Below are 54,500 nucleotides of genomic sequence, written 5' to 3'. Positions count from 1 at the left end.
CGATGGCCATCGGATGCGGATGCACTGAAAGGGGATGCCATGAGACAGCAGGAACCTGGCTTCGGCCCGGACATGCGGCACATCGCGTTCCGCGCCACGCGCGAGCGGCAGGAAGCGGAAGATGCGAACCGGTCGGACATCGACGTCGATCCGGAGACCGGTGAGGGGCGTTTGTCCGCACGCGGCGCTTCGCGCGCCATGGCCATCCTCCGCGTGCGTTGGCGGTGGATGGCGGCGGTGCAGGCCATCGTGGTCGCAGGCGGGACCGGCTGGGTGTTGTTCACCCAGTACGCGCCCGGCATGCCCATGGCCACGCCGACCTTCATGATGTGCCTGCTGGTGATCGCAGGGTGCGCCATCAGCATGGGTGTCTGCGGATTTGCGACCTTCGATGCCGACAGTCATGACCGTGAGGAGGCCGTCCTGCTCGCGGCCAACATGCAGTACATGCCGATTGCCGGTCTGCTGTCCTGGGCCGTCTGCATGGTGCTGTTCTGGCGATACCTGCACGGGTGGGATCCCGGTCGCGCCACCTTCATGATCGCCAACCCGTTCGGGCTCATCGTCGTGAGCTGGCTGGCGGCATTCCTGACGATAGCGCTCGTGGTGACACCGGCGGTCGACATCGCCCGCAGCCTGAAGCGTGGATGGCGGAACAGGACCCCCGGCGCCTAGCGCGGGCTGCGCGCAGGGCGCAAGGCCCCTCATCAAGGAGCGAACACGCATGTCCACCCAGATCGACACCGACGCCGTCCGCCAGCGCTACCGGGACCTCGACGCCGATGCGCTGATGCGCATCGCATTGGCGACGACGGACGAGTACGGCGACGACGCCATCCTGCTGGCACGACAGGAACTCCTCGCGCGTGGCGTCCGCGACGCGCGCTTCGATACGCCGCCAGGGCGTTCGCCGCCGCCGATCCCGAACGCCAGGGCCGCCCAACCCCGTGACCACCTGCCATGGCCCATGAAGCTGCTGTGCGTGGTGGTGACCGGCGCCGCCATCTTCGTGGCCGCGGGCTACATGCTGGCCGGGAAGAAGAATGCGGGCGGTGAAGCGTTGTTCCTGATGGTGGTGGGCTGGTTCGGCTGGTTCCTGCTGGTCAAGCTCATCCACCACGCGTGAACGCGACGCGCCCGTCGGGGATCAGGCGGGCGACGACGACACAGGCGATGCGGGAATGAACGATCGGGGCCTGCCCGACAGGCTCATGTCCCCTGGTCACGGGGATCGAAGCGCTCGCGCGTATCCATCCGCACGTTGCGCAGGTGCGCGGTGTCCAGGTGCGCGGCATAGCGCGGTTCGGCGAAGTAGCCGAACAGGATGGAGCGTCGGCGCGCGCCGGTGGGGTTCACGCTCGCGCCGTGCAGCAGGTCGGCATCGAAGACGAGGATGTCGCCCGCCGCGCCCGCGAGTTGCACGGCACGCGCTTCGTCGCCGGCATCGACCGGTGCGTCGTGCGCGCCAGGGCGATGGCTGCCGGGGATGAGGCGCGTGGCGCCGTTGTCCGGCCCGTAGTCGTCGAAGAAGGCCAGCGCGTTGACGGTGTCGCCGGGGCGCTGCGCCGACAGGTCGCGATGCAGGCCCTGGTGGCCGCATCCGGCGAGCGGCTCGCGTCCTTCCACCTGCGCGAGGAAAAACCGTTCGCCGATCAACACGCCTGCCGCAGCGAGCACGACAGGCAACCGGCATACCGCCTGTATCGTGGGGTCCAGGTCCAGCTGTGCATGCCGCCAGCCCGGACCGCGCGGCACGGGCCATGCATGCGCCGGCATCACGCCGGCATCGAAGGTCGCGCGCAATCCCTCGAGCCAGTCGGCGGGAATCGCGCCGCGCAGCAGGGCGTAGCCGTCTCGTTGGAGTGCGTCGCGGTCGATCATGACGTGGGTGCGTGGGTGCCGGGATGTCTTTTACTGGGTGCGACGGGGGAGCACAACCGCCGGTGCGTCCGGACGCGTGGCATAGTGTCGGGGCTTCGCGGTGGGGACCCGGCACAAGGGCATGGGAACGACAGCACGGCATGCCGGGCGGCAGCTCGTGTGCCGTCCTCGCCCTCGTGGGCACGCCGTCGATACGGATCGCCACGACCGCAAGGATCGCCATGCTCAAGCGCCTGTCACGCCTGTTCTCTTCCACGCGGGACCTCGATGCCCCGGTGTCGCGCCCCCGCGTGCCGGTGCGGATGCACTGGTTCGCCGAGACCGCGCTGCCGATCCCGGACTGGTCGCGCGTCGCCGAGGGCGAAGCGGCATCGCTCGAGGGCGATGCTGCGCATGCCTATTGGGACTCGGCCGCACGCACGTGGCTCGAGGCGATGAACGAGGCGCTGGGCGATCACTACCGCATCCACGAAAGCAGGGACTTCCTGCTGCTCTCCAACCTGCTGGACCGTCCCGCACAGGTGTTCCTGGCCACGTGCCAGCGCATGCTGGCGCGCATCCGGCGCAACCTGGGTGCCCTCGCCGACGACGGTGGCTGGGGCCGTTACGTGGTGATGGTGTTCGAGGAGCCCGACGACTACTACGACTACGTGGGCCACTACTATCCCGCGGGTGGCGAGTACGCGATGTCGTCGGGCATGTTCATCCAGGCTGGATACGGCCACTTCGTGATGCCGCTGGAGCAGATCGAAGCGATGGAGCCGGTGATCGCGCACGAATTGACCCACTCCCTGCTGACCCATCTGCCCATCCCGGCCTGGCTCAACGAGGGTCTGGCGGTGAACACCGAGCACACGATGTTCCCGCAGCTCGCAGCGCCCTCGGCGCAGCTCTATTTCCCGCATGAGGTCGCCGCGCACCACGCGGCGTACTGGAACGCGGACAGCATCCAGACGTTCTGGTCGGGCAAGTCCTTCCTGGCGACCGACGACGGCAACCGGCTCTCCTACGACCTGGCCAAGAAGATCACCGCGCTCGCCGCAGGCGACGAAGCCGCGTTCCGCGCTTTCGTGGCGGCGGCCGACATGCAGGACGGCGGCGTCGAGGCGCAGCATCACCTCGGGTTCCCCATCGCGCACCTGGTCGAGGCGGTGCTGGGCGAGGGGCCGTGGGAGCCGCGGCCGGAGACGTGGCGCGAAGGCGTGGAGCGCGGGCAGTTCTCACCGCCGCGGATGCCTGCCGCATGACGCTGCCGGACGATTTCTACAGGGCGTCCGAAGCAGAACTGCCGCCGTCGGATCGCGTGGCGGCTCCGTTGCTGGTGAAGGTGGCGGTGGGGTTCTACATCGCCAGCCTGCTGATGCGCTATGTACGCGGGATCCGTGCCGGCGCGATGCCGGACGCGGTCTCCCTGACCGTAGGCGTGGCGGTGGCGGCGATCGTGGCGGGCGTCAGCATCGCGTTGCTGTACCGCATGCGCTGGGCGCGGATCTGGATCATCGTGCTCACGATCCTGCCGGTCATCAACGCGGCCGCGGGGATCGCCTGGATGCCCTGGGGGCCGGCGAGGATCTTCGCCCATTGCGCCGATGGCGCCCGCATCGTCGCCGGCGCGATCATGTTCATGCCTTCGGTGCGCGCCTGGTTCGCCATGCGCGGCAGGTGAGCCTGCGCAGGCCGTCATGGGCGGTCGTTTGTCGCGACCCCCTTCCCTGGTGGTCGCGACGCAAACAACCGCGGCTCACGCCTTGGTGGCGCCACCCGGCAGGTCGCGGTCCGAGGTGATGGACAGACCGTCGGGCAGCTCGATGGCGTCGAACTGCGCCTGCACCGTCTGCAGCAGCGCTTTCTGACGACCCTCGGACAGGGTCTGCGCGAGCGCGTCGATCGTGGCCAGGATCTGCAGGTCGCGCGCGAGTTCCGGCCGGATGCCCTCGCCGCCGAGCCACGGCGGTTCGCGACGGGGCGGGAACTCGAAGAAGGGTTCCACCCAGACGATGATGGGAATGCGGATCCACTTCAGGCAGATCTTGGTGATGGGGTGGCGGAAGATGCAGATGTAGCGCCATGCGATGATCATGATGACCTCCGATGTCGGGCGGGATGTGCCCATCCGGAATGACGCGTCGCGTGCGGCGGAACGGCTAGCTGGAGACGCCGCCTGTCGGCAGCCGGGCGATGCACGGCGTCCAGCTGCGCTCGCTTCCGCGAGAGGCCTGCCGGTCGGCTGCGTTGCAGCGGATGCGGCGACGGACGGTAAGCCCGGCTTGGCAGGTTTGGATTAGCGTGGCTTGCAGGCCAGCGTCACTGGCACAGGCGTCGAACAGGGAGGTGAGCGATGGTGACCTTGCCCTTGCGGATCCGCCGCGCGCGCGCCGTCGCGCGCATCACCCAATCCGAACTCGCCCGGCGCCTGGACGTGAAGCGCAGTGCGGTCAGTCAATGGGAGAGCGCGCACGGCACCACGCCGAACGTGGCCCACCTGATCCGGATCGCCGTGGAAACCGGCGTCGCCTTCGAATGGCTGGCGACCGGACGCGGCCCATTGCGGCTGGACCACGATTGCTCGGACGAGGCGGTGGTGTTGAAGGATTTCGCCCAGGATGCGCTGGAGAGCCGTGGCCTGCAGGCGCTCAGCCGCCTGTCGCGGCCGAAGAAGCAGGTGGCCGTGACGATCATCGAGCTGCTGAGTGGCGTCGTCGCGTCAACGGGTGAGGGTGTGCGGACGCCGTAGCGTCATCGATGTCCGCCTCATGACGTCGTCGATGCCGCCTGCGCGAGCTTCGTACAGCGTTGTGCCAGGCGATCGGCCAATGCCAGCGTCGCTGGCGACGCGCCTGCAGGGTGATGCAGCGCCAGCCAGACGTGCGGCGGTGCCGGTGCGCCGTCGCGTGCGCCGAGGATGCGGTGCGCGGGCAACGTGGCGCGGCGAGGCAGCAGGCTGAGTCCCAGGCCATCCGCGACGGCGGCCTGCAGGCTGGCCAGCTGCGGGCTGACGTAGGCGACATGCCAGCGGCGTCGTTGTGCGTCGAGCCAGCCGAAGAGTTCTTCGCGGTAGAGGCCGCCTTCGGGGAACACGGCCACCGGCACGGACGGCCGTGAAAGGCAGGGATGGCGGCGGCTGTCCAGCCACACGAGCGGCTCGCGCCAAGCCTGTACGGCGCGCGCATGGCGTTGCTTCGCGAGGACGAGGTCGTACTCGCCGCGTTCGTAGGCTGCCAGCAACTGCGGGCCCAGCCCGGTGGTGACTTCCAGCCGCAGGCTGCTCCCCCACTGCCGTGCGAAGGCCGCGAGTACAGGCGTGAGCAGGCGCCCGCCGAAATCCTCCGGTACGCCCAGGCGTACGGTCTCCTGGGCTGGCGTTCCGTCCATCGCCGCGCGCGCCTCCGCGCCCAGCGCGAGCAGTCGCCGCGCGTAGCCGAACAGGCGCTCGCCGGCATCGGTGGTGGTGGGGCGCGTGCCGCTGCGATCCACCAGGGGATGGCCGACCTCTTCCTCCAGCCGGCGCAGGTGCTGGCTGACCGTGGACTGCGTGAGGTGCAGGGCCTGCGATGCGCGCGTGAAGCCGCCGTGCTCGATGACCGCGACGAAGGAGCGCAACAGGATCGGGTCGTACATGGTCATCGCATATCCCACTGGCTGCCATGAAGGTATTTAATTTTACGATGGCCCAGGATGTCGCTAGGCTGCCGGCATGACCGGATCCGTCCGGCGAATCCACGATGCCGATGTCCGGGAGAGCGCGATGACGATGATGACGCAGGCCAGGGCGGCGGCGAGGGCCGGTGCCTTCCTGGCCCTCGGCGTGTTTTGCCTGGTGCCGACGGTCCACGCGCAGGTGAACGATACGAGCGTCGACCTGATCGTGCGCGATGTCACCGTGATCGACGTCACCGATGGCAAGCGACTGCCGCATCGCGACCTGGTGGTCGATGACGGGCGCATCGTCGCGATCGTGGCCACCGGCGACGCCCGCGTGGGCAAGGTGCGGGAGACGGTCGAGGGCCGCGGCCTGTTCGCCATTCCCGGCCTGTGGGACATGCATGTGCACTTCGGTGGCGGAGCCGCGCTGATCGAAGAGAATCGCGCGTTGTTGCCTTTGTACGTGGCGCACGGCATCACCGGGGTACGCGATGCCGCCGGCGACCTGAGCGACAGCGTGCTGGCGTGGCGCGAGGCGGTGGCCGCCGGCCGCGAGCTGGGGCCGCGCATCTTCACCTCGGGGCCGAAGATCGAAGGCAAGGATTCGATCTGGCCCGGCGACCTCGAAGTCGAGGACGAAGCCGGGCTGGATGCCGCGCTGGACAGCCTGGTCGCGCGGCAGGTGGACTTCATCAAGATCACCGACAACACGCTGAGCCCGTCGTTGTTCATGTCGGCGCTGGAGAAAGTGCATGCGCGTGGACAGGTCAGCTCCGCGCACATTCCGATGGCGGTGTCGGTAGCGGACGCGAGCGCGGCCGGGCTCGGTTCCATCGAACATATCGCCTACGCCTACAAGGCGGGCGCGCCCGACGAAGCGGCGCTCAGCCGCGCTTTTGCCGCGGGGACGCTGGACGCGCGCGCGGTGTGGGCGGGAGCGGAGGCCACGTTCACGCCCGACCGTGCGCGGGCCGCTTACCGTCGGCTCGCCGCCAACGGCACGGCGGTCACGCCGACGCTCAACGGCAGCCGCGTGGTGGCGTATCTGGATGAGGACGATCACGCCGACGACGACTACCTGCAGTACATCGGGCCAGGCCTGCAGGCGACCTACGCATGGCGCGTGCAGCGCGCGGCCAAGGACGACGCTGCGGCGATCGCCCTGCGGCATGCCCGCTTCGAGCGGCAGGCGGGCATCCTGCCCTTGCTGCAGTCCGCCGGCGTGCGGATCCTGGCCGGCACCGATGCGGGCTTCCTCAACTCCTTCAACTATCCCGGCGTGGGCCTGCACGACGAACTGGACCTGTTCGTGCGTTACGGGCTGACGCCCTTGCAGACGTTGCAGGCCGCCACGATCAACGGTGCGCGCTTCCTCGGGCACGACGATACCCACGGCACGCTGGCGCCCGGCAAGGCCGCGGATATCGTGCTGCTGCGCGCCGATCCCGTGGCGGACATCAAGGCCGTGCGCGCGATCGATACGGTGATCCTGCGGGGTAAAGCGTACGACCGCGCCGCGCTCGACGCGATGCTCACCGACGTGCGCACGCGCGTCGCGGCCATGCAGACGGCGCCCTGATCCAGGCCCCGTATCGGTCGCTGACACGACGCACACAACCGACGGGCTAGGCTTGGCGCTCCCTGCAACCGGAGCGGACCATGTCCCAGATCACTCGCGAAGAAGTCATCCTGCAACTGGATCGCGTGGACACCGCGCTGGAAGCACCCGAAGCCGACAAGGCGGCGATCCTGCGCGACGCGCGGGATTGGCTGGCGGATCATCCGCCGAAGAAAGCCGCCGACGCGTTGTACTACCGCGACCGACTGGACGTGATCCGCGAGCGCCACGGTGTGGCGTGAAGGACATGCGAGCCGTCGGTTCGGCGGTCGGTGCGCCCGATGCGGGTGCCCAACGCCTTCTGACGTGAAGGCATGTGGCGAGTCGCCTGGTTCTTCTGATGCGCTATCGGGTTGCGCGGCGCATGGATGAGCTTCGCATGGCCGCGCATGCGCGCTCGCTATCCGTCTGCGCCGTACATGCAGCGTCGCGTCGATCTAGTGCCCGATTCGCAGGCATTACTACTACATGTGTTTACTCGTTGCGCCGACGAGCGGTGACCTTGCGCATCGAACCCGCGCGTTAGCCCGGAGGTGGACAGGAATGGTCCGGTGGGCAGCCCGCTCATCCGACCCGGGGCTGTCACGATGGGGTGGGCATTGGACGCTTCGCGGCACGGGCTCGGACGATCACTCTTTTCGATGCGAGCGCGCATGCCGCGCTCGCAGTGGCTGACGTGCGCGCACAAGTCCGGCCGGAACTGTTGTTCCCATCCGCCAGGTTGGCGTCACTGTCCAGCAGGATCGAACGCTCGTCGGTGCCGGAAATCGCCGGTCCATCGCCCATGCACCGCGTTCCAGGCCGATACGCGGCTGGACGCGCGTTGTCGTGCCGCTCGGCATGCGGCGATTGGAACGATGCCGCCAGGTGGAACACGCCGCAGGACGTCATAAGCAGGTCGCTCGCACGTTCGCCCTTCGGCAGAGGGGCGACCCCTCAATGCCAGGCTTGTCCGGAGATAGCATGTCCAAGCGCACGATGTCGGAATCGAAGGCCTCTACGCAGGAGTTCCACGATGCGCTGATGGGTCTTGAGCTGAATCGCATCATGGGCAAGAAAGGCGCACATGATGACCGTGTATCGCAGTCGTTGTGGGGATTGGCGCTCTCCGGAGGCGGGATACGCAGCGCGACGTACTGCCTGGGCGTCCTGCAGGCGCTATCGAAACGGGGGATGCTGGGCGCCTTCCACTACTGCTCGACCGTGTCGGGTGGCGGCTACATCGGCGGGTTCCTGCAGGCCCTCCTGGACAAGGAAAAGAACGAGACGGACCCCGTCGGCGATGTGGCACGCATGCTGCTCGGTGAACAGAGAAGTTCGGGGCCGGGGGTGACGACGCGCGCCGCGCATCTGGAGTCGAGCGCCACGAGCGAGGCGGTCCGCAAGCTCAGGCGGTACAGCAACTTCCTGAGCCCGAACAAGAGGCCGCTCTCCGGCGACAGGATCGCGCTCGTGGCCGCCTACCTTTCGAACATGCTGCTTACGCAGCTCCAGCTGCTGTCGCTGGTGTTCTTCCTGGTGTTCGTCCCCTATTTGATGGTGCGTGTACTGCAGGTGGTCTCGTACTCACCCATCGCGGCGTGGTTGATCGCGGTGATCGTGATCGTGATAGCACTGGCCTCGCGACCGCGCAGGATGGCAGCGGAGCAGCATGCGCGCGCTGGCAAGAGGCCGGGTGCATTGCCGTTCGCCGGTGCGGATATCGTCCCGCCGGCCGGCCTGTCCATCGGCTTCGTGCTGCTCGCCGGCCTGGTGTGGCCGGTCGCCGGGGGGAATGGGGTCGGCAACCAGGCGGGCGGCGCCTTCGAGCTGATGGCGGCATTGAGCAGCATGACGGGCATTGAGGCGTTGAAGAAGAAGGAATGGTTCGCGCCGGTCGCTGTCGCATCGGCGTATCTCATCGGGTTCGTCACGTGGCTCATCTGGTGGTTCAGGGGAGCAACGAGGGTCGACGGCTTTGGTCGGCGGCTTGGCAGTCAACTGGTGTTCGGCAGCCTGGCATGCGTGGCGATCGCGGGGGCCATCGTCCTGGTGCAGCCGGGTGCGCTTTTCCTGTCTCGGATCGCGACGGACATTCCGGTCCTGTCGGACTGCCTGCGCCAACTGGGAAACCTTTCGCCGTACGGGAAAGTCGCGTTCGGCGCGCCCGCCCTGTTCGTGATCTTCTTCGTCATCAACCTTCTGCATCTGGCGCTCGCCTACGACCGGAAAACCGACATCGTGTCGAGGGAGCGATGGAACAGGTTGATGGGCAGGACTGCCGTCTGGCTGTTCGCCGGCGTCGCGGGCACCCTGACCATCACTTACTTCGTGCCACATTCTCTGCGAGCTTTCCTGAGTAACCTCGAGGTCGTCGGCGGGCTGGCCGTGGCCTGGGGCAGCGTGAGCGTGGGGGGCGCGATCGCCGGCTACTGGGAGCAGGCGTCGAAAATAGCGTGGGGACTCGGGCCGCATCTGAAGCGCGCACTGTTGGCGATCGCGTTGTGGGTCTTCCTCGGCGGCATTGTCGTGGTGATGGGCATGGTTGTCGACGCGCTGGTCGCGCTGCCAAGCGGCAGGGTGATCGACCTGCGCGGTTTCGAGTGGATGGTGGTCGCGCTTCTGGGCTGGTGGGTGCTGGCCCGCTTCGTGGACGAGAACGAGTTCAGCATGAACGGGTTCTATCGCAATCGCCTGGTGCGTTGCTACCTGGCCGCGAGGAACGACAGGAACGTCAGGCGCGACATCGAGACCGGCTTGAATCCGGAGCGGGACGATATCGAGCTCCGGCAGCTGCGCGACTATGAAACGGAATCCGAGAGGCAGCGGCCACTCTATCCCCTGCTCTGCGGCGCGGTGAATCTCGTCAGAAGCAGTCGGCTGGAGTGGCAAGACCGGAAGGCAGCCTCGTTCGTCTTCTCGCCGCTCTTCTGCGGGCATCAGTCCGCTGACGAGGGGCAGGCAGGCCCCATCGGCGATGTCGTGGACCTGCCGAATCGCGTCACGACGAGTCCCGCGGTAAGCAGGTCCGACATTGCGAGGCGCCATACGCTGGGCGCGGCGATGGCCGTATCGGGCGCAGCCCTGAGTTCGAACATGGGATACCACAGCTCCCCCGCCGTCAGCGCACTGCTGACGCTGTTCAACGTGAGGCTGGGCTGGTGGGTGATCAACCGGAATGCGAAGGAGAGCGTCATCGACTTCGCGGGCCTCAATCTGCTCTCCGAGTTGCTCAGCAATACGCACGAGAACGGGAAATACGTGTATGTGACCGATGGCGGCCACTTCGAGAACCTGGGCATCTACGAACTCGTCCGGCGCAAATGCCGGTTCATCGTGTCCGTCGATGCGACCGCGGACCATGAGCGGCGCTTCGGAGACCTGGCGAATGCGGTGCACAAGTGCCGGGTGGACTTCGGCGCCGAGATCGACATCGATACGAGCCTGATGCAGAGCGACGACAAGAGCGGTCACCCGCTCCGCTGTGCGGCGCTCGGGCGCGTCACGTATGCCGATGGGTCGGAAGGATTCCTGCTGTACCTGAAGCCGACGCTGTTGGGCGACGAGTCTGCGGATGTCAGGAATTATGCGCGGATACACGAGAAATTTCCGCACGAGCCGACGAGCGACCAGTTCTTCGACGAAATACAGTTCGAGTGCTACAGGCAGCTGGGCTTCCAGAACATGCTGTCCCTGATTGAGCGGATCTCCCAGGACCCTCCGAGAGGACAGGTCGACAATGGGGGTAGCGACAACGGCGGGCCGAACGGGGGTGACGGCGGCGGCGGTGGGGGGGGGAGCGATGGGAACGGCGGTGGCGATGGTGGCGGGGAAAGCCCCGGGGGCGCCGGACGCGAAGAGCTGAGGATGAGGCTGACCGATTACAGGTACAAGGAGGAGTTCCTGAAACGCATCAAGTATCGCCTGTACGAGCCTTCCGACGCGGTGTCGCTCAGACGCGCCCAGCATGGAGATGCGTTGGTCCGTCTTCTGGAGAGGCTGCGCGAGTCCCTGGCGTTGAAGGAACTCGACATACAGCTCTACCCTGGGCTCCATCGATTCAATACGAGGGGCGCGGCACCGCCTCCGCGGGCGCCGGGTGTGCCAGGTACGCCGATGACGCTTCCTCCTTCGGAGACGTTCCGGGACTGCTTCTATTACATGCAGCAGCTGATCGTGCTGATGGAGTCCGTGCATGGCGATCTCGACCTGGACAGGAACTGGAACCATCCGGACAACCGGGGCTGGATGAATCTCTTCCAGCATTGGTCATGGGTTCCCATGTTCCGGTTGACGTGGGCGCTCACGCTGCAGACGCGCGGAGCGCGCTTCGTCCATTTTTGCGAGCGTCGCCTGGAGGTTCCGCCCATCACCCGCGATCTTCTGATCGAAATGGTCCCGGATAAGACGCCCGGTCGTGTAGAGGGTGACGCAACCCGGTGGAGGGAAGGGTTCGCGAGGATGATCGATCGCCTCCGAGACACCGGACGCATCAATTTCCTCGAAGGACAGCTGCTCCATTCAAGGGGCGTGAGGGACATCATCGATCGCGCGATCGAGTACAAGGTCGGCGTCGTGTGGATCAGGACGTCCGAATTCCTCGCACGCGGCGGCGCACATGGTTTGGTGGAGAATCTGCCAGTGGGCATCGTCCTGATCACCCGGGGCCAGGGAGCGAAGGAGGGCGAGTTCGAGATCAATGTCTTGCGCATACAGGATCACCTCCGGCGCATGGGATTGGGATTCGCGACAGTGAAGAGACTCGTGCTGTCCGAGCCCGGCGCAACGTGGTCCGTGCGTACCATCTCAGGAGATTGCGGAAAGGCGCTGGATTTCGTCACCGAGATCGTCGCAGCGAAGCACGACAAGCGCATCGCCCGATTCCTCGATCAGGTGCAACTCATGCTCGCGTCGCCCGGCCACGGATAGCGGGTCGCCGGGGGATCGGCGATGCCTGTCGCGGGTCCCCGGCGCAGCACCGCCGGCCTCAGGCCTGGTACTGCTTCTCTTCGATGAAGCGCGAGCCGGCCAGGCGGTTGATGGTGTTCTTCACCTGGATGCGGTCGCCGTTGTGGCGGGCGACCGAGCGCGCGAGTTCGATGAACCCGGCATCGAAGGCTTGCGCGGCTTCTTTGGTGCGTAACGCGTCCTGCACGTCCCACATGCGCTCGTTGATCGCGCGCAGTTCATCCATCAGCGCAACGAGTCCGGTCTGCTGCGCCACCAGCGGTGCCCACAGCGCCAGCAGGCCATCCCGTTCCACCTGCACATGCGCCCGCTTGCCGGCATCGTCGATGCGCTCGGCCTTGATCTCGAGGATGGACAGCTTGTCGGCGAGTTCGCCGATGGAGACGGGGATCTGGATGGTGTTCATGCGCGCATTCTAGCGCCGCAACGGGTGTGCGGGCAGCGCATGGCATGATGCGGTCCCGCACCCGATCCGGCCGGAGGCCCATCCGCATGCTGCAGCGAATCCTGGTGGTACTGATGGTCCTGGGCCTGTCGCCAGGGGCGGTGGCGGCGCCATCGCAGGTACGGATCACCCACGAGGACGGCCGCTATGTGCTGCGGGTCGATGGGCAACCCTTCCGCATCAAGGGCGCGGGCATGGCCGGCGCGGGGCCGGAGGCGCTGGCCGCACGCGGTGGCAATTCCTTCCGTACCTGGGACACCGGCACCGATGTGGCCGAGGTGCGGGCGATGCTGGACCTGGCGCAGCGCAACGGGTTGAAGATCGCGATGGGCATCTCGGTCGGCAACGAGCGGCACGGCTTCGATTACGACGATGGCGCCGCAGTGGCCTCGCAGCTCGCGCGCATCCGCGAGGAGGTGAACCTGTACAAGGATCATCCCGCGGTGCTGATGTGGGTGGTCGGCAACGAGCTGAACCTGCACTACCGCAATCCGAAGGTGTGGAATGCGGTGGGCGCGATCACCGACATGATCCATCGCGAAGACCCGAACCATCCGGTGATGACGACACTGGCCGGGTTCGACAGGCCGCTCATCGATCTGCTGAAGGCACGTGCGCCATCGCTGGACCTGATCGGCATCCAGCTCTATGGCGACATCGGCGCATTGCCGGACAAGCTCAGGACCAGTGGCTGGACGGGGCCTTACGTGGTCACCGAATGGGGTCCCACCGGTCATTGGGAAAGCCCGCTGACGTCGTGGAAAGCCCCGGTCGAGGACGACGCCACGCGCAAGGCGCAGTTGCTGCAGCAGCGCTACGAGCGGGTGATCGACGCGGACACCACGCAGGGGCTGGGTTCGTACGTGTTCCTGTGGGGAAACAAGCAGGAGCGCACGCCCACGTGGTACGGCCTGTTCCTGCCCGGTGGCGAGAGCACGCCGGCGGTGGACGCGATGCAGTACGTGTGGACCGGTGCGTGGCCGGCCAACCGCGCGCCCTCGACGACGACGCTGCGACTGGATGGTCGGGTGGCGACGGACAGCGTCACGCTGCAGGCAGGCAAGCCCTACGCCGCGAAGATCGAGGCGCAGGACGCGGACGGCGATGCCTTGCAGTACCGCTGGACGGTGCTGCACGAAAGCACGGCCACCAGCATCGGCGGCGACCGCGAAGACGTGCCGCCTGCGGTGAAGATCGCCCTGCACGAAGACGGCAACGGCGGGCTGCGCTTCGACGCACCCAAGGCGCCGGGCGCATATCGTTTGTTCGTCGAGGTGCTGGACGGCCAGGGACATGCGGCCTACGCCAACCTGCCGTTCCGGGTGGTGAAGCCCTGATCCGCGTTGCATGGATCGACGCGCGGGCGGCAGAATGGACGTGCGCCGGGTAGCGCATTTCGGGGAGTACTGCATGCACAAGGGAATGGCGTGTCTGTGGGTGTTGGCGGGGTGGTTGCCGGCGTGGTTCGTCGATGCCCAGCCTGCGGAGAGCGCGTCGGCGCCGACGCGAAATGGCATGTTCATCGTGGATGTCGAGCCGTACTCCAGTGCGAAGCCCCTGTCCCGCAAGGTGGCCCGGCAACTGGATGGAGCCGCCCTGGAATGGGGCATACACGAGAACCAGGTGGTGTTCTCTTTCCTGGGGACGCGATTCGTCGATTTTCCGCTTGATCGCGCCGCGAGGTATGGTCGCAAGGAATCGCTCGAGCTGCCGGCCGGTGACTATCGGGTGACGGGTGTCGGCCTGGAGATGACGACCAGTTACACCGCCGACCTCCTGGTGAACCGGGGCGCGTTCGTGAACGAGGGTGTGGTGACGTTCCGCATCGAGCCGGGACGAACGACTTCACTGGTGATTTCCCCCGTTATCCAGCGGGACACGACGATGAACATCGACTTCTGGATGCCGACCCTGATGGCGCGCGTGCGGACCGACGGGAGCGAGACGCAGGCGGTCGCGTTGAATGTCCGGAGTCCTGCATCGATCGCCTGGCCGGCGTATGACGGCCCGCTCAAGCGAGCTGTCGAGTGAGGGTGGGCCGGAGGGTTCGCCGATGAATGTCCTGAAGACCGGCTTCTTCGTCGCCGTGGCCGCCCTGGCCGTCCTGGCGGCACGCGAATACGTGCCGCGGGATGCCGTGCAGGCGGTGACCGCGCGTCTGACGGGCGGAACCGCGGAAACATCCAGCGCTGCCAGCCGCCATGGGTTTGTCGATATTCCCTTGCCGGATGGCCAGTCCGGCCATCATGTGGTGATTTTCGCGCCCGCGAACTGTCCGTCCGATGCGGCACAGCGTGCGGAAGCGCTGGCACGCCGGCTGGACGAAGCCGGCATTCCATACACGCGCTCGCAGAACGCGAACTTCAGCACGCTGTCCTCGCAGGACGAGGCGAACCGGGTGATGTCCGTGATGAACGGGCCGATCCCGGTGGTGTTCGTGCGCAAGCGCGCCCGTGCGAACCCGGACGCCGATGCGGTCCTGGACGAATATCGCGGCGGCTGACGCTGCAGCGTTCCACCCGCGGGGTCGACCGCTGCTGCTGCGGTGCAGCATAATGGCGGAATGGACGTCGCACCGCCTTCTGCTGCCTTTCCTTCCGTCGCCGACGCGCTGACGCCCCGCCAGATCGGCCTGATCCTGTTTGCGTTGACGCTGGGCGGTTTCGCCATCGGCACCAGCGAGTTCGCCAGCATGGGCTTGATGCCCAACATGGTGGCCTCACTGGGCGTGACCGAGCCGCAGGTGGGTCACCTGATCAGCGCCTATGCGCTGGGCGTGGTGGTCGGCGCGCCGCTGCTGGCGATCCTGGGTGCGGGGTGGAGCCGCAAGACGCTGCTGCTCGCCCTGATGGGCTTCTACGTGCTGGGCAACCTGGCCAGCGCACTCGGCCCGACCTACGAAAGCCTGCTGGTGTTCCGTTTCATCGCGGGCCTGCCGCATGGTGCCTACTTCGGCGTGGCCGCGTTGACGGCGGTCGCGATCAGCCCGCCGAACAAGCGCGGACGCGCGATCAGTCTGGTGATGCTGGGCCTGACGCTGGCCATCCTGATCGGCAATCCGCTGGCGACCTGGCTGGGCCAGGTGATCGACTGGCGTTGGGTGTTCGCCTTCGTCGCGCTGATCGCGCTGGTGACCGCCACGCTGCTGGCGATCTGGTTGCCGAAAGGCATCGATGGCCACAAGGCGCATCCGCTGGATGAACTGCGCGCGTTCAATCGGCCGCAGGTGTGGCAGGCGCTGGGCATCGGCGCGATCGGCTTCGCCGGCATGTTCTGCGTCTTCAGCTACCTGGCACCGACGATGCTGGAGGTGACGCGCGTGTCGCCGGCGTGGATCCCGCTGGGCCTGGCCGGTTTCGGCGTGGGCGGCGTGATCGGCAACTTCGTCGGCGGCTGGTTGTTCGACCGCATGCAGTTGCGCGGCGTGTGGATCGTGCTCGCCTGGGCGGTGGTGATGCTGCTGCTGTTCCCGCTGATGGCGCAGTCGCTGCCGACGATCCTGCTGGCCACGGTGGGCATCGGCCTGATGGGCGCACTGGGCCCGATCCTGCAGTCGCACCTGATGGACGTGGCCGGCGAGGCGCAGACGCTGGCGGCCGCTTCCCACCACGCGGCCTTCAATACCGCGAATGCGCTCGGCCCGTGGCTGGGCGGCATGGCGATCACTGCGGGCTTCGGCTGGACCTCGACGGGCTACGTGGGCGCGGCGATGGCGGTTGCAGGCCTGCTGATCTACGCATGGGCGCAGCAGACGTTGCGCGCCGCAGATGCGACGACGGAGGTCGCCTGCGAGTCGTCGCGCTGAGTTTCGTGCATGAAACTGTCATCAAAATGAAACATTGAGGTGGCGGTTCCCGAAATGGATCGCCGCGCACGCCATCCTTCAATTCCCGGCGGGCGGTGCCGCTAAGGAAGTGCCTTCCTTTCCGTGCCGCACCGCCATGTCGTCGTCCTCCGCTTCCCGTTCCTTCGGCCTGCAGACCAAGCTACTGGGCGCCCTGACCCTGGGCCTGGCCGTCATCCTGTTATGCGCACTCGCCGGACTGGGCTCGGCCTGGCTCAGCCTGTCTACCGACGTGCCGGCGCAGGTCGCGCAGGCGGCGGATGGCGAACGCCTGAGCCGCGATTTCCGTGTGCAGGTGCAGGAGTGGAAGAACATCCTGATCCGCGGGCATGACGAGGCGCAGCGCACCAAGTACGTGGGCGCGTTCGACGCCAAGGGCCGTGATGTTGCCGCATTGGCCGAGCGCCTGTCCCGCGAGATCGCCGACGCGCAGGCCCGCGATCTTGCCGCCGCATTCGCGACGCAGCACGCGGAGCTGGAGCGCAACTACCGCGCGGCGCTGGAACAGTTCGCCGCCGCCGGCTACGACACGCAGGTCGGCGACGCGCTGGTCAAGGGCATGGATCGCCAGCTGGGTGAAACGCTCGAAGCGCTGGTGGCGCGGACGAAGACGATCGCCGACGAAGCGGTCGTAGCGCGCTCGCAGGAAGCCCGACGCACGCTGGTGGCGTGCGCGGTGCTTTCCATCGCCGCTGCGGCCGTACTGGTGCTGTTGCTGGCCTGGTGGGTAAGGCGTTCGGTGATCCGGCCCGTCATCGATGCGGCGGCCGCGGCACGCGCAGTGGCCGCGGGCCGGCTCGACCGGCGCGTGGACGTGCGCAGTCGCGACGAGATCGGCCAGCTCGGCACGGCGATGATGGACATGACGTCCACCCTGCAAGGCGTGATCGCGGAGCAGGGCGAGATGGCGAAGCAGCACGATGAAGGGCGGATCAGCTATCGCATGGACGATGCCTGCTTTCCCGGCGAATACGGCCGCATGGTGCGCGACACCAACGCGCTGGTGGCCTCCCACCTGGCCGTGATGCAGCGGCTGGTAGAGCTGATGCAGCGCTATGCGGTGGGCGACCTTTCGATGGACATGGAACCGCTGCCGGGCGAGAAGGCGGTGCTCACGGAGGCCATGCGCACGACGAAGGCGAACCTGTCGGCGATCAACGGCGAGATCCGCGGCCTGGCGCAGGCTGCCGCCGCCGGTGATTTCAGCCGGCGCGGCGACGCAGCGCGCTACGAGCACGACTTCCGGGCGATGGTGGACGGCCTCAATCGCCTGATGGAAACCACCGACGGCAACCTCGCGGACGTGTCCGAGCTCCTGCGCGCGATCGCGCGTGGCGACCTGACGGCGCGCATGGAAGGCGACTTCCACGGCGTGTTCGCCACCATGCGCGACGATGCCAATGCCACGGTCGGGCAGCTGACGGATATCGTGGGTCGCATCCAGCAGGCCTCGACGTCGATCAACACGGCGGCGAGCGAGATCGCCGCCGGCAACGGCGACCTGGCGCGCCGTACCGAACAACAGGCTGCCAATCTCGAAGAGACCGCTGCCTCGATGGAGGAACTGACTTCCACGGTCCGTCATAACGCCGATTCGGCGCGCCAGGCCAATCAGTTGGCCATCGGTGCCGCGTCGGTCGCATCCGAAGGTGGCGCCACGGTGGAGCGCGTCGTGGACACGATGGCGCAGATCGAACAGTCGTCCCGCAAGATCGCCGAGATCATCTCGGTCATCGACGGCATCGCCTTCCAGACCAACATCCTGGCGCTCAATGCGGCGGTGGAAGCCGCGCGTGCTGGCGAGCAGGGCCGTGGTTTCGCGGTAGTCGCTTCTGAGGTGCGCACCCTCGCCCAGCGTTCAGCCAGTGCGGCCAAGGAGATCAAGGGCCTGATCGAAACGTCCGTCGACAAGGTCGCCGATGGCTCCAAGCTCGTGAATCAGGCCGGCTCGACCATGGGCGAGATCGTCGCCTCGGTGCAGCGCGTGACCGACATCATGGCCGAGATTTCCGCGGCTTCGCAGGAACAGTCGGCCGGCATCGAGCAGGTCAACCAGGCCATCACCCAGATGGACGAAACCACGCAGCAGAACGCCGCGCTGGTGGAAGAAGCCTCGGCCGCGGCGCGCTCGATGGAAGAGCAGGCGCAGGCGCTATCCGATTCCGTGGCGGTGTTCAGGACGGATGTACGGCCCACGCCGCGCCGGCTGGCCGCGGCCGCCTGAATCCGGACGTCACTCGGGCGACGAGGCCGCAGGTGGCGAACCCGAGCGCCAGCGGCGCGTGGTGCGCTGGAAGAACTGGCTGTTGGGGATCTGCAGCACGGTGTCGCCGCGCAGCGCGTCTTCTTCCAGCAGCGTCGTGTAGAGCAGGTTGATGTCGATCACGCGGCCGCGGAGGCCGGGTTTGTCGCCGTTCTCGAGCACTTCGATGTGGTCGTGCACGCGGAACGGACGGGTGGTCAGGATCAGTAAGCTGCAGAAGATGTTCGACAGCACGCTCCATGCGGCGAAGAAAGCCACGGCAGCGACGGCGGTGAAGCCCGTGAGCGCCGTCCACAACACGCTGCCTGACACGCCAAGCCGGCCCAGCGCGAGCATGAACGCCGACATGTAGACCAGCACGCCCAACAGCCGGCGCGCGCTGACCGCGACCTGGGCCGGCAGGCGGTAGCTGTCGCAGATGCGGCGCACGATGATGCGCAGCACGCGCAGGAGCAGCCAGGCACCGAGCAGGATCGCCATCGCCTGTGCGATGGGGATGGCGACGTCGGCGCCCTCGCGGAGCCAACCCGCTAGTTGAGGCCAGTTCATCGTTGCGCCTGCAGGAAAGAATGCGTGTGCAAGGCGTCGGTGTACGTGTGCATGCGGAAAGGGTGAAGGCGTACGCTGCCAGGGTCAAGGTTCGAAGGGATGTGCTTTGCCGCACGCGTAGACATGGTTGTAGTCGCTGGACATGCACTGGTAGAAGTCGTGTCGTACCCCGGTGGCGGCTTCGCAGTCCTGTACGGTGAGAACGCGTAGCAGCGCTTTCAGTGTGGGCGTGGTTGCATCGTAGGCGGCCTGGGTCATGTAGCCGCCGCGCAGATTCTTCTCGCCCACTTCGAGCATGGTCTCCACGCCCCAGCGGGCATTCTCCACGGCTTTGGCGCAGGCAAGGGGAGGGGCGTCCTCTTGCACGCTCGACAGATGCTCTGCGATGGCCGCGACATCGGCCTGTACCTCGGCGGGCAATGGGCGAGGGGGCGCGTCTTCCTGCGCCTGTGCGCTGGTTGCCAGCATGAGCAGCATCGGCAGCGTGAGGAATGACGACCGACGGCGGAATCGACCAAGCAACATGGATTTGACGAACGGTTGAAGCAGGGTGTGCATTGTAGAGCGGAAAATCACGGGAGCGCCGCCGACGGGTGTGCGCTGGGCAGGGTGGTTGGACGCTTGTGGAGGCTCGTGCCGCTTGCAAGAATGCACGGGCGCCGGAGCAGGCGCAGGTGCTGGCAGGAAGCGGCACCCGTCATACCGGATCGCCCGACACTTCCACTATGTGAGGACCACATGACCTACAAGCTACTTGCCGCCATCGCGCTCGCATCGTCGAGCGTGGCGCCCGCCGCCCTGGCGGGTGAATGCGAGGACAACTTCAGCAAGTCCGGCAGCATCTTCTCCGGCACCGATTTCTCCAGTCGCGTTACGGTCCCCGATCTGTCCGTCAAGGATGCGATGGGCCAGGTCCGCGGGATCATGATCGGCGAGAAGATGGACGTGATCACCGAAGACGCCGAGACCGGCACGATGCTGGTCGAGCAGCGTTCCACCGGCACCACGCGCGCCATCCCCACCTTGATCGCCATCAGTGGCGAAGGCGGCAGGGCGACGGTGCAGATGACGGTGAAGACCGAGAAGGGCCAGATCGCGAAGGCGGATGCGATGCGTCCGTACATGTGCGAGTTGCTGGCCAAGGTCAAGGGAGGCAAGGACGGCCGCGCCGCCGCCGCGCAGGGCGCGAAGACCCAGAACAACGCCGATGTGACGGTGAAGGACGTCTACGTGTTCTCGCGCGAAATAGCGCGCGAGGCCAAGGGCAATGCGGTTGCCGTGACGGCGCGCCACAAGGGCCGCCACTACGCGTTGCGCGGCCGGGTGGATTACGTGCAGGAAGACGGCGAGGACTACAACGTCTCGTTCGAGATTCCCCAGCCCGGTTCAGGACTGTTGCAGGTGCCGGGCGACAACGAGCCGCGCGTGGGCGTGGCCTGTCTGTTCAAACCCAATCAGTTGGCCAACGTGCTGACCTTCCGCAAGGGCGACAAGGTGACGTTCAAGGGTCAGTTCCTGCGCTACGACGACTTCAAGCGCGTGCTCTGGCTGCAGAATTGCACGCAAACGCGCTGATACCCAGGCGTCGCTGACGAAAAAGGCGCCCGGGAAGGGCGCCTTTTTTTTCCGGCCAGCAGGATCAGTTGGCCTGGCGGCGGTAGACGCCCACGTTGGTGTAGCGGCGGCCATCGCTCAGGTGTCCGTGCATACGGATCACCAGCGTGTCTTCATCCACCAGTTCGCGCTCCGACCATTGCACTTCCTCGCCGTCGTGCCAGGTCGTCGAATGGAGTTGTGTGGGAGACACGGATTCGAAGCTGAGCGCATCCGCATGCGGCGTGCTGTGGTACGGGTACTGCGCGCCGTCCGCGCGACCGTCGAAGGCGGCGCGATAGCGCTTGCCGTTGGCGCTGAGCCATTCCGATGCGATCGACAGCTTGCCGTCCTTCGCGTACGACAGCCGATAGCGCGCACTGCGCGGCGGGCGCCCGAGCTGGTAGTCGCACTGCTCGGGGAGCAGGTGCCAGGTACCGGTGAACGCGGCGGCGGCATGGGTGGTCATCAGCGCTCCTTGCGCGGGCGGCAGTCGGGGGCATTCCCGGGACCCCCATGCTAGCGAGCCCCCCCGGGGCGCCGGCTGCCAACGTCGTCGCAATTTCGCGCACGGCTGCTCTGCGGAGAACGGGTCCTTGCCGGAATGCACGCTTTAGTGTGACGAGGAGTGCGACCCAGTGCGCAGCATGCGGCGCGGATGGCCGCTAGGCAGGAGGCGTTCAGCGAGCGCGGGAGGTCAGCGCTTCGATCAGGCCCTCCGTCGTGAGGATCGCATGCGCATACGTCGGCGCGTTGATCTCATGCGCCGCGTGCATCGCGGCCACGCTTGCCGCCGCGGTGGCGTCGCGCACGAGGGTGACGTGGTAGCCAAGTTCGGAAGCGAAGCGCCCGGTCGTTTCGATACAGGTGTTGGCGATCAGGCCGATCAGGATCACGTGGGTGATGCGGTGCTGCTTCAGCAGGTAGTCCAGGTCCGTGTTCGCGAACCCGCTGCTGCCCCAGTGCTCCTTGGCCACGATATCCCCGGGCTGCGGCACGAAATCGGGATGCCATTCCGCGCCCCAGCTGTCCTTCGCGAACGGCTGCACGCGTGCCACACCCAGCTGGTAGGGCGTGGGATGGTCCCAGCCCTTGAAGTCGTCCGGTTCGAAGCGATGGTGGGGAACGATGAACACGGGCAGGCCCGCCTGGCGCACGCACGCGACCACGGCGCGGAGATGCGTGTGCAGATCGACATTGCGGGCCACCTCGGCGACCAGGGGCCAGAGCTTGCCGCCTTCCGAGAGGAAGTCGTTGTAGGGGTCGATGAAGAGCAGCGCAGTGCGCCCGGCGGGATATCCCTGCATGGACATGGCGGCGTCCTTTGGCGGCACGAAGGGCCACCTGCGCGGCGAGCATCGCGCCGCCGTCCCGCCCTGCCTTGCACCGGCGTGCGCGTCGGGCACCCATCCGCCGCCCGCGCCGTTTTCCAGGGAGTGTGGCGTCGACCTCTAGGGAGGTAGCGTCGACTCCGCGTCGCCCAGATGGCTGAACAGGAAGGCGCGCGCCTTCCGCCAGTCTCGCCGCACGGTGCGTTCGGTGACTTTCAGCACGCCGGCGATTTCCTGTTCGCTGAGCCCGCCGAAGTAGCGCAGCTCCACCACCTGCGCCAGGCGCGCGTCCAGCGTGTTCAGGTCGTTTAGCGCTTCGTCCAGGATCAGCAGCTGTTCCAGTCGCGAGCCCTGTACGGGCTCGGTCGTTTCGTCCAGCGGCAGCAGGTCCATGCCCTCGCCGCGCTTTTCGGCGAGCGCACGCCGCACTTCGTCGAGCAGGACGAAGCGCATCGCGCGGGCGATGAGCGCGACCAGATGGGCCCGGTTCTCGACGCTGAAATCCGCGCTGGCCAGCTTCAGCCACGTCTCGCTGATCAGCGAAGTGGGCGAACGCATGTGGCCGCGCCGTTGCTGCCGGATCTGGGAGCGCGCGATCTGGTGCAGATCGCGGTAGAGCAGCGAATAGATGCGGTTCCAGGCCCCCGCCTGGCCGCTTTCCACTGCGCCCAACAGTTGGGTAACGGATTGCTCGTCCAACGTAGGCAATGGGCCCGCGAAGGGGGGGATTTTCGGCAACGACGCACCCTGCATGGGGCCGTCTGGGTCTCGCTGTCCCGTCATGTCCGGACTGCGCCTGTGATCACGATCTCGCTCCATATATGACGCGGCAAACGCTGCTCATGCAAGCCGTAACCGCCGCTTCGGACGCGGGGCCCGCCGGGAAGGGGGAGCGGGAAAGGGGGGCGGGGAAAAACGGACATCGAGGGGTCTGGGCGGAATGTCGACAAGAGGGTGCCATGCGTAGTCTGAAGAAAGTCTGTGGTGTGAGTTTTTCGAATGTCCTGTCGATGAGGGGGCGGATGCAGGGAGCGGTCGCGCAAGGTGATCGACATGCGGTATGACGCGCCGGCCGTCCTGTCGCGAGAGGATCGCGACCTGCATGTCGCTGGCCAGGCACCGGTCGCTACCGTGGGCATCGCGCCGGTATTGCCGCAGGGGTTGGGTCCGCGTGCGATCAGTCAATGGTTGATCGTGCAACGATTGAGTGCGCAGGAATGGCAATTGCTCATGAATTCGCTGCCGGGTCGCGTCGGTGCGCGTGCACGTCGCGGCGGCAATACCCGCCGCTTCATCGAAGCGGTGCTCTGGGTGGCGCAGACCGGTGCCTATTGGTCCGACCTGCCGCGTGAGTTCGGGTCGTGGCACGGCATCTACGTGCGTTTCATACGCTGGGCGCAGGACGGCAACTGGGGTGAAGTGATCACGCGACTGGATCCGCAGGACCAGCGTTCGCAGGACCTGCAGGCGCTCGTGCAGCGCTATCTGAAGCGGAACAACACCAAGCACCTCAGTCGGGTGATGCGGGGCTCATAGCTTTCAGCGCGGCTTGCTCGCCGCGGCATTGGAACCATGAATAGGGACGAGGGTCGGCGGCGCCTCTGCCACCCCCTTCGTCCGCCATCTACCTGCCGGCGATATCCCCCGTCCGGCAGTTAGTGGACCGGCCCCGTCCCCATGGCGCCGGTCCTCGCCTGCCCTGCCCGACACAGGGCAGGCATCGCGCCTCGGCGCATGAGGGGGAGGTGCAATGCCTCCCCCTCGCTTTTTTGGCGAATCCTCACGCGACGCTACGCCCGGCTTAACACCGGCAGGCCTAGGCTGGCGCTCCCGAAGCTCCAGGAGCTCTCCGATGAGCACGCATGTCTTCACCGCGCAGGACGCGTCCGGTCGGCGGTGCCGCATCCAAGTTGTCCGTGAAGAAGCGCATGCCGCGACATCGCAGGCGCAGCCCGTCCCGTCCAGCGCCTACGTGCTGGAAGACGGAAGTCGCGTCCGCCGCATCGACAACGACACGTTCCTGGTGATCGGCACCGGTGCCTACGTCACCCGTGTGAGCGACTGAGCCGCCGGTCGATATCGCCAGCCGTCAATAGACGGCCGACGCGACCAGCGGAGCGGCGTGCGTCCAGTCGGCACGCGCCTGCAGGAATCCCAGCTCGACCAGCACCGCCGTGCCGACCACCTGCGCGCCCTGCTGTTCGACCAGCTGGACCGCGGCCTTCAACGTGCCGCCGGTCGCCAGTACATCGTCTATGACGACCACACGCGCCGCCGCAGGAAGTGCATCGACGTGGATCTCCAGCCTATCGCGGCCGTACTCCAGTCCGTAGTCGAGTGACAGCGTATGCGCCGGCAACTTGCCCGGTTTGCGTACCGGTACGAAACCGACACCCAGCTCGCGCGCAACCGCGGCACCGAGGATGAAGCCGCGCGCTTCCACGCCGACGACCGCATCGATCGCCACGCCGCGCCAGGGGTCGGCCATCGCGGCAATCGCTTCGGCAAAGGCGTCGCCATCGGCGAGCACCGGCGTGATGTCCTTGAACAGGATGCCGGGCTTGGGGAAATCGGGGATGTCGCGGATCAGGTCGGTCCAGGGCATGGCGCGGTGTTCGGGAGCAGGGCGGCTGATCCTAACGCAGCGCGCATGGCCTGGGATGCTTTCTCCCGTGGGAGGCGGCTAATCATGGCCGCCGCGCAGGGCTATCCTCGCGCTCCCCACATGATGGAGTTCCCCCGATGAGCACTGCCCTGACGATGCACCGCGCATCGGTCCCCGTCCTCCTGCGTGCGCTGAAGACCCTGCGCCACGTGCTGGAGAAAGGCGAAGCGCACGCACGCGAGAAAGGTTATGAACCGGTCGTGCTGCTGCAGTCGCGACTGGCGCCGGACATGCTGCCACTGGTGCGCCAGGTGCAGATCGCCACGGATACCGCGAAGTTCGCCGTGGCGCGCCTCACGGCCACGGAATCGCCGCGCTTCGAAGACGTCGAAACCACCTTCGACGAGCTGTACGCCCGCCTGGACGCCGTGTCCGCTTACCTGCGGACCTTCGACGAAGCCGCTCTCCAGGGCAGTGAAGACCGCATCATCACGCTGACCACGCGTACCCGCGGCGAGCTGGTGTTCGACGGCCGCGACTACCTGTTCGGCTTCGTGCTGCCCAACCTGTTCTTCCACGTCACCACGGCGTACGGCATCCTGCGCCACAACGGCGTGTCGCTGGGCAAGCTGGATTACCTGGGCCCCGACGCCTGAGATTCTCCCGCCGGAGTGGCGTGTCCGCTCTGGTCCCTGGCCGGCGTTGGACTGGAAGAGCCGCGCGATCCCTGCCGCGCGGCGGCTTCCCTGGGGAGCCGGTTGCCCGGCGGCGACGGAGTGCTGCGCATGTCACGGCATGCGACGTGGGCTTCCGATACTGTCGTCCGGGCCTCCACGCCATGCGACCCCCGTCGCATGGGCGGACGCCGGGACCACCTCAGCGAGGGAAGCAGCGATGGCGACCGCATTACGGATCCTCTGTGTGCACGGGGTGGGCCAGCATCCGCCGGGAGGCGCCTGGCAGCAGACCTGGGAAGACGCGATCCACGACGCCTGCCGGCAGATCGATGCCGAGCGCGCGATCGACATCCATTACTGCCACTACGACGACATCTTCGCCCAGCACACGGTGAGCCTGGGCGACACGCTGGAAGCCCTCGCGCGCCTGCTCGCCAACGGCATCACCGCACCGTTCCGGCGCGCACGCGGCGACGACTCGCGCCTGCGCCACACCGCGGGCATGGTGGTGAAGTGGGTCGAGAGCGCCACCTTCCGCAAGCAGACGCGCGACCGGCTCGTGCAGCGCATCGAGGCGGTCAAGCCGCACGTCGTGCTCGGCCACAGCCTCGGCTCGCTGGTCTGCTACGACACCTTCACCCACGAAGACACCCGCGCCACCGGCAACGGCCGCTACTTCGTCTCGCTGGGCTCGCAGATCGGCAACCCGTTCGTGCGCGGCGAATACCAGGCTGGCCGCCTCAGCGCGATCGAAAAAGCGCGCTTCTGGTATCACCTCTACAACCGCTTCGATTCGGTGTTCACCGCGCGCGTGGCCATCACCGCCGACAACTTCCGCCAGGTGGACACGCACTTCGACATCGCCGGCAATGCGGACCACGCCGCCGAGGAATACCTGCGCCATCCGCAGGCGATCAGCACCTTCTGGTTCGACGTGCTCAACGACGAGACCACGCGCATCACCCGCGCGCTGCGCGAACAGCGGCCGGTGGCCGCGCGCGTGGCCACGCCGCCCAAGCGGGCGTTGCTGATCGGCATCAACGAGTATCCCGACCCCGACCAGCGCCTGGCCGGCTGCGTCAACGACGTGTTCCTGATGAGCGCCATGCTGCAGGAACAGGGCTTCGACGCCGGCGACATCCGCGTGGTGCTGGACGACCGCGCCACCGCCGACGGCATCCGCGAGCGCGTGGACTGGCTGCTCGATGGCGTGCGCCCCGGCGACCAGCGCATCCTCTACTACAGCGGCCACGGTGCGCAGCTGCCCACCTACGGGCTGGGCGACCGCGTGGACCGCATGGACGAGACGCTGGTCCCCTACGACTTCGACTGGACCGAGGACACCGCGCTCACCGACGACTGGCTGTTCGAGCGCTACGTGCAGCTGCCGTACGACGTGGACTTCAGCATCATCCTGGACTGCTGCCACTCCGGTGGCATGTCCAAGGGCGGGCCCGCGCGCATGCGCGGCCTCAATCCGCCGGACGACATCCGCCATCGCACGATGAAGTGGAGCGCCGATCGCGAGATGTGGGTGCCGCGCGAACTGGAAGTCGCCGAACGCAAGCAACTCGCCGTCGACCAGGCGACCATGCCGCTGGGCGACATGAGCGGACGCTTGGGCTACGCGCTGCCGGTGCGCACGCTGCGGCTGTCGCAGGCGCGCCAGATGCGCAAGCGGCTGGGCCACAAGGGTCCCTACATGCCGTTGCTCGTATACGCGTGCCAGGAAGGCGAATTCGCCTACGAATACGAACACGGCGCCATCCAGCACGGTGCGTTCACCTACGCGCTGGTGAAGAACTGGCGGAAGATGCTGCGCGGTGGCGCCGGCGACCGCCGCCGCCTGAAGGTCAGCGACTTGGTGAACTACACCTCCCAGGAACTGCGCGAGCTGGAATACGACCAGACCGCCGCACTGGCCGGGCCGGAGATCCGCCTGTCGCGCTGGATATAGGGCGCTTCAGCCCGCCGCCGCGCACTCGCGCGCGCGCGCCAGCAGCAGCGCCTGCTCGCGCGCGTTGCGGGTCATCGCCGCCGCGCGTTCGAACTCGGCGCGCGCCTCGTCGTGCCGCGCCAGCTTGAACAGCAGGTCGCCGCGCACGCTCGGCAGCAGGTGGTAGTGCTTCATCGCCGGATCGTCCTGCAGCCGGTCCACCAGCGGCAGCGCGCTCGCCGGTCCGGTCGCCATCGACACCGCGACCGCACGGTTCAGTTCGACCACCGGCGACGGATTCACCTGCGCCAATGCGGCGTACAGCGTGGCGATCCGCACCCAATCGGTGTCTTCGGCCATGCGCGCGCGGGCGTGGCACGCCGCGATCGCGGCCTGCAGCGCATAGGGGCCGAAGGCGCCGCCCAGCTGTTCCGCGCGCGCCAGTGCGTCCAGTCCGCGCTGGATCAGCAGCTGATCCCAGCGGCTGCGGTCCTGGTCGAGCAACAGCACGGCTTCGCCGTCCTTGCCCACGCGCGCATGCAGGCGCGAGGCCTGGATTTCCATCAGCGCCACCAGCCCGTGCACGTCGGCTTCGGAAGGCGTCAGCGCCGCCAGCATGCGACCCAGCCGCAGCGCTTCCTCGCACAGCGCCGGCCGTACCCAATCGTCGCCGCTGGTAGCCGAATAGCCTTCGTTGAACACCAGGTAGACCACACCCAGCACACTGGCCAGCCGTTCCTGCAATGCATCGCCACGCGGCACTTCGAAGGCGGCATCGGACTCGGCCAGCGTGCGCTTGGCGCGCACGATGCGCTGCGCCACGGTCGGTTCCGTCGCAAGGAACGCGCGCGCGATCTCGTCCGTGGTCAGACCGCACAGCAGGCGCAGCGTCAACGCCACGCGCGCTTCCATCGACAATACCGGATGGCACGAGACGAACACCAGCCGCAGCAGGTCGTCGTCGATGTCGTGGTCGAGCGCATCCTCGTCGCGGGCGCGGCGCTCGTCCTGGATCTCTTCCAGTTCGCGCGCGAGTTCCTCGTGCTTGCGGTCCAGCAACTGCAGGCGGCGCAGCCGATCGATCGCGCGGCGCTTGGCGGTGGTCATCAGCCACGCCCCCGGATTGTCCGGCACGCCGTCACGGGGCCAGGTCTCCAGCGCGGCGACCAGCGCGTCCTGCGCCAGTTCCTCGGCCAGGTCCAGGTCGCGCAGCATGCGGGCCAGGCCGGCGATCACGCGCGCCGATTCGATGCGCCAGACAGCATCGATCGCGCGATGGGTGGGGGACGTCGACATGGCGCGCATCAGACCACGGCGCCGCGGCCGGTGAAAGCCGCAGCGCAGCGAACAGGGGCTTCATGGCTGCCACACCGTGCCCCCGCCGCCATCACGCATCCTTTTCGCAGTTGATCATCCACGGCACGCCGAACTGGTCCACCAGCATGCCGAAGCGCACCGCCCAGAACGTCTGCGTCAGCGGCATGGTCACCTGGCCGCCTTCCGACAGCGCGCCGAACACGCGCTCCGCATCCTTGATGCTGTCCACCGCCAGCGCCACCGAGCAGCCCTTCACGCCGTCGTACGGATGCGCCGGATGGTTGTCCGAGCCCATCAGCACGGTCTGCCCGAACATCACGTGCGTGTGCATGATCTTCTGCTTGTAGTCGGCCGGGATGTCCTCGCAGCCCTCGGTACCGTCGAACCGCATCATCGGCCCCAGCTCGCCGCCGGTGGCTTTCGCATAGAAGGTGAAGGCGGCTTCGCAATCGCCGTTGAAGATCAGATAGGGGTTGACGTTCATGGTGTGTTCCTCGGGTGGTCGGGTGCAGGGCCGGCACGGCCTGCTCGTGTTCTCCGACGAACCGGCGGGGCCGGAATCGACAGCGTCGGAGATGAAGATGCATTCGGCCTGAGCGCCCGTCAGCGGACGGCGTCGCCGGGACCGGTCGCGGCAGCGGCGATGGCCTCGCGCTGGCGTCGGGTCAGCTTGGCCAGGGCATGGCGGTACGACCACGCCACCAAGTCCTTCAGGTAGGCGCCGGGTACCGAGGACACCTCCACCACGGTCACCCAGCGGTGCTTGCCCAGCCAGCGCGCCGGCTTGATGCCGGGCTGGTCGGTCAGCTCCAGGAAGCGCTCCGGCGCTACCTTGAAGCTGAAGCGCCACCGCTCCGGCTCGCTGGTCTTGAAGTAGGCGAAGCGCTTCCCGCCCACCTCGTACACCAGGATGTTCGAGGGTTCCCCATGCAGCGTTTCCACGCTGCCCGGCAGGGCACGGCAATGGCGTTTGAGGGCGGCGACATCCATGCAGGCGATGCTAGCGCCGTGAATGCTCGCGTGGCGTGCAGGCGGGGTGGGTCGAGGGCGGGGGCTGTCCTCAGTCGGGCGCGGTCGGTTTGGCGCCGTCTTCATTCACTGCAGCTAGAGTGCCGGGCAGCACGTCCATGCGATACCCAGGAGTTTCCGATGAGCACCCCCTCCGCCTTCACCCGCCTCGCCAAGAAAGCCTCCACGTTCACGGGCCGACCCGCGTGTTTCGCGCTGGCGCTGGGGACGATCGTGGTGTGGGCGGTCACCGGGCCGCTGTTCGGTTTCAGCGATACGTGGCAGCTGGTCATCAATACGGGCACGACGATCATCACCTTCCTGATGGTCTTCCTGATCCAGAACACGCAGAACCGCGATACCGAGGCGATGCAGATCAAGCTGGACGAACTGATCCGCGTCTCGCGCAGCGCCAACAACGCGCTGCTGGACCTGGAGGAGCTGGAAGAGAAGGAGCTCGACGACCTGCGCGCGCACTACGAAGGCATGGCGCGGCAAGCGCGCGAGGTGCAGCAAGCGAAGACGAAGCGCGGATAGCGTGCGGAAGCTGGGATTACGCTTCGCTTCATCCCAGCCTACGGCGGGCCGGGATGTTTAGCGCAAGAGATGTTCGTAGGCTGGGATGGAGCAACGCGGAATCCCAGCATCGCGGTAGCTGGCAGTCCACGTCGCGTCACCATCCATGGAAGCTGGGATTACGCTTCGCTTCATCCCAGCCTACGGCGGCGGAGGATTCTTCACGCCGCCCCAATCCTCCGTGTACACGCCGCGCGCGACCCAGCGGCGGAACGAGGAATACGGCCAATCCCGTGCCGTGGCGACATGGCCGTGCTTGACGGGGTTGTAATGGATGTAATCCAGGTGCCGTGCGTAATCGGCATCGTCGCGAATGCGATGTTCCCAATAGCGGCGTTGCCAGACGCCGCGCTCGCCTCTGCGCAGGCGGCTAGCGCTCGGCGCCACATCGTCCGTCACCTGTTCCGCGAAGCGCGCCTTGATCAGCCGCCATCGCAGCGGATAGTCAGCGTCGTCGGACGGCAACTGCCACAGGCAGTGCAGGTGATCCGGCAGCACGACGATGGCATCGACGCGCACGGGATGATCAGCCAGCGTGGTGCGGAATGCCTCGCGCAACGCGTCGATGTGTTGGGTCAGCGTATGCCGCTTCCGGTCGGCCAGATTGACCGTGAAGAAGTAGCAGCCACCGGGCGTCCTGTCCCGAAGGTATGTCCTCATTGCGTGAGGGTAGCTGGGATTGCGCTTCGCTTCATCCCAGCCTACGGCGGGCCGGGATGGTTCGTAGGCTGGGATGGAGCAGCGCGGAATCCCAGCATCGCGGTAGGTGATCGTGCGTGTCGCGTCACCGTTCATGGAAGCTGGGATTGCGCTTCGCTTCATCCCAGCCTACGGCTACTCACCCACAGCCTGGCGCGAGAGTCCGAGCCTCGGTCTTCTCTCACCAAGGGTGTCGCGTCAGGCAAAAAGCCTCGCGCGACATGCCTGTCACCCCACCGGGTCGCGCAGCAGGTCGTGCAGTGCTTCGTCCAACGTGGGGAAGCGGAAGCTGAAGCCCTCCGCCAGCGCGTGCGCCGGCAGCACGCGTTGGCCGGTCAGTAGTAGCTGGGCCATCTCGCCGAAACCCAGGCGCAGGGCGAAGGCGGGGGTTGGGATGATTGCGGGCCGACGCAGCGCTGCGCCCAGCGTGCGGGCGAAATCGCGGTTGGTCAGCGGCGTGGGCGCGGTGCCGTTGTAGGCGCCGCCGGCCTGATCGCGCTCCAGCAGCCACTGCAGCATCCCCACCAGATCGTCGCGGTGGATCCAGCTCATCCATTGCCGCCCATCGCCCATCGGTCCGCCGGCACCCAGCCGGAACGGCGGCAGCATCTTCGCCAGCGCGCCGCCGTCGGCACCCAGCACGATGCCCGTGCGCACGCGGCAGGTGCGCACGTCCAGGCCTTCGGCCTGCATCGCCTCGGTTTCCCAGTCGCGGCAGAGCTGGGCGGCGAAGTCGTCGCCGGGCGCGGCGGATTCGTCCAGCGCTTCGTCGCCGCGCGGGCCGTAGTAGCCGATGGCCGAACCTGAGACCAGCACGCGCGGGCGCACCGACTGCCGCGCCATCCAGGCCACCAGCGCCTGCGTGGTGCCCAGCCGGGATGCGCGGAACGTGGCCTTGCGCGCGGCGTTCCAGCGCCCGGCCATCAGCGGCTCACCGGCCAGGTTGACCACGGCCTCCACGTCGCGCGCATCCTCCAGCGCGGCCAGTACGCGCACCGCGGCCGGCAGCTGCGCGCGGGCGCGCGCGGCGTCGCGCGTCAGCACGCTGAGGGTGTGGCCGCCTTGCAGCAGCACGGCGCAGAGCGCCTGGCCGATGAAGCCGGTACCGCCGGTGATCAGGACATGCATGCGGGGTCTCGCCGAGGACCGGGGAAGCTTACGCACCGGGGCGTGTTGCGGATGTGGAACGGACCGTGGGCGGGGATCGACGGCCGGCCGGCGGGGGCGCGCCTACACTATGCCCATGGCTTCCCTTCCCCTGGTCCTGCTGCCCGGCCTGCTCTGCGACGCGCGCCTGTGGCGCGATCCCGCGGCCGCACTGGCCGACCTGACCCCGATCCACCCCGCCGACCTGACCCTGGACGACAGCGTCGCCGGCATGGCCGCGCGCGTGCTGGCCACGGCACCGCCGGTGTTCGCGCTGGCTGGCCTGTCGATGGGCGGCTATGTGGCCTTCGAGATCCTGCGCCAGGCGCCGCAACGCGTGGCGCGGCTGGCCCTGCTGGATACCAGCGCGCGCACCGATCCGCCGAAGCGGCTCGCCGTGCGCAAGGCCGGCCTGGCGCTGGCCGAATCCGGGCGCTTCGCCGGTGTCACCCGCAAGCTGCTGCCGCAGCTGGTGCACGAGAGCCGGGTGGAGAGCGAGGTAGGCGAGGAGGTGATGGCGATGGCGCAGCGCGTCGGCCGCGATGCCTTCCTGCGCCAGCAGCGCGCCATCATCGACCGCCCCGATTCGCTGCCGCTGCTGTCCACCATCGCCGTGCCCACGCTGATCGGCGTGGGCGAGGACGACCGCATGACCCTGCCGGAAGAAGCCCGCCTGCTGCACGAACGCATCGCCGGCGCGCGCCTGCATGTGTTCGCGCGCTGCGGCCACCTGCCGCCGATGGAAGTGCCGCAGGAAACCACCGCGGTGCTGCGCGACTGGCTGCTGGCGCCATGACGCGGCCGGCGCGCACGCGCATGCACGCCGTCGCCACGCGCGGCCGCGACAATGGCGCATCCTTTTCTTTTTCGTTGAACGCACGGGAGTACACATGGAACTGGCGATGATCGGGCTCGGGCGCATGGGCGCCAACATGGCCGAACGGCTGGTGCGCGGCGGGCATCGCGTGCGCGGCTACGATCCCGGCGACGCGGCGCGCCAGCAGGCCGAAGCGCGCGGGATCATTCCGCACGCGAACCTGCAGAACGCGGTGTCCGCGCTGCCCACGCCGCGCGTGGTGTGGCTGATGGTGCCGGCCGGGCAGGTGGTGGACGACACGATCGCGCAGCTGCGCCCGCTGCTGGCGGCTGGCGACACGGTGATCGACGGCGGCAACTCCAACTACAAGGACACCCAGCGCCGCGGCGCGCAGTTGGCCGAGGCCGGTATCCACTACATCGACTGCGGCACCAGCGGTGGCGTGTGGGGCCTGGCCGAAGGCTACAGCCTGATGATCGGCGGCGATGCCGACGCGGTGGCGCGCCTGCAGCCGGTGTTCGCCACGCTCGCGCCCACGCCGGAGACCGGCTGGGGCCGCGTGGGGCCGGGCGGGGCGGGCCACTTCGCCAAGATGATCCACAACGGGATCGAGTACGGAATGATGCAGGCGTATGCCGAAGGTTTCGCCATCCTCAAGCACAAGGACGCGATGGACTTCGACCTCGGCGCGCTGGCCGAGATCTGGCGCCACGGCAGCGTGGTGCGGTCGTGGCTGCTCGACCTCACCGCCGATGCGCTGAAGAAGAATCCGCAGATGGCCGGTATCGCGCCCTACGTGTCCGACTCCGGCGAAGGCCGGTGGACGGTGGCCGAGGCCATCGACCTCAACGTGTCCGCGCCGGTCATCACGATGTCGCTGCTGGAACGCCTGCGCTCGCGCGACGACGACTCCTACGCCGACAAGCTGCTGGCGGCGATGCGCAACGAATTCGGCGGGCATGCGGTGAAGCAGGGGTAGGCGCGCGGGTCAGGGGCGGTTAACGCGCGCGACGTCCGGCTCACCCGGTCTTATCGCGCGCATCGCTAGGCTGCCGGCATCGACTGGAGGACCTCGATGAAGATCCTGATGGTGCTGACCTCGCACGACCGCCTCGGCGACACCGGCCACAAGACCGGCTTCTGGCTGGAGGAATTCGCCGCGCCGTACTACGTGTTCAAGGACGCCGGCGCGCAACTGTGGCTGGCGTCGCCCAAGGGCGGCCAGCCGCCATTGGACCCGAAGAGCGATGCGCCCGACGCGCAGACTGCGGCCACCGTGCGTTTCAACGAGGATGCCGAGGCGCTGTCGGCCCTGGCCACCACGCACCGGCTGAAGGACGTGGTGGACGAACAGTTCGATGCGGTCTTCTTCCCCGGCGGCCATGGGCCGCTGTGGGACCTGGCCGAGGATGCGGATGCGATCCGCCTGATCGAACAGACGTTCTCCGCCGGCAAGCCGGTCGCGGCGGTCTGCCACGGCCCGGCGGTGTTCCGGCACACGCGCGGCGCGCTCGGCGAGCCGCTGGTGAAGGACAAGCGCGTTACCGGTTTCTCCAACGAGGAGGAAGCCGCGGTCGGTTTGAGCGAGGTCGTGCCGTTCTCGCTGGAGGACGTGCTGAAGAAGAACGGCGCCCGCTACGAGCGGGGGCCGCTGTGGCAGTCGTACGTGGTCACCGACGGCATGCTGGTGACCGGCCAGAACCCCGCCTCGTCCGAAGCCGCGGCCGAGGATGTCCTGCGTCTGCTGCGCTGACGCGTTCACGGCCGCTTACCGCCGCGCGCGTAGCGTGGCACCCGCAAGGAGGTGACCGATGAACCAGGCACCCGCGCATCTGTACACCCGCCAGGACGACATCGCCCGCATGGAGGCGCTGGTCCTGCAGCTGCCCGACGAGGCGGTGGTGGAACTGCACCTCGCCGACGGCGGGTCGATCACCGGCGTGGTCACCACGCGCCCCAGCGTGCAGGTATTCCGCGACGGCGACGGCCACGAGGGCTTCAACGCGGTGGTCCGCATCGACGACCGCAAGCGCCCGGACGTCACCCACTACCTGTGGCTGGACCGGATCGCGTCGGTGACGGCCTTGGGTTCTGCCTGATGCCGCAGCTGCCCACCAGCGACATCGACTGCCCGTACTGCGGCGAGACGATCACCCTGGTGGTCGACGATTCGGCCGGCGACCAGCAGTACGTCGAGGATTGCCACGTCTGCTGCAAGCCGATCGAAGTGCGCGTGAGCGTCTACGAGGACGGCGGCATCGACGTGGTCGCCTGGGGGCAGGACGAAGCCTGAGCCGCCCTCCCGGCCGTAACGCGCGTATCGCCGCGCGCAGGCGTATGCTCGGCCCCGGTCCGACAACCAACCCTGGGGAGGGGAGATGAACACGACCACCACCGTTGCACCCAAGCGCTCGCTCGGCTTCTGGATCACCGGCGTACTGGCGCTGCTCTGGAACCTGATCGGCGTGGCGTTCTGGTACATGCAGACGAACATGACCGCAGAGCGTCTTGCACTGATGTCCGAAACAGACCGTCAGATCTACGACGCTACACCCGGTTGGCTCAACATCGCCTTCGCCGTCGCGGTGTTTGGCGGCGTGCTGGGTGCGCTGGGACTGCTGCTAAGGAAGCGCTGGGCCGGGACGATGTTCCTGCTGTCGCTGATCGGGCTGCTGGTGCAGATGATGGGCGCTTATGTGGTAACGCCGGCATGGGCTGTCTACGGGCCGGCGGGCTTGGTGATGCCGGCGGTATTCGTGCTGATCGCGCTGTTCCTGCTGTGGTACGCCAACAAGGCGCAGGCGCGCGGCTGGTTGTCCTGAGCTTCGCTCGATAAAGAAAAAGCCGCCGGGAAACCGGCGGCTTTTTTGTTCCCTTCTCCCCGCGCGGCGGGGAGAAGGTGGCCGGAGGCCGGATGAGGGGCGTGCGCGAGGCTGGCCTGGAGGAGGGCCGCTCTTCGGGACAGCGGTTTCGGAGTGCGCGGTGCCGCGTCGATGACACTGGCTTCGTCGCCCCTCACCCGCCTTCGGCCCCCTCTCCCCGTTTCATGGGGAGAGGGGAGGGATGTCAGGCCTCTACGTCTTCCAGATCCACGCCGATGAAACCACCGGACTGGCGGCGCCACAGCGCGGCGTAAAGACCGTCCTGCTGGAGCAGTTCCTCGTGGCTGCCGCTTTCGAGCACGCGGCCGCCGTCCATCACGATCAGGCGGTCGAGCACGGCGATGGTGGACAGGCGGTGAGCGATGGCGATGACGGTCTTGCCTTCCATCAGCGCGTACAGCTGTTCCTGGATGGCGGCCTCGACTTCCGAATCCAGCGCCGAGGTGGCCTCGTCCAGCACCAGGATCGGCGCATCCTTCAGCAGCACGCGCGCGATCGCCACGCGCTGGCGCTGGCCGCCCGAGAGCTTCACGCCGCGCTCGCCCACCTGGGTGTCGTAGCCGCTGCGGCCCTTGGCATCGGTGAGTCCGCGGATGAACTCATCCGCATGCGCGCGTTCGGAAGCCTGCAGCAACTCCTCTTCGGTCGCGTCGGGCCGGCCGTAGCGGATGTTGTCGCGGATCGAGCGGTGCAGCAGCGAGGTGTCCTGGGTGACCATGCCGATGTTCCGGCGCAGCGATTCCTGGGTGACGTGCGCCACATCCTGTCCGTCGATCAGGATGCGTCCGCCTTCCACGTCGTAGAAGCGCAGCAGCAGGTTCACCAGCGTCGACTTGCCGGCGCCGGAGCGGCCGACGATGCCCACCTTCTCGCCCGGCTTGATGACCAGCGACAGGTCGTCGATCACCTTGGCCTCGCGGCCGTAGTGGAACTTCACGTGGTCGAAGCGGATCTCGCCATGCGCGACGTCCAGATCCTTCGCGTTCTTGGTGTCGGCGATGGCCAGCGGCTGCGCCAGCGTGCCCATGCCGTCCTCGACCGTGCCGATGTTCTCGAACAGCCCGGCGACTTCCCACAGGATCCAGTCCGACATCGAGCGGATGCGCATCACCAGGGCGATGGCCACGGCGATCGCGCCCATCGAGATCGACGACTGCAGCCAGGCCCAGATCGCCACACCAGCCACGCTGGCCAGCAGGAACGCATTGAGCGTGTGCAGGCTGACGGTCAGCTGGGTGACCAGCCGCATCTGCGCGTGCACGGTGACCATGAATTCGTCCATGGCGCCGCGGGCGTAGTCCTGCTCGCGCATGGTGTGGGCGAACAGCTTGATGGTCTGGATGTTGGTATAGCTGTCGACGATGCGGCCGGTCATCTGCGCACGCGCGTCCGACTGCGCCATCGACACCTTCTGCAGGCGCGGCACGAAGTGGAACACCAGCAGCAGGTAGCTGACCAGCCAGACCACCAGCGGCAGCACCAGCCACACGTCGGCCTGCGCCACCAGCACCACGGTGCCGACGAAGTAGACGACGACGTAGACGAACACGTCCATCAGCTTCATCACCGTCTCGCGGATCGACAGCGCGGTCTGCATGACCTTCTGCGAAATGCGGCCGGCGAACTCGTCCTGGAAGAAGCCCACGCTCTGCCGCAGCAGATAACGGTGCGACAGCCAGCGGGCGATCATCGGGTAGTTGCCGAAGATGGTCTGGTGGATGATCAGCGACTGCACCAGCACCAGCAGCGGGTAGGCCACCAGCACCAGCGCGCTCATCCACAGCAGCTTCTGGCCATGCACCTGCAGGAAACTGTCGCGACCGGTGCTGCCCATCCAGTCGACCAGCTGGCCCATGTAGTCGAAGAAGGTGATCTCCAGCGCGGAGATCACGCCGGTCAGCACCGACATCGCTACCAGCCACGGCAGCAGCGGCCGCGAGTAGTGCAGCAGGAACGGCAGCAGCTTCCGCGGCGGCGTGGTGGGCTCGCCCTTCGGATACGGATTGATGCGGGTTTCGAAGAATCGGAACATCGGGTCGGTCCATCGTGGGCGCGCACCGGCGCGCCGGGGAAAACGTACCGGCTCAGCCGGCGGGATAGGGCCAGGCCGCGCGCGCCTGGCGGAGCGCGTGGCCGTACCAGGCGAGCTGGTCCAGCATGCGGCGGGCGGCGCGTTCGCTGGCGTCGCCGTCGCGCGGCCTGCCTCCGGCGTCGAAGCGGTCCCACGCCTGGGTGAAATACACGCCATCGCGGACCGGCACCGCATGCAGGCCGGAAAACACCTGCCGCAACTGTTCCGCCGCGCGGACGCCGCCGCTGTGGCCCCCATAGGCGACGAACGCGACCGGTTTGGCCTGCCAGTGGGCCTGGACCGAATCGATCACGAATTTCAGCGCTGCGGGATAACCGTGATTGTACTCCGGCACCACCACCACGAAGGCGTCGGCGCGCCAGACGCGTTGTTGCAGATTCACCAGGTCGGCACTCGGTGCGCCGCCGTGGCGGTGCGGAAGATCGAGCAGGGCGGGATCGATGGCGTCGACGGTGTAGTCGCGCCGCAGGGCCAGCTGCGCACGCAACCAGTCGGCGACGGTGTCGCAGAAACGGCCTTCGCGCGTGCTGCCATACAGCAGGGCCAGGTGGAGAGGGTCGGACATGGACGCTGCGCTTGCCAGGACGGGGAAACGCAGGGTAGAACCTCAACCGATCTTGAGGTCAATGCATCATGTCGGGAAAACAGCATCCTCCCATCGAAACAGAGCTCACCGTCGGCCAGGTGGCCGCGCGCGCAGGCGTCGCCATCTCCACGCTGCACTTCTACGAGTCCAAGGGCCTGATCCACAGTTGGCGCAATGCCGGCAACCAGCGCCGCTATCCGCGCGAAGTGCTGCGCCGCGTGGCCGTCATCAAGGTGGCGCAGCGCACCGGCATTCCGCTGGCGGAGATCCAGGCCGCGCTGTCGTCGCTGCCGGAGAACCGCACGCCCACCGCCGCCGACTGGAAGAAGCTCTCCGCGCGCTGGCACGCCGCGCTCGATGCACGCATCGCCAGCCTCACCCGCCTGCGCGACCAGCTCGATGGCTGCATCGGCTGCGGCTGCCTGTCGCTGAAGGCCTGCCCATTGCGCAATCCCTGGGACGAACTGGGCGAAGACGGACCCGGGGCGCGGTTGCTGGAAGAGGGTGCCTAGCCCGGACAGGGGATGCCGTATGCTGCGGCGGCGCCAAGGTCGGCGCGGTAAGGGAGTACACATGAAGAAGTGGATGCTGTGCCTGTTGTTCGCCGTGGCGTCGCCGGTGTTCGGTGCGAACCCCGCTCCCGCCAGCGAAGCGTCGGTACGCGCGCTGCTGGAGGTCACGAAGACGCGCGAGATGCTGGACCAGGTCTACGACCAGGTAGACACGATGTACGCGGATTCGATGCGCCAGGCGTTCGGCGGCACGCTCACCGCCGACCAGCAGGCGCGCGTGGACCGGCTCAGCACCCGGATGATGGCGCTGATGAAGCAGGAGCTGTCCTGGGATGTGCTGGCGCCGATGTACATGGACATCTACCGCAAATCGTTCAGCGAAGGCGAGGTGCAGGAGATGCTCGCTTTCTACCGCACGCCCGGTGGGCAGGCCGTGATCAACAAGATGCCGCTGGTCATGCAGCACACGATGCAGGCCATGCAGGAACGCATGGGGGCGCTGATGCCGGCGATGCAGCAGCTGTTGGCGGAAGAGCTGAAGGACGCCAACCTCCGGCCCGAGGCGCCTGCGTCGCATGGCGGTCATTGAGGACGCAGCCGGACGCGATCTGGCGCTCTTCGATTTCGACGGCACGCTGACCACGCGCGAGACGTTTCCGGATTTCATGCGCTACGCGGTCGCACGGCCGCGCTTGTTGGTCGGTGGCGCGCTGCTGGCGCCCGTGGTGTTCGGCTACCGGCGCGGTTGGGTGGCGGGCAACCCCACCCGTGCCAGCATCGTGCAGGTGGGGTTGCGCGGCGTGGATGCTGCGCGTCTGCGCGCGCAAGGCGAAGCCTTCGCGCGTGATGTCCTGCCGGGCCTGTTGCGGCCGGAGGCGATGGCGCGACTGGCGTGGCACCGCGAGCGCGGTGACCGCATCGTCGTGGTCTCGGGCGGGCTGGAGGTCTACCTCGCGCCGTGGTGCGCGGCGCAAGGGGTCGAACTGCTGTGCTCGCTGCTGGCGGAGCGCGGCGGACGCATCACCGGCTACGCAGGCGCGCAATGCGTCGGCGAGGAGAAGGTGCGCCGCGTGCGCGCGCTGTGCGACCCACAGGCCTACGTGGCCATCCATGCCTACGGCGACACCCAGGAAGACAACGCCATGCTGGCGATGGCGCATCACCGGACCTATCGCGGGCAGGCGGTGGCCTGAGGGGCCTGCGGTTGTGGGAGCGACGTCAGTCGCGAAAACGGGATTCGCTGCTCCGCACCCCCAGCTCGATCAGCCGCATGACGTCCAGCGCCTGCTGTGCCGTCACCGGCGGTGCGGTRCCYTGCAGGACGGCCTCGCGGACGTYGGGTGGCCTGAGTTGCGTCKTGTGGGAGCGACGTGAGTCGCGAACGCGGGAAGCGGTACGGRTTCAGTACGAAGATGCGYRCCCGTCGCGACTTACGTCGCTCCCRCATCGAATACCTGTTCCCGCCGMTCTTCGCTGCTCYGCACYCCCAGCTCGATCAGCCGCATGACGTCCAGCGCCTGCTGTGCCGTCACCGGCGGTGCGGTACCCTGCAGGACGGCCTCGCGGACGTCGGGTGGCCTGAGTTGCGTCGTGTTCGCTGCTCCGCACCCCCAGCTCGATCAGCCGCATGACGTCCAGCGCCTGCTGTGCCGTCACCGGCGGTGCGGTGCCTTGCAGGACGGCCTCGCGGAAGGCGGCGTAGTAGCGGCGATAGTCGCCGGCCTCGGCATGCGCGATCTCAGCGACGAGCCGCCCATCGCGCTCATGCACCAGTTCTCCCGCGCGCGTATCCACGCCCCAGCCCGGCGCGCCCGGCACCATGCCCGCGCGCAACTGGTCTTCCTGCACGTCCAGACCGTGCTTGAGGTAGCTGCCGCGCGTGCCGTGCACGGCGAAGCGCAAGCCATTCCCCGCCACCAGCGTGCCCGCATGCAGGTGCACGCGGTGGCTGGGGTAGCGCAGCGTCGCGTGGGCATAGTCCGGCGCCTGCGCGCCATCGCGAAGCCGCGCGATGTCGGCGCTGATCGCCTCCGGCAGGCCGAACAGCTGCACGGCCTGGTCGATCAGGTGGGGTCCCAGGTCGTACCAGAGGCCGCCGCCGGGCGTGTCGTGCTCGCGCCAGCGGTCCTGCACGACGGGGCGGAAGCGGTCGAAGTGCGAATGGCATTCCGCTATGCGGCCGAGCGTGCCGTCGCCGACCAGGCGCTGCAGGGTGAGGAAATCCGCATCCCAGCGCCGGTTCTGGAACACGCTGACGAGGCGATCTGCGCGGCGCGCGGCCTCGACGACGTCGCGCGCTTCCGCCAGCGTCACCGTGAAGGGCTTGTCCACCACCACGTGCTTGCCATGGCCGAGCGCGGCGATCGCCAGCGGCGCGTGCGATGCATTGGGCGATGCGATCACTACCGCGTCGACGGCAGGATCGGCGAACGCCGCATCGGCGTCGCCGATGACCTGTACGTCAGGCCAGTCCGCCTGCACCTTGCCGGCATCGCGCGAGACGACGGTATGCAGGGCGAAGCCGGGCGTCGCCTGGATCAAGGGCGCATGGAACACCTTGCCGACGAAGCCGTAGCCGACCAGGGCAACGCGAAGGGGAGCGCTCATGCGGATGCGTGCGGAGAAAAGGTACGGCCATCTTAGGCGCTTCGCGCGGGTTGATCACGCGTACACGTGCATGAACCCCGCGCAACACGTAACTGAATGCCGCGGTGTCTTTCACGTGCGCTGTACGGAGGCGCACGGACACTGGCGGCGCAACACGAAAAGGAGGAATCCCATGAAAACCGCCAACCATCGTTCGTTGTTGACCGCCGCACTCGCGACCGCGCTGCTGTTCTCCGCCGGCCATGCGCTTGCGGACAACCCGCCGAACGAGCCCGAGGAGAACACGCAGAACGATTCCTCGCAGCCCGTGGGCGATACCTGGATCACCACCAAGGTGAAGGCCGACCTGTTGGCCACCGAGAACGTCTCGGGCCTCGACATCAAGGTCGAAACCGTCGACGGCGTGGTGACCCTGACCGGCGCCGTCGCCAACCAGGCGCAGAAGGACAAGGCCATCGCGGTCGCCAAGCAGATCAAGGGCGTGACCCGCGTCGATGCCAGCGGCCTGACGCTCGCCTCGAAGTAATCCCCCGACAGGGTGTGGCACGGAGCGGGCGCATCCCAGCGTAGGATGCGCCCGCTCCTTCGTGAGGGGCGCGGATCGCCGCGCGCAGCAAGGCTGTCCATCCGTTCCAAGGAGCGAACCCATGAACCGTCTTTCCGTGATGCGCGGCGTGCTGGCCGCCTCGTTGGCCCTCGGCAGCGCCGGTGCGTCCGCCGCCGAACCCGTGACATCGGTGCCCCAGCTCGATATCTCGCGCTACGCGGGCCAGTGGTACGAGATCGCGCACCTGCCGATGTCGTTCCAGAAGCAGTGCGTCGGCGACATCACCGCACGCTACTCGCTCGATGCGCCCAGCAAGATCGGCGTGCTCAACGCCTGCAAGACGAAGGATGGCAGTACCGACCAGGCGCAGGGCACCGCGCGGCCGGTGCAGGGACATCCCGGGCGCCTCGAGGTGCGCTTCGCGCCGGAATGGCTGTCGTGGTTGCCGTGGGTATGGGCCGACTACTGGGTGATCGCGCTCGACCCCGGTTACCAGTGGGCCGTCGTGGGCGAGCCCGATCGCGACTACCTGTGGATCCTGTCGCGCGAGCCCTCGATGGACCGCACGCAGTTCGAACAGCTCAAGGCGAAAGCCGAGGCCATGGGCTACGACCTGTCGCCATTGATCGTGGCGGCGCCGCTGCGGTAGCGGTATTGCCTTTGTAGGAGCGACGTAAGTCGCGACCGAAAGAACGCAACCACCCGAATCCCGAAGCATGCATTCGGCCATGGTATCGGCCGTCGTGGCGTGCGGTCGCGACTTACGTCGCTCCTACAGGGTCGCTCCCGCAGGATCGGGCTCGCTCAGAACCGCTGCGTATACCGGAACTGCAGGAAGTTCTCGCCCGGGTTCGGATTCTTGATCCGGCCGTTGGAGAAGTGCTGGAAGCGCAGCGACCACTCGTGCTGCTGGTCGGCGCCGAAGCGCTTGCCGACGGCGATGTGGTCGCCGAAGTTGAAGGTGGTGCTGAATTCCTTCTTCCGTGTGTCGTACTTGGGGAAGATGACGTTCACGCCGATGCCGCCTTCGACGAACCAGCCATTGTCCCAGCCGTTCGGACGCCAGCGCAGCGCCGGGGTCACGCCCAGCTGCGTGCTGTTCTGGCTGTCGCTGTGCCAGCGCGCGACTTCGCCCTGCCACTGGCCGCTGATGTGGCCGTAGCGGTACTGCTTCTCCCACTGCCAGTCGCGGCTCATGCCGACCGTCAGCGATTGCGCGTCCTCGGCGACACCGCCCTGCACATACCACGCGCTGCGCGGCTCGGCGGCGAAGGCCTGCGCCGTGGCCGCTGCCAGCAGCAAGCCCAGCGCCAGGCGTAGCGCGGCGCGGGGGAGAAAGGGCGTGGGGATTGAAGCGGAGCTTGCGACGTTACGGTGTGCAGCGGACACGGATGACACTCGGAGGGGAAAAGGGACCGCGCCCTGGGGCGCGGCATGCGGTGGATTGTCGGGAAGACGGCGTGACGGTCCGCTCAGGGCTGCGCGGCGAGGGCGGGCGCAACATCCTGCTCGCCCCAGCCACCCAACGACTTGTAGATCGCCACCACCCCGACGTTGACGCCTGCTTCGGCTTGCGCCAGCGCATCGTCCGCGGCCAGCTGCGTGCGCTGCGCGTCCAGCAAGGTGAGGAAGTCCGACGAGCCGGCACGATACCGGACTTCGGCCAGCTCTGCTGCACGGCGCGCGGCAACGGATTGTTCCATCCGGAATTTCAGCTGGGCCTGTTGCTTGGCATAGGACAGCAGTGCGTTTTCCGTATCCTCCAGCGCGCCCAGCACGGTCTTCTCGTACTGCGCGGCCACGCCGTCGGCCTGGGCCTCGCTTGCGCGCAAGCGAGCACGCACGCTGCCCATGTCGAACGCGGCCCAGCTGATCGAGGGCGTCGCCTGCCAGGCACGGTTGTCGCCGTCGAACAGGTTGCCCCAGCCACCGGACAGGAAGCCGACGAAGCCACGCAGGCTGACCCGCGGGAACAGATCCGCGGTGGCGACGCCGACGCGCGCCGTGGCCGCGGCCAGGCGACGCTCGGCCGCACGCACGTCGGGCCGCTGGCGCAGCAGCTCGGTGGTATCGCCGATGGGCAGGGCCTTGGCGAACGCCGGGGCCTCGCGCGGGGCGAGCAATGCATCCAGTTCGCCGGGGCGCTTGCCGACCAGCACGGCGAGTCGATGGCGGGACTGGCCTTCGGCGGTTTCCAGCGATGGCACCTCCGCTTCGACCGCTTTCACGCGGGCGAGGCTGCTCTGCACTTCCAGCTGGCTGCCGGCACCGAGGTCGAAGCGCGACTCGGTCAGGCGCTGGGTCTCGCCCAGGCTGACCAGGATCCGTCGTGCGACGTCGAGCCGCTTCTGCGTACCGCGCAACTCGAAATAGTTGCGCGCCACTTCCGCGGCCACGGTCACCTGCGCCGCCTGCAGGTCGTTGCGCTGCGCCTGCAGGTCCGCATGCGCGGCCTCGGCACTGCGGCGCACGCGGCCGAACAGGTCCAGTTCCCAGGCGGCGTCGAAGCCGGCCGAGTAGCTGTCGGTCTCCACGCGGCCCTGGCCTTCGACGGGCTGCTTGGTGCGCGTGCCTTCCACGCCGGCGGTCACGTGCGGCGCCAGGTCCCAGCGACGTTCGGAGAACACCGCGCGCGCTTCGTCGACGCGCGCGACCGCGATGCGGACATCGGGGTTGGCCAACAACGATTCGCGCACCAGCTGGTCGAGCACCGGGTCGTCGAACTGGCTCCACCACGTGGCGACCGGATGGTCGGCCACGTATTCGGCGGCTGCCGCGTGCTGCAGCGTGGCCGGCGCGGTCTGCGGCGCCACGTAGTCCGGGCCCACGGTGACGCAGCCGGCCAGCACCACCGAGGCGACGGCGATGACGAGCGGACGGATCACCATGGCAGCACCTGGTCGAAGTAGTAGTAGCCGCCGGTCGGGCCGTCGTTGCCGATCAGCGCGAGCTGCACGCTGGTGCGCGCGCCTTCCGGCACGGACAGTTCGCCGTTCTGCTGGTCGCCGGACTTGTTCATGTCGGTCTGCACGTAACCCGGATGGATGGTGTTGACCTTGATGCCGGTGTCCTTCAGTTCGTGGGCCAGGTGCACCGTCCACGCGTTCACCGCGCTCTTGGAGACGTTGTAGGCCGGCACGCCCTTGAACTCGTAGATGAAGGAGGCCGGATTCTGGTGCTCCGAAATCGAGCCCAGCAGGCTGGACACGTTGACGATGCGGCCCGCATCCGACTTGCGCAGCAGCGGCAGGAACGCCTGCGTGGTTTCGATCAGGCCGAACACGTTGGTGTCGAACGTGGTGCGCCAGGTCTGCAGCGACTGGCCGGAGACGCCCTTGGTGGCGTCGTCGACCAGGATGCCGGCGTTGTTGACCAGGATGTCGAGCTTGCCGTGGCGCTGCTCGATCTCCTTGACGGCGGCGGCGATGCTGGCGGCATCGGTGACGTCGAGCGCGATCGCTTCCACCGGCAGGCCCTGGGCCTGCAGGTCGAGCGTGGCTTCAACGGCCTTGTCGCGGTTGCGACCGGCGAGGATGGTGTGCACGCCGGCTTCGGCCAGCTGGCGGACGGTTTCGCGGCCGATGCCGCGGGTGGCACCGGTGACGAGGGCGATCTTGGAAGAAACGTTCATGGCATGACCTCGTGGGGGTTGGGAAAGTGGATCAGTGATGTGTCGTCGCCGTGTCGGCGACGGGGGCGTGGGAAACCAGCGGACGGTTGGCCAGCTTGCGCAGGGCCACGTAGAAGACGGGGGTCAGGAACAGGCCGAACAGGGTCACGCCCAGCATGCCGGCGAACACCGTGATGCCGGTGACCGAGCGTACCTCCGCACCGGCACCGGACGACAGCACCAGCGGCACGGTGCCGGCGATGAAGGCGACCGATGTCATGATGATGGGGCGCAGGCGCAGACGGCAGGCTTCCAGGGCGGATTCCACGATGCCCTTGCCCTGCAGTTCCAGCTCGCGGGCGAACTCGACGATCAGGATGGCGTTCTTGCACGCCAGGCCCATCAGCACCACCAGGCCCACCTGCACGAACACATTGTTGTCGCCACCCACCAGCCACACGCCGGCCAGCGCCGACAGCAGCGTCATCGGCACGATCAGGATCACCGCCAGCGGCAACGTCCAGCTTTCATACAGCGCGGCGAGCACCAGGAAGGCCAGCAGTACGGCCAGCGGGAACACCACCAGCGCCGCCTTGCCCTGGGTCGCCTGCTGGTAGCTCAGGTCGCTCCAGTCGATGCCCATGCCGGTCGGCAGCACCTGCTGCGCCAGCTCGGTGACCTTGGCCATCGCCTCGCCGGAGGACAGCACGCGCGGGTCGGCTTCGCCCAGCAGGTCGGCGGCGGGATAGCCGTTGAAGCGGATCACCGGGTCCGGGCCGTAGGTCTGCTTGACGTTCACCATGCTGCCGATCGGCACCATCTCGCCGTTGGCGTTGCGGGTGCGCAGGTTGGCGATGTCCTCGACCTGGTCGCGGAAGCCGCCGTCCGCCTGCGCGATCACCTGCCAGGTGCGGCCGAACATGTTGAAGTCGTTGACGTAGGCCGAGCCCAGGTAGGTCTGCAGCGTGTCGAACAGTTCGGTCAGCGGCACGCCCTGTGCCTTCGCCTTCACGCGATCGACTTCGGCATCCAGCTGCGGCACGTTGGCCTGGTAGCTGCTGATCGGGAAGCCCAGGCCCGGCGTCTGCGAGGCCGCGCCCTGGAACGCCTGCACCGCGTTCTGCAACTCACCGTAGCCCAGGCGCGTGCGGTCCTCGATGAAGAGCGACCAGCCGGAGCCGTTGCCCAGGCCCTGGATCGGCGGCGGCATGAAGGCGAAGGTGAAGCCCTCCTCGATACCGGCGAATTTCTGGTTGAGCTCGGCGGTGATCTGTTCGGCGCTGTTCTTGCGCTCGCCGAACGGCTTGAGGTTGAAGAACACCACGCCGCTGTTCGGCGTGTTGGTGAACTGCAGCGGGTTCAGGCCGGGGAAGGCGATCTCGTCCTGCACGCCTTCGACTTCCATCGCCAGCTTGGTCATCTTCTTCAGGGTGGCGTCGGTGCGTTCGATCGACGCGCCTTCCGGCATCTTCACGCCGGCGATCAGGTACAGCTTGTCCTGCACCGGGATGAAGCCGGCCGGCACGGCCTTGAACATCACGCCGGCGCCGATCAGCAGCACGATGTAGACCGCGAACACGGCGCCGCGCTTGCCGAGGGCACGCGATACCGCACCCTCGTAGCGCTGCGAGCTGCGGTTGAAGAAGCGGTTGAACGGACGGAACAGCCAACCGAACAGGCGGTCGATCAGGCGCGACGGGCCGTCCTTCGGCGCGTCGTGCGATTTCAGCAGCTTCGCGGCCAGGGCCGGCGACAGCGTCAGCGAGTTGATCGCCGAAATCACGGTGGAGATGGCGATGGTGACGGCGAACTGCTTGTAGAACTGGCCGGTCACGCCGGTCAGGAACGCCATCGGCACGAACACCGCGCACAGCACCAGCGCGATGGCGATGATCGGGCCGGACACTTCCTTCATCGCCAGGTGCGCCGCTTCCAGCGGCGTGGCGCCATGTTCGATGTGGCGCTCCACGTTCTCGACCACCACGATGGCGTCGTCCACCACGATGCCGATCGCCAGCACCAGGCCGAACAGCGTCAATGTGTTGATCGAATAGCCCAGCAGGTACAGCACGGCGAAGGTGCCCACCACCGACACCGGCACGGCCAGCAGCGGGATGATCGACGCGCGCCAGGTCTGCAGGAACAGGATCACCACCAGCACCACCAGCAGCGTGGCTTCCAGCAGCGTGGTGACCACCGAGTTGATCGAATCGCGCACGAACACCGTGGTGTCGTACACCGAGGTGATCTCCACGCCCGGCGGCAACGTCTTGCGTACCTCCTCCATCTTGGCGACGACGGCATCGCGGATCTGCAGCGCATTCGCGCCCGGTGCCTGGAAGATGCCCACGGCCGCGGCGTTCTGCCCGTTGAGTCGCGCACGCAGCGTGTAGTCGCCGGCGGCCAGCTCGATGCGGGCCACGTCGGCCAGGCGCACGATCTCGCCGTCATTGCCGGCCTTCAGCACGATGTCGCCGAATTCCTCGACGGTCTCCAGGCGGCCCTTCGCGTTGATCGGCAGCAGGAAGTCGCTGCCGTTGGGCATGGGTTCGGCGCCCAACTGGCCCGCCGAGACCTGCACGTTCTGCTCGCGCACGGCGCGCAGCACGTCGCCGGCGGTCATGCCGCGCGCGGCCACCTTGTCCGGGTCCAGCCACAGGCGCATCGCATAGTCGCCGCCACCGAACAGCTGCGCATCGCCGACGCCGGGGATCTTCGCCAGTTCGTCCTTGACGTGCAGGCGCATGTAGTTGCGCAGGTACAGCGAGTCGTACTTGCCGTCCTTCGACACCAGGTGCACGACCATCAGGAAGACCGGCGACTGCTTCTGCGTGGTCACGCCCTGGCGGCGCACGTCCTCGGGCAGGCGGGCCTGCGCCTGCGCGACGCGGTTCTGCACGCGCACCGCGGCCTCGTCGGCATCGGTGCCCGGCTTGAAGGTCACGGTCAGCTGCAGCACGCCATCGGAGCCGGCGACGGACTTGACGTACATCATGTCCTCGACGCCGTTGATGGCTTCTTCCAATGGCGTGGCGACGGTTTCGGCGATCACCTTCGGGTTGGCGCCGGGATACACCGTGCGCACGACGACCGAGGGCGGCACCACTTCGGGGTACTCGCCGATCGGCAGCAGCGGGATCGAGATCAGGCCGGCGGCGAAGATCACGATCGACAGCACGGCGGCGAAGATCGGCCGGTCGATGAAGAATCTTGAGAAGTCCATGGGTGGATTTCCTGGAAAGAAGAAAGAGCGTCCCCGCCGCCTGCCGCGGGAGCGGCAGGCGTGGGTTCCATCATTGCGGTGCGGGTGGCGTCAGTTCTTGGCGACGGCCTGGGTCGGCGCGGGCGCCTGCGCGCCCATCGCCACGGCCTTGGCATCCACCGGCATGCCGGGGAAGAACACCTTCTGCACGCCGCTGACGATCACGCGGTCACCGGCGGCCAGGCCCTTCTCGACGATGCGCAGCCCGTCGGCCATGCGGCCGATCTGCACGTCGCGGCGCTGTGCCTTGCCTTCCTTGTCGACCACGTAGACGTACTTGCGGTCCTGGTCGGTCAACACGGCCTTGTCGTCCACCAGTGCGGCCTTGAACTCGCCGCTGCCCAGCAGGCGCACGCGGGCGTACAGGCCGGGGGTGAAGACGCGGTCGGCGTTGTCGAGTAGGGCGCGGGCGCGGATCGTGCCCGTGCTGCGGTCGACCTGGTTGTCGAGGAAGTCGACCACGCCCGCGTGCGGGAAGTCGGTTTCATCGGCCAGCGCCACCTGCACCGGCACCTTGCCGTCGCGCTCGCTCGGGCGTTCGCCGTTGCGCGCCATCTCGGCGTAGCGCAGGAACGCGCGCTCGTCGGCGTCGAAGTGCACGTGCACCTTGTCCAGCGAGACCACCGTGGTCAGCACGCTGGCGGCATCGCCGGCGCTGACCAGGTTGCCCGCGGTGACCAGTGCACGGCCGGCACGGCCGTCGATCGGCGCACGCACCTGGGTCCAATCCAGGTTCAGGCGCGCGCTTTCGACGGCGGCCTGCGCGGCGGCGACGTTCGCCTGCGCCTGGTCGGCGTTGGCGCGGCGCTGCTCGTACTCTTCGGTGGACAGCGCCTGCAGGTCGGCCAGGCGCTTGGCGCGCGAGGCCTCGCTGCGGCCCAGTTCGGCCTGGGTACGGGCGCGGGCCAACTCGGCCTGCGCGCGCGCCAGTTCGGCGCGGTAGCTGCGGGCGTCGATGGTGAAGAGCACATCGCCCTTCTTCACTTCCTGGCCTTCGGTGTAATTGACGCGGTCGATGTAGCCGGAGACGCGCGGACGCAGGTCGACGTGCTCGATGGCTTCGACGCGGCCGCTGAATTCGTCCCACTGGCTGATCGTCTTGACCGGCACGGCGGCGACGCTGACCTGCGGCGGGGGCGGCGCGCCGTTTTCGGCGGCCTGGCCGCTGCAGCCGGCCAGCACGGCGAGGGCGAGGGCACTGAAAGCCCCCAGCGCCAACAGGCGTCGAGAACCCGAGGAGAAAGAGATGTTCGTGTTCATGGGTGGTGGTCTCGTGGGGGAGAGGTGGAAGGAAAGAGCGACTAGGTTGCAACCTGAAGCTTGCTTGAGGTCAAGCGGCGGATCGGCATGTCATGACGCGAGGACGGAACAGGACGCTGCGGCGTGACAGTCAGGCCGACGCGCGGCCGTTGCGCGGCACGCCCGCCACCGCCAGCAGCGTGTCCTCGAAATCGCAGGCCACGGTGCGCTCGGGTGGCTGCGCATCCTTCGCGGTCCAGGTGACGATGGATTGCGAGCGCTTGTCGGTGCGCGTCAGCAACGACACCGCGCTGCGCCCGACCGCCAGCGCGTTCGGCCATTCGGCGCACGCGTTGATGGCGTTCTCGGGCGTGCACACCGGCTTGTCGACCGACAGCAGTTGCACGCGCACGCCCAGCGCCTGGGCTTCTTCGTGCAGCACCTGCGCCAGCATCCGCATCGCCGCACCGGTCACCGAGGCATGGCCGTAGCCGGACCAGCCGCGCTCGGCGTACGGACCGCCGATCAGCACGTAATTGGCGGTGTGCTGGCCTTCGGCGAGCAGCGGCAGCAGATGGCGGGCGGCCGCCAGGTGCGGGATCAGGTCCGCTTCCAGCTTTTCGAGCAGGAAGTTCGCAGGACGGTCCAGCAGGCGGCCGCTCTGCAGCGGCGTGCCCATGCTCGCGAACACCGCGCGCAGTGGACGGCCGCGTTCGCGGACCTGTTCGGCCAGGCGCGCGGCGTCGCGGTCGTCGTGGATGCAGGGCGCATGCAGCAGGTCCAGTCCGGGCTCGTCGTCGAAGTGCTCGGCCAGCGCGCTCATGCGCGGGCCTTCGCGACCGACGGCGAGCACCGGGCTGCCGGCTTCCAGCAGCGCACCGACCACGCCGAAGCCGACGTTGCCGCCCGCACCGAGCACCAGCGCGCCGGGGGTCAGGCTGTCGCGGTCGAGGCTCATTGCGGGCTCCGCAGGCGCAGCGGCATGACGCGCGCGCTGGTGCCGGTCGTCTTCACCCGCAAGCGCGAACGTTCGCCATTGGCGAAGGTGCGCGGCGTGGTGAATTCGCGGAACCCCATCGCCTTGCCGGCGAAGAGCGCACGCGAGACCGGCCGACCCGTCGCGGGGGAGGGCGACGACGGGGCGGCCGATGCGCGGAAGAAGCGGGCGACCACGCGCACGCTGGCGTCGAGCCAGCGCTGGGCGGCACGGAGAAGGGAACGGGGCATGCCGTGCAGTGTGGCGGCGCGCTGCACGTCGCCGATATCCGGATCCTGCTCCGCGCTTGCACGATCCTGCGCGGCCGCAACGAATGACTGGCAACGACCCAGGCGCAGCGGTGCGGCTTCATCGGAGGCGCTGCCGTTTGTCGGACGGCGGGGGGCGACCGTCCCATTCATGGGATGAATACTCCCGCGACGGGGATAATCCCATCTGCCGAGGCCAGCCGTGCGAGACGGCGGCCCGCACTGACCACGCCACCCCGTTGCGAACGGGGCGCCACTACCGGGCCGGCGACTTCCTGCCGGATCAGGTGCTTGGAGCGACGGAACGCTTGATAGGACGGGGCCTCCTGAGGGGCGGCCGGATGGTCCAGGGTCTGGAAGAGGCGGGCGAGCAACATGGCGAGGGGACCCGTGCTGTGACGATGGGTGGCACGTTACGCCCCCAATGAGGACTTGATTAGTCCTGATTTAGGGGAATAATCATCCCGTCAGCGGGTCAATGCCCCGCGCCCCTCCCTGGAGCCAGACCGATGAGCCACGACCTCAACGACACCCTGATCTTCGTCAAAGTGGTGGAGCAGGGCAGCTTCGTTGCCGCCGCCCAATCGCTGCGCCTGCCCAAGACCACCGTCAGCCGCAAGGTGCAGGAACTGGAGACGCGCCTGGGCGCGCAGCTGCTGCACCGGACCACGCGCAAGCTCGGTCTGACCGAAGCCGGCAACGTGTACTACGAACACTGCCAGCGCATCGCGCGCGAACTCAACGAAGCTGCGAGCGCCGTGAGCCAGCTGCACGCCGGCCCGCGCGGCTGGCTGCGTTTCACCGCGCCGTATTCGATCGGCATCGACAAGATCGCGCCGCTGTTGGGCGAGTTCCATGCGCAGTATCCGGAGATCCGCGTGGAGATGATCCTCGCCAACGACACGCTCGACCTGATCTCCGGCGAGATCGACGTGGCGCTGCGCATCGGCAACCTGCCCGATTCCAACCTGGTCGCGCGTCGCCTGAGCACGTTGCGCACGCAGGTCTACGCCAGCCCGAAATACCTCGCGCGCTACGGCGAACCGCTGCACCCCAACGACCTGCAGCACCATCGCGTGCTCGCCATGCAGAAGCACCGTCGCGGCAACGGCTTCGCACTGACGCTGCGCGATGCGAACGGCGAACAGGACTATCCGATCAATCCCATCCTGGTCGCCAACGACCCCGCCGCGCTCAAAGGTGCATTGCTGTGCGGCGAAGGCCTGACGGTCGGCGCGGACGTGATGGTGAAGCCGTACCTGGAGCAGGGCCATCTGCAGCGCGTGCTGGCGGGCTGGACCGGGCCGGAGTTCGAATTCAACGCGGTGTTCCCGCGCGGCCACGTGCAGTCGCCGAAGGTGCGCGCGTTCGTCGATTTCCTGGTCGAGCGGATGAAGTTCGATGTCGATTACATGATGGAGCACTGCCCGGTGTATCTGAAGCAGCAGGCCGAAGCGCGCGCGGCGGCGGAAGCCGTGCCGGAAGTGGAAGCCGAGGCCGCGGCGGTGGGGCGCAAGGTGCTGGCCGACGTGCTGAGCTGAAGCCATGCCGTCGCTCCGGCGAAGGCCGGGACCCATCTTTTTTCGCTCCCTTGCATAGATGCGCAAGGGCAACTGCAACGGCCAATGGATCCCGGCATGCGCCGGGATGACGGCGGTGAGGGATGAGGTATTTGCCGGCGCGTTGGGTTGAAGGCCTCGTCGTCCCAGCGAAAGCTGGGACCCATGTCGCTCCCGCGCTTATGGCTAGCACCGTGAGGAAAACGGCGAAAGCCAATGGATCCCGGCATGCGCCGGGATGACGGCGGTGAGGGATGAGGTATTTGCCGGCGCGCTGGGTTGAAGGCCTCGTCGTCCCAGCGAAAGCTGGGACCCATGTCGCTCCCGCTCTTGTGGGCAGCACCATGAGAAGAACGGCGAAAGCCAATGAATCCCGGCATGCGCCGGGATGACGACGGTGGGGTATGAGGTATTTGCCGGCGCGCTGGGTTGAAGGCCTCGTCGTCCCAGCGAAAGCTGGGACCCATGTCGCTCCTGCGCTTATGGGCAGCACCGTGAGAACAACGGCGAAAGCCAATGAATCCCGGCATGCGCCGGGATGACGATGGTGGGGATGTCGGCCCACGATCGCCGGCCTAACGATTCCCGAACGCTTGTCCGTGCGCCCACCGCTACCATGGGGGCGCACCGCCGGAGCTCGGCTGTCGTGCCAGGGACGGACCTTCGCACCACGTTCGCCACAGAACCAGGAAGCCGCACGATGAAGAAGCTGATTGCCACCCCGATGGTGCTGTGGCTGGCGGCGTGCACGCCGTCGCCACCGGAACCCGCGGCCGCGCCTGTCGCGGCCACATCGCCCGCGGCGTCCTCCGATGCGACGACGCCCGCGCCGGCCGCTGCCCCGGCAACGCCGGTCGTGGCCGTGGTCGATGATCCTGCTGCCGTGAACCAGTCCATCGACGACGTGCTCGGCGACCACGTCCGCTACGAAACGGTGATCCGCCAGTTGCAGCAGTCGGTCGCGGCGCGCGATGCCGCGGCCGTGGCCGCGCTGGTGGACTACCCCTTCACCACGGTGCGCGATGGCGAGCCGCTGAAGGTCGCCGATGCCGAGGCCTTCGTGCGCGACTACGACCGCATCGTCACGCCGGCCATCGCCGACGCGATCACGAAGCAGAAGTACTCGCAGCTGATGGTCAACTACAAGGGCGTGATGTTCGGCAACGGCGAGGCGTGGGTGAACGGCATCTGCCGCGACAACGCCTGCAAGGACGTCGATGTGCGGGTGGTGGCGTTGCAGCCCGGGACCTGATGCACGGACGAAGAAAAAGGCGGCCGAGGCCGCCTTTTCCGTTGCTGCAGGAAGGTCAGATCATTCGACCGTGACTTCCACCCGGCGTGCTTCGTCCGCATTGCCGTCGCCGGTGGTCTGCGCCGGCTTGTCCAGCACGATGCGTTCGGCGACCACGCCATTGACGACCAGCCACTGCTGGATCGCCTCGGCGCGCTGCTTGGCGAGGGCTTC

The 54,500-nt window shown here is 67.6% G+C and carries 58 protein-coding genes (1 of these 58 cut by a window edge); 32 read left to right on the top strand and 26 right to left on the bottom strand.

Features of this window, described 5'->3' with window-relative positions:
• Window positions 1–39: 39 nt before the first annotated feature.
• Complete coding sequence (locus ASD72_RS20310) at window positions 40–675, top strand: hypothetical protein (RefSeq protein WP_056881795.1); 636 nt, start codon at window positions 40–42, stop codon at window positions 673–675.
• Between the two features lie 49 nt (window positions 676–724).
• On the top strand, window positions 725–1,126 hold the full coding sequence (locus tag ASD72_RS20305; RefSeq protein ID WP_056881794.1) for a hypothetical protein: 402 nt from the start codon (window positions 725–727) through the stop codon (window positions 1,124–1,126).
• Between the two features lie 83 nt (window positions 1,127–1,209).
• Here ASD72_RS20305 and ASD72_RS20300 read toward each other — a convergent pair whose 3' ends face one another.
• Window positions 1,210–1,881 carry a phytanoyl-CoA dioxygenase family protein gene (locus ASD72_RS20300; RefSeq protein WP_056881793.1) on the bottom strand — a complete coding sequence of 224 codons (672 nt, stop codon included), beginning with the start codon at window positions 1,879–1,881 and terminating at the stop codon, window positions 1,210–1,212.
• A gap of 221 nt (window positions 1,882–2,102) precedes the next feature.
• On the opposite strand from ASD72_RS20300, the gene ASD72_RS20295 reads away from it, so the two are divergent.
• Both ASD72_RS20295 and ASD72_RS20290 read left to right on the top strand, forming a co-directional pair.
• Window positions 2,103–3,128 (top strand): hypothetical protein, encoded by a 1,026-nt coding sequence (locus ASD72_RS20295; protein ID WP_056881792.1) that lies wholly within the window; start codon window positions 2,103–2,105, stop codon window positions 3,126–3,128.
• On the top strand, window positions 3,125–3,547 hold the full coding sequence (locus ASD72_RS20290; RefSeq protein WP_056881791.1) for a hypothetical protein: 423 nt from the start codon (window positions 3,125–3,127) through the stop codon (window positions 3,545–3,547). Before ASD72_RS20295 ends, ASD72_RS20290 begins: the two co-directional genes overlap by 4 nt.
• 75 nt (window positions 3,548–3,622) lie before the next feature.
• On the opposite strand, the gene ASD72_RS20285 is transcribed toward ASD72_RS20290, so the two are convergent.
• Window positions 3,623–3,961, bottom strand: coding sequence for a hypothetical protein (locus ASD72_RS20285; RefSeq protein ID WP_155944778.1), 339 nt, complete (start codon window positions 3,959–3,961; stop codon window positions 3,623–3,625).
• Window positions 3,962–4,219: 258 nt separating this feature from the next.
• On the opposite strand from ASD72_RS20285, the gene ASD72_RS20280 reads away from it, so the two are divergent.
• Window positions 4,220–4,615, top strand: coding sequence for a helix-turn-helix domain-containing protein (locus ASD72_RS20280; protein WP_056881789.1), 396 nt, complete (start codon window positions 4,220–4,222; stop codon window positions 4,613–4,615).
• A gap of 17 nt (window positions 4,616–4,632) precedes the next feature.
• Here the strand turns inward: ASD72_RS20280 and ASD72_RS20275 are convergent, their stop codons facing one another.
• On the bottom strand, window positions 4,633–5,505 hold the full coding sequence (locus ASD72_RS20275; RefSeq protein WP_155944777.1) for a LysR family transcriptional regulator: 873 nt from the start codon (window positions 5,503–5,505) through the stop codon (window positions 4,633–4,635).
• 70 nt (window positions 5,506–5,575) lie between these two features.
• On the opposite strand from ASD72_RS20275, the gene ASD72_RS20270 reads away from it, so the two are divergent.
• The 3 genes from ASD72_RS20270 (at window position 5,576) to ASD72_RS20260 (ending at window position 12,049) form a co-directional block, all read left to right on the top strand.
• The gene (locus ASD72_RS20270; RefSeq protein WP_200948944.1) at window positions 5,576–7,102 is read left to right on the top strand and encodes an amidohydrolase family protein; all 1,527 of its coding nucleotides are present in this window, start codon (window positions 5,576–5,578) and stop codon (window positions 7,100–7,102) included.
• An 80-nt stretch (window positions 7,103–7,182) separates the two neighbouring features.
• Entirely contained in the window at window positions 7,183–7,383 is a 201-nt protein-coding gene (locus ASD72_RS20265; protein WP_056881788.1) for a hypothetical protein, read from the top strand.
• A gap of 721 nt (window positions 7,384–8,104) precedes the next feature.
• Window positions 8,105–12,049: a hypothetical protein gene (locus ASD72_RS20260; RefSeq protein WP_056881787.1), complete on the top strand. Its 3,945-nt coding sequence runs from the start codon at window positions 8,105–8,107 to the stop codon at window positions 12,047–12,049.
• Between the two features lie 58 nt (window positions 12,050–12,107).
• Here ASD72_RS20260 and ASD72_RS20255 read toward each other — a convergent pair whose 3' ends face one another.
• Window positions 12,108–12,494, bottom strand: coding sequence for a DUF6165 family protein (locus ASD72_RS20255; RefSeq protein ID WP_056881786.1), 387 nt, complete (start codon window positions 12,492–12,494; stop codon window positions 12,108–12,110).
• Window positions 12,495–12,607: 113 nt separating this feature from the next.
• Between ASD72_RS20255 and ASD72_RS20250 the strand changes: the two genes are divergently transcribed.
• From ASD72_RS20250 to ASD72_RS20230, 5 genes are all read left to right on the top strand, one after another.
• Window positions 12,608–13,870, top strand: a complete 1,263-nt coding sequence (locus ASD72_RS20250) for a glycoside hydrolase family 2 TIM barrel-domain containing protein (RefSeq protein WP_343123688.1) — start codon at window positions 12,608–12,610, stop codon at window positions 13,868–13,870.
• A 10-nt stretch (window positions 13,871–13,880) separates the two neighbouring features.
• Window positions 13,881–14,564, top strand: a complete 684-nt coding sequence (locus tag ASD72_RS20245) for a hypothetical protein (protein ID WP_235578075.1) — start codon at window positions 13,881–13,883, stop codon at window positions 14,562–14,564.
• 22 nt (window positions 14,565–14,586) lie between these two features.
• On the top strand, window positions 14,587–15,036 hold the full coding sequence (locus ASD72_RS20240; protein WP_056881783.1) for a hypothetical protein: 450 nt from the start codon (window positions 14,587–14,589) through the stop codon (window positions 15,034–15,036).
• A gap of 60 nt (window positions 15,037–15,096) precedes the next feature.
• Window positions 15,097–16,338, top strand: a complete 1,242-nt coding sequence (locus ASD72_RS20235) for an MFS transporter (RefSeq protein ID WP_056881782.1) — start codon at window positions 15,097–15,099, stop codon at window positions 16,336–16,338.
• Window positions 16,339–16,474: 136 nt separating this feature from the next.
• Complete coding sequence (locus ASD72_RS20230) at window positions 16,475–18,601, top strand: methyl-accepting chemotaxis protein (protein ID WP_056881781.1); 2,127 nt, start codon at window positions 16,475–16,477, stop codon at window positions 18,599–18,601.
• A 9-nt stretch (window positions 18,602–18,610) separates the two neighbouring features.
• Here the strand turns inward: ASD72_RS20230 and ASD72_RS20225 are convergent, their stop codons facing one another.
• Complete coding sequence (locus ASD72_RS20225) at window positions 18,611–19,189, bottom strand: mechanosensitive ion channel family protein (RefSeq protein WP_056881780.1); 579 nt, start codon at window positions 19,187–19,189, stop codon at window positions 18,611–18,613.
• A gap of 84 nt (window positions 19,190–19,273) precedes the next feature.
• Window positions 19,274–19,747, bottom strand: coding sequence for a hypothetical protein (locus ASD72_RS20220; protein WP_155944775.1), 474 nt, complete (start codon window positions 19,745–19,747; stop codon window positions 19,274–19,276).
• A 180-nt stretch (window positions 19,748–19,927) separates the two neighbouring features.
• Between ASD72_RS20220 and ASD72_RS20215 the strand changes: the two genes are divergently transcribed.
• The gene (locus tag ASD72_RS20215) at window positions 19,928–20,764 is read left to right on the top strand and encodes a hypothetical protein (protein WP_056881778.1); all 837 of its coding nucleotides are present in this window, start codon (window positions 19,928–19,930) and stop codon (window positions 20,762–20,764) included.
• A 64-nt stretch (window positions 20,765–20,828) separates the two neighbouring features.
• Here ASD72_RS20215 and ASD72_RS20210 read toward each other — a convergent pair whose 3' ends face one another.
• The 3 genes from ASD72_RS20210 to ASD72_RS20200 form a co-directional block, all read right to left on the bottom strand.
• Entirely contained in the window at window positions 20,829–21,251 is a 423-nt protein-coding gene (locus ASD72_RS20210) for a hypothetical protein (protein WP_056881777.1), read from the bottom strand.
• 211 nt (window positions 21,252–21,462) lie between these two features.
• Entirely contained in the window at window positions 21,463–22,095 is a 633-nt protein-coding gene (locus tag ASD72_RS20205; RefSeq protein WP_056881776.1) for an isochorismatase family cysteine hydrolase, read from the bottom strand.
• A gap of 138 nt (window positions 22,096–22,233) precedes the next feature.
• The gene (locus ASD72_RS20200) at window positions 22,234–22,812 is read right to left on the bottom strand and encodes an ECF-type sigma factor (RefSeq protein WP_162250414.1); all 579 of its coding nucleotides are present in this window, start codon (window positions 22,810–22,812) and stop codon (window positions 22,234–22,236) included.
• 354 nt (window positions 22,813–23,166) lie between these two features.
• Between ASD72_RS20200 and ASD72_RS20195 the strand changes: the two genes are divergently transcribed.
• Both ASD72_RS20195 and ASD72_RS20190 read left to right on the top strand, forming a co-directional pair.
• Window positions 23,167–23,649, top strand: coding sequence for a transposase (locus tag ASD72_RS20195; protein ID WP_155944774.1), 483 nt, complete (start codon window positions 23,167–23,169; stop codon window positions 23,647–23,649).
• 316 nt (window positions 23,650–23,965) lie between these two features.
• Window positions 23,966–24,178 carry a hypothetical protein gene (locus ASD72_RS20190; protein ID WP_056881773.1) on the top strand — a complete coding sequence of 71 codons (213 nt, stop codon included), beginning with the start codon at window positions 23,966–23,968 and terminating at the stop codon, window positions 24,176–24,178.
• A gap of 24 nt (window positions 24,179–24,202) precedes the next feature.
• On the opposite strand, the gene ASD72_RS20185 is transcribed toward ASD72_RS20190, so the two are convergent.
• Window positions 24,203–24,718, bottom strand: a complete 516-nt coding sequence (locus ASD72_RS20185; protein ID WP_056881772.1) for an adenine phosphoribosyltransferase — start codon at window positions 24,716–24,718, stop codon at window positions 24,203–24,205.
• 137 nt (window positions 24,719–24,855) lie between these two features.
• Between ASD72_RS20185 and ASD72_RS20180 the strand changes: the two genes are divergently transcribed.
• Both ASD72_RS20180 and ASD72_RS20175 read left to right on the top strand, forming a co-directional pair.
• Window positions 24,856–25,374 (top strand): DUF1993 domain-containing protein, encoded by a 519-nt coding sequence (locus ASD72_RS20180; protein ID WP_056881771.1) that lies wholly within the window; start codon window positions 24,856–24,858, stop codon window positions 25,372–25,374.
• 238 nt (window positions 25,375–25,612) lie between these two features.
• Window positions 25,613–27,352, top strand: a complete 1,740-nt coding sequence (locus ASD72_RS20175) for a caspase family protein (protein ID WP_162250413.1) — start codon at window positions 25,613–25,615, stop codon at window positions 27,350–27,352.
• A 6-nt stretch (window positions 27,353–27,358) separates the two neighbouring features.
• Here ASD72_RS20175 and ASD72_RS20170 read toward each other — a convergent pair whose 3' ends face one another.
• The 3 genes from ASD72_RS20170 to ASD72_RS20160 form a co-directional block, all read right to left on the bottom strand.
• Window positions 27,359–28,627 carry an RNA polymerase sigma factor gene (locus ASD72_RS20170; RefSeq protein WP_056881817.1) on the bottom strand — a complete coding sequence of 423 codons (1,269 nt, stop codon included), beginning with the start codon at window positions 28,625–28,627 and terminating at the stop codon, window positions 27,359–27,361.
• A 91-nt stretch (window positions 28,628–28,718) separates the two neighbouring features.
• On the bottom strand, window positions 28,719–29,132 hold the full coding sequence (locus ASD72_RS20165; RefSeq protein WP_056881769.1) for a VOC family protein: 414 nt from the start codon (window positions 29,130–29,132) through the stop codon (window positions 28,719–28,721).
• A gap of 119 nt (window positions 29,133–29,251) precedes the next feature.
• Window positions 29,252–29,638 carry an MmcQ/YjbR family DNA-binding protein gene (locus ASD72_RS20160; RefSeq protein WP_056881768.1) on the bottom strand — a complete coding sequence of 129 codons (387 nt, stop codon included), beginning with the start codon at window positions 29,636–29,638 and terminating at the stop codon, window positions 29,252–29,254.
• A 159-nt stretch (window positions 29,639–29,797) separates the two neighbouring features.
• On the opposite strand from ASD72_RS20160, the gene ASD72_RS20155 reads away from it, so the two are divergent.
• Window positions 29,798–30,193, top strand: a complete 396-nt coding sequence (locus ASD72_RS20155; RefSeq protein WP_056881767.1) for a low affinity iron permease family protein — start codon at window positions 29,798–29,800, stop codon at window positions 30,191–30,193.
• 180 nt (window positions 30,194–30,373) lie between these two features.
• On the opposite strand, the gene ASD72_RS20150 is transcribed toward ASD72_RS20155, so the two are convergent.
• Window positions 30,374–31,027: a transposase gene (locus tag ASD72_RS20150; protein WP_235578074.1), complete on the bottom strand. Its 654-nt coding sequence runs from the start codon at window positions 31,025–31,027 to the stop codon at window positions 30,374–30,376.
• Between the two features lie 132 nt (window positions 31,028–31,159).
• Window positions 31,160–32,059: a TIGR01777 family oxidoreductase gene (locus tag ASD72_RS20145; RefSeq protein ID WP_056881765.1), complete on the bottom strand. Its 900-nt coding sequence runs from the start codon at window positions 32,057–32,059 to the stop codon at window positions 31,160–31,162.
• A 115-nt stretch (window positions 32,060–32,174) separates the two neighbouring features.
• Here ASD72_RS20145 and ASD72_RS20140 point away from each other — a divergent pair, with 115 nt between their 5' ends.
• The 6 genes from ASD72_RS20140 to ASD72_RS20115 all read left to right on the top strand — a co-directional run bounded on the left by ASD72_RS20140 (window position 32,175) and on the right by ASD72_RS20115 (window position 35,716).
• Window positions 32,175–32,873 (top strand): alpha/beta fold hydrolase, encoded by a 699-nt coding sequence (locus ASD72_RS20140; RefSeq protein ID WP_235578073.1) that lies wholly within the window; start codon window positions 32,175–32,177, stop codon window positions 32,871–32,873.
• 94 nt (window positions 32,874–32,967) lie between these two features.
• Window positions 32,968–33,873 carry a phosphogluconate dehydrogenase (NAD(+)-dependent, decarboxylating) gene (gnd, locus tag ASD72_RS20135; RefSeq protein WP_056881763.1) on the top strand — a complete coding sequence of 302 codons (906 nt, stop codon included), beginning with the start codon at window positions 32,968–32,970 and terminating at the stop codon, window positions 33,871–33,873.
• A gap of 96 nt (window positions 33,874–33,969) precedes the next feature.
• A complete protein-coding gene (locus ASD72_RS20130; protein ID WP_056881762.1) occupies window positions 33,970–34,647 on the top strand; it encodes a type 1 glutamine amidotransferase domain-containing protein in 678 nt (225 codons plus the stop codon).
• A 58-nt stretch (window positions 34,648–34,705) separates the two neighbouring features.
• A complete protein-coding gene (locus ASD72_RS20125) occupies window positions 34,706–34,993 on the top strand; it encodes a DUF3247 family protein (protein WP_056881761.1) in 288 nt (95 codons plus the stop codon).
• Window positions 34,993–35,187 carry a CPXCG motif-containing cysteine-rich protein gene (locus ASD72_RS20120; RefSeq protein WP_056881760.1) on the top strand — a complete coding sequence of 65 codons (195 nt, stop codon included), beginning with the start codon at window positions 34,993–34,995 and terminating at the stop codon, window positions 35,185–35,187. The genes ASD72_RS20125 and ASD72_RS20120 overlap by 1 nt, the downstream gene beginning before the upstream one ends.
• An 85-nt stretch (window positions 35,188–35,272) precedes the next feature.
• On the top strand, window positions 35,273–35,716 hold the full coding sequence (locus ASD72_RS20115; protein WP_056881759.1) for a hypothetical protein: 444 nt from the start codon (window positions 35,273–35,275) through the stop codon (window positions 35,714–35,716).
• A 244-nt stretch (window positions 35,717–35,960) separates the two neighbouring features.
• Here ASD72_RS20115 and ASD72_RS20110 read toward each other — a convergent pair whose 3' ends face one another.
• On the bottom strand, window positions 35,961–37,808 hold the full coding sequence (locus ASD72_RS20110; RefSeq protein ID WP_056881758.1) for an ABC transporter ATP-binding protein: 1,848 nt from the start codon (window positions 37,806–37,808) through the stop codon (window positions 35,961–35,963).
• A gap of 52 nt (window positions 37,809–37,860) precedes the next feature.
• Entirely contained in the window at window positions 37,861–38,433 is a 573-nt protein-coding gene (locus ASD72_RS20105) for an NAD(P)H-dependent oxidoreductase (RefSeq protein ID WP_056881757.1), read from the bottom strand.
• A 68-nt stretch (window positions 38,434–38,501) separates the two neighbouring features.
• On the opposite strand from ASD72_RS20105, the gene soxR reads away from it, so the two are divergent.
• The 3 genes from soxR to ASD72_RS20090 all read left to right on the top strand — a co-directional run bounded on the left by soxR (window position 38,502) and on the right by ASD72_RS20090 (window position 40,159).
• On the top strand, window positions 38,502–38,966 hold the full coding sequence (gene soxR, locus ASD72_RS20100; RefSeq protein ID WP_056881756.1) for a redox-sensitive transcriptional activator SoxR: 465 nt from the start codon (window positions 38,502–38,504) through the stop codon (window positions 38,964–38,966).
• Window positions 38,967–39,027: 61 nt separating this feature from the next.
• Complete coding sequence (locus tag ASD72_RS20095; protein WP_056881755.1) at window positions 39,028–39,555, top strand: DUF2059 domain-containing protein; 528 nt, start codon at window positions 39,028–39,030, stop codon at window positions 39,553–39,555.
• The gene (locus ASD72_RS20090) at window positions 39,542–40,159 is read left to right on the top strand and encodes an HAD family hydrolase (protein ID WP_056881754.1); all 618 of its coding nucleotides are present in this window, start codon (window positions 39,542–39,544) and stop codon (window positions 40,157–40,159) included. The genes ASD72_RS20095 and ASD72_RS20090 overlap by 14 nt, the downstream gene beginning before the upstream one ends.
• Before the next feature lie 208 nt (window positions 40,160–40,367).
• On the opposite strand, the gene ASD72_RS20085 is transcribed toward ASD72_RS20090, so the two are convergent.
• A complete protein-coding gene (locus tag ASD72_RS20085; RefSeq protein ID WP_081420496.1) occupies window positions 40,368–41,573 on the bottom strand; it encodes an oxidoreductase in 1,206 nt (401 codons plus the stop codon).
• Window positions 41,574–41,745: 172 nt separating this feature from the next.
• Between ASD72_RS20085 and ASD72_RS20080 the strand changes: the two genes are divergently transcribed.
• Window positions 41,746–42,099, top strand: a complete 354-nt coding sequence (locus ASD72_RS20080) for a BON domain-containing protein (protein WP_056881753.1) — start codon at window positions 41,746–41,748, stop codon at window positions 42,097–42,099.
• A gap of 139 nt (window positions 42,100–42,238) precedes the next feature.
• Entirely contained in the window at window positions 42,239–42,769 is a 531-nt protein-coding gene (locus ASD72_RS20075) for a lipocalin family protein (protein ID WP_056881816.1), read from the top strand.
• Window positions 42,770–42,924: 155 nt separating this feature from the next.
• Here ASD72_RS20075 and ASD72_RS20070 read toward each other — a convergent pair whose 3' ends face one another.
• The 7 genes from ASD72_RS20070 to ASD72_RS21615 form a co-directional block, all read right to left on the bottom strand.
• Entirely contained in the window at window positions 42,925–43,509 is a 585-nt protein-coding gene (locus tag ASD72_RS20070; protein ID WP_155944773.1) for an acyloxyacyl hydrolase, read from the bottom strand.
• 83 nt (window positions 43,510–43,592) lie between these two features.
• Window positions 43,593–45,008 (bottom strand): efflux transporter outer membrane subunit, encoded by a 1,416-nt coding sequence (locus ASD72_RS20065; RefSeq protein WP_056881751.1) that lies wholly within the window; start codon window positions 45,006–45,008, stop codon window positions 43,593–43,595.
• Window positions 45,002–45,751: an SDR family oxidoreductase gene (locus ASD72_RS20060; RefSeq protein WP_056881750.1), complete on the bottom strand. Its 750-nt coding sequence runs from the start codon at window positions 45,749–45,751 to the stop codon at window positions 45,002–45,004. Before ASD72_RS20060 ends, ASD72_RS20065 begins: the two co-directional genes overlap by 7 nt.
• 31 nt (window positions 45,752–45,782) lie before the next feature.
• Window positions 45,783–48,953: a multidrug efflux RND transporter permease subunit gene (locus tag ASD72_RS20055; protein ID WP_056881749.1), complete on the bottom strand. Its 3,171-nt coding sequence runs from the start codon at window positions 48,951–48,953 to the stop codon at window positions 45,783–45,785.
• A 90-nt stretch (window positions 48,954–49,043) separates the two neighbouring features.
• Window positions 49,044–50,252 (bottom strand): efflux RND transporter periplasmic adaptor subunit, encoded by a 1,209-nt coding sequence (locus ASD72_RS20050; RefSeq protein WP_056881748.1) that lies wholly within the window; start codon window positions 50,250–50,252, stop codon window positions 49,044–49,046.
• Between the two features lie 130 nt (window positions 50,253–50,382).
• Entirely contained in the window at window positions 50,383–51,189 is an 807-nt protein-coding gene (locus tag ASD72_RS20045; RefSeq protein ID WP_081420495.1) for an SDR family NAD(P)-dependent oxidoreductase, read from the bottom strand.
• Window positions 51,186–51,458, bottom strand: coding sequence for a hypothetical protein (locus tag ASD72_RS21615; RefSeq protein WP_235578072.1), 273 nt, complete (start codon window positions 51,456–51,458; stop codon window positions 51,186–51,188). Before ASD72_RS21615 ends, ASD72_RS20045 begins: the two co-directional genes overlap by 4 nt.
• A 527-nt stretch (window positions 51,459–51,985) precedes the next feature.
• On the opposite strand from ASD72_RS21615, the gene ASD72_RS20030 reads away from it, so the two are divergent.
• Window positions 51,986–53,017 (top strand): LysR family transcriptional regulator, encoded by a 1,032-nt coding sequence (locus ASD72_RS20030; protein ID WP_056881745.1) that lies wholly within the window; start codon window positions 51,986–51,988, stop codon window positions 53,015–53,017.
• A gap of 718 nt (window positions 53,018–53,735) precedes the next feature.
• On the top strand, window positions 53,736–54,287 hold the full coding sequence (locus ASD72_RS20025; protein WP_056881744.1) for a hypothetical protein: 552 nt from the start codon (window positions 53,736–53,738) through the stop codon (window positions 54,285–54,287).
• A gap of 60 nt (window positions 54,288–54,347) precedes the next feature.
• Here the strand turns inward: ASD72_RS20025 and ASD72_RS21610 are convergent, their stop codons facing one another.
• On the bottom strand, window positions 54,348–54,500 hold the final stretch of the coding sequence (locus ASD72_RS21610; protein ID WP_235578080.1) for an OmpA family protein. Its footprint extends 183 nt past the window's final position; only the last 153 of its 336 coding nucleotides appear in the window; its start codon lies beyond the right edge, outside the window — the gene reads right to left on this strand; the stop codon is at window positions 54,348–54,350.

The organism is Pseudoxanthomonas sp. Root630 (assembly GCF_001427585.1).
Taxonomy (GTDB): Bacteria; Pseudomonadota; Gammaproteobacteria; order Xanthomonadales; family Xanthomonadaceae; genus Pseudoxanthomonas_A.
This window is presented reverse-complemented; position numbering and strand designations above follow the sequence as displayed.

Bases quoted from the DNA above. Each gene is read 5' to 3' on its own strand.
- ASD72_RS20025 (WP_056881744.1), top strand. From the start codon at position 53,736: ATGAAGAAGCTGATTGCCACCCCGATGGTGCTGTGGCTGGCGGCGTGC.
- ASD72_RS20060 (WP_056881750.1), bottom strand. From the start codon at position 45,751: ATGAACGTTTCTTCCAAGATCGCCCTCGTCACCGGTGCCACCCGCGGC.
- ASD72_RS20075 (WP_056881816.1), top strand. From the start codon at position 42,239: ATGCGCGGCGTGCTGGCCGCCTCGTTGGCCCTCGGCAGCGCCGGTGCG.
- ASD72_RS20190 (WP_056881773.1), top strand. From the start codon at position 23,966: ATGAGCACGCATGTCTTCACCGCGCAGGACGCGTCCGGTCGGCGGTGC.
- ASD72_RS20265 (WP_056881788.1), top strand. From the start codon at position 7,183: ATGTCCCAGATCACTCGCGAAGAAGTCATCCTGCAACTGGATCGCGTG.
- ASD72_RS20205 (WP_056881776.1), bottom strand. From the start codon at position 22,095: ATGTCCATGCAGGGATATCCCGCCGGGCGCACTGCGCTGCTCTTCATC.
- ASD72_RS20310 (WP_056881795.1), top strand. From the start codon at position 40: ATGAGACAGCAGGAACCTGGCTTCGGCCCGGACATGCGGCACATCGCG.
- soxR (WP_056881756.1), top strand. From the start codon at position 38,502: ATGTCGGGAAAACAGCATCCTCCCATCGAAACAGAGCTCACCGTCGGC.
- ASD72_RS20195 (WP_155944774.1), top strand. From the start codon at position 23,167: ATGCGGTATGACGCGCCGGCCGTCCTGTCGCGAGAGGATCGCGACCTG.
- ASD72_RS20045 (WP_081420495.1), bottom strand. From the start codon at position 51,189: ATGAGCCTCGACCGCGACAGCCTGACCCCCGGCGCGCTGGTGCTCGGT.
- ASD72_RS20285 (WP_155944778.1), bottom strand. From the start codon at position 3,961: ATGATCATCGCATGGCGCTACATCTGCATCTTCCGCCACCCCATCACC.
- ASD72_RS20275 (WP_155944777.1), bottom strand. From the start codon at position 5,505: ATGACCATGTACGACCCGATCCTGTTGCGCTCCTTCGTCGCGGTCATC.
- ASD72_RS20120 (WP_056881760.1), top strand. From the start codon at position 34,993: ATGCCGCAGCTGCCCACCAGCGACATCGACTGCCCGTACTGCGGCGAG.
- ASD72_RS20255 (WP_056881786.1), bottom strand. From the start codon at position 12,494: ATGAACACCATCCAGATCCCCGTCTCCATCGGCGAACTCGCCGACAAG.
- ASD72_RS20095 (WP_056881755.1), top strand. From the start codon at position 39,028: ATGAAGAAGTGGATGCTGTGCCTGTTGTTCGCCGTGGCGTCGCCGGTG.
- ASD72_RS20300 (WP_056881793.1), bottom strand. From the start codon at position 1,881: ATGATCGACCGCGACGCACTCCAACGAGACGGCTACGCCCTGCTGCGC.
- ASD72_RS20050 (WP_056881748.1), bottom strand. From the start codon at position 50,252: ATGAACACGAACATCTCTTTCTCCTCGGGTTCTCGACGCCTGTTGGCG.
- ASD72_RS20145 (WP_056881765.1), bottom strand. From the start codon at position 32,059: ATGCATGTCCTGATCACCGGCGGTACCGGCTTCATCGGCCAGGCGCTC.
- ASD72_RS20235 (WP_056881782.1), top strand. From the start codon at position 15,097: ATGGACGTCGCACCGCCTTCTGCTGCCTTTCCTTCCGTCGCCGACGCG.
- ASD72_RS20055 (WP_056881749.1), bottom strand. From the start codon at position 48,953: ATGGACTTCTCAAGATTCTTCATCGACCGGCCGATCTTCGCCGCCGTG.
- ASD72_RS20115 (WP_056881759.1), top strand. From the start codon at position 35,273: ATGAACACGACCACCACCGTTGCACCCAAGCGCTCGCTCGGCTTCTGG.
- ASD72_RS20240 (WP_056881783.1), top strand. From the start codon at position 14,587: ATGAATGTCCTGAAGACCGGCTTCTTCGTCGCCGTGGCCGCCCTGGCC.
- ASD72_RS20295 (WP_056881792.1), top strand. From the start codon at position 2,103: ATGCTCAAGCGCCTGTCACGCCTGTTCTCTTCCACGCGGGACCTCGAT.
- ASD72_RS20225 (WP_056881780.1), bottom strand. From the start codon at position 19,189: ATGAACTGGCCTCAACTAGCGGGTTGGCTCCGCGAGGGCGCCGACGTC.
- ASD72_RS21615 (WP_235578072.1), bottom strand. From the start codon at position 51,458: ATGCCCCGTTCCCTTCTCCGTGCCGCCCAGCGCTGGCTCGACGCCAGC.
- ASD72_RS20175 (WP_162250413.1), top strand. From the start codon at position 25,613: ATGGCGACCGCATTACGGATCCTCTGTGTGCACGGGGTGGGCCAGCAT.
- ASD72_RS20150 (WP_235578074.1), bottom strand. From the start codon at position 31,027: ATGAACGGTGACGCGACACGCACGATCACCTACCGCGATGCTGGGATT.
- ASD72_RS20270 (WP_200948944.1), top strand. From the start codon at position 5,576: ATGACCGGATCCGTCCGGCGAATCCACGATGCCGATGTCCGGGAGAGC.
- ASD72_RS20260 (WP_056881787.1), top strand. From the start codon at position 8,105: ATGTCCAAGCGCACGATGTCGGAATCGAAGGCCTCTACGCAGGAGTTC.
- ASD72_RS20105 (WP_056881757.1), bottom strand. From the start codon at position 38,433: ATGTCCGACCCTCTCCACCTGGCCCTGCTGTATGGCAGCACGCGCGAA.
- gnd (WP_056881763.1), top strand. From the start codon at position 32,968: ATGGAACTGGCGATGATCGGGCTCGGGCGCATGGGCGCCAACATGGCC.
- ASD72_RS20250 (WP_343123688.1), top strand. From the start codon at position 12,608: ATGGTCCTGGGCCTGTCGCCAGGGGCGGTGGCGGCGCCATCGCAGGTA.
- ASD72_RS20165 (WP_056881769.1), bottom strand. From the start codon at position 29,132: ATGAACGTCAACCCCTATCTGATCTTCAACGGCGATTGCGAAGCCGCC.
- ASD72_RS20110 (WP_056881758.1), bottom strand. From the start codon at position 37,808: ATGTTCCGATTCTTCGAAACCCGCATCAATCCGTATCCGAAGGGCGAG.
- ASD72_RS20180 (WP_056881771.1), top strand. From the start codon at position 24,856: ATGAGCACTGCCCTGACGATGCACCGCGCATCGGTCCCCGTCCTCCTG.
- ASD72_RS20140 (WP_235578073.1), top strand. From the start codon at position 32,175: ATGGCTTCCCTTCCCCTGGTCCTGCTGCCCGGCCTGCTCTGCGACGCG.
- ASD72_RS20130 (WP_056881762.1), top strand. From the start codon at position 33,970: ATGAAGATCCTGATGGTGCTGACCTCGCACGACCGCCTCGGCGACACC.
- ASD72_RS20220 (WP_155944775.1), bottom strand. From the start codon at position 19,747: ATGCACACCCTGCTTCAACCGTTCGTCAAATCCATGTTGCTTGGTCGA.
- ASD72_RS20215 (WP_056881778.1), top strand. From the start codon at position 19,928: ATGACCTACAAGCTACTTGCCGCCATCGCGCTCGCATCGTCGAGCGTG.
- ASD72_RS20305 (WP_056881794.1), top strand. From the start codon at position 725: ATGTCCACCCAGATCGACACCGACGCCGTCCGCCAGCGCTACCGGGAC.
- ASD72_RS20030 (WP_056881745.1), top strand. From the start codon at position 51,986: ATGAGCCACGACCTCAACGACACCCTGATCTTCGTCAAAGTGGTGGAG.
- ASD72_RS20170 (WP_056881817.1), bottom strand. From the start codon at position 28,627: ATGTCGACGTCCCCCACCCATCGCGCGATCGATGCTGTCTGGCGCATC.
- ASD72_RS20125 (WP_056881761.1), top strand. From the start codon at position 34,706: ATGAACCAGGCACCCGCGCATCTGTACACCCGCCAGGACGACATCGCC.
- ASD72_RS20160 (WP_056881768.1), bottom strand. From the start codon at position 29,638: ATGGATGTCGCCGCCCTCAAACGCCATTGCCGTGCCCTGCCGGGCAGC.
- ASD72_RS20230 (WP_056881781.1), top strand. From the start codon at position 16,475: ATGTCGTCGTCCTCCGCTTCCCGTTCCTTCGGCCTGCAGACCAAGCTA.
- ASD72_RS20245 (WP_235578075.1), top strand. From the start codon at position 13,881: ATGGATCGACGCGCGGGCGGCAGAATGGACGTGCGCCGGGTAGCGCAT.
- ASD72_RS20280 (WP_056881789.1), top strand. From the start codon at position 4,220: ATGGTGACCTTGCCCTTGCGGATCCGCCGCGCGCGCGCCGTCGCGCGC.
- ASD72_RS20080 (WP_056881753.1), top strand. From the start codon at position 41,746: ATGAAAACCGCCAACCATCGTTCGTTGTTGACCGCCGCACTCGCGACC.
- ASD72_RS20185 (WP_056881772.1), bottom strand. From the start codon at position 24,718: ATGCCCTGGACCGACCTGATCCGCGACATCCCCGATTTCCCCAAGCCC.
- ASD72_RS20290 (WP_056881791.1), top strand. From the start codon at position 3,125: ATGACGCTGCCGGACGATTTCTACAGGGCGTCCGAAGCAGAACTGCCG.
- ASD72_RS20210 (WP_056881777.1), bottom strand. From the start codon at position 21,251: ATGACCACCCATGCCGCCGCCGCGTTCACCGGTACCTGGCACCTGCTC.
- ASD72_RS20090 (WP_056881754.1), top strand. From the start codon at position 39,542: ATGGCGGTCATTGAGGACGCAGCCGGACGCGATCTGGCGCTCTTCGAT.
- ASD72_RS20065 (WP_056881751.1), bottom strand. From the start codon at position 45,008: ATGGTGATCCGTCCGCTCGTCATCGCCGTCGCCTCGGTGGTGCTGGCC.
- ASD72_RS20155 (WP_056881767.1), top strand. From the start codon at position 29,798: ATGAGCACCCCCTCCGCCTTCACCCGCCTCGCCAAGAAAGCCTCCACG.